This window comes from Mitsuaria sp. 7 (assembly GCF_001653795.1).
GTDB lineage: Bacteria > Pseudomonadota > Gammaproteobacteria > Burkholderiales > Burkholderiaceae_C > Roseateles.
Map to the genome: position 1 here is coordinate 4,429,197 of NZ_CP011514.1, position 57,135 is coordinate 4,486,331.

The following is a 57,135-nucleotide window of genomic DNA, read 5'->3' on the forward strand; positions in this document are numbered from 1 at the left end:
CAGCGCCAGCTCTTCCTGGTGGCGCTCGATCTCGTCCGCGAAACGCAGCAGGGTCCGGCTCCGCTCGTGGGCCGAGATCCGCGACCAGGTGCCCTGCTCGAAGGTGCGGCGGGCGCTGAGCACCGCGGCATCCACGTCGGCTTCGCCGCACGATGCCAGCGAGGCCACCACGCGACCATCGTGCGGATTCACGCTGTCGAAACGCCCTTCGCCGACCTCGCCGCGCTCGCCGCCGTGCATGTCACCGCGCCCATCGATGCGCACGTCGACGCGCTCGCCATCGATGATCGGTCGGACATCGACGGTCAACTGCCGCGCCCGTTGCTGCCAATCGATGGAAGACGGCGCGCTCACGACGACCGTCCTTCTTCGTGGCTTCGGCGGGGATCGATCTTGAGTGGCATGGGCATCGCGCTTTCTGAGGGGACGGAGGTCCGGCGCGATCCATCGACACGTGCCAGCTACCTCATCGGTGTGACACGAAAGTTAGAAGGGAATGATTTTTTCGACCATACCCCTCGGGGGATACAAGGGATCGCCCTGATGCGGCGCTGCGGCGCGGCGGCGCGGCCCTCATTCGGAACGAAAATCTGGAACGAAGATGTGGAACGAAGATCGGGCCCTGGGCCGCACCGCCCTGCCCTGCAACGAAAGACCTGCGTCATGTCCTCCAGACCCACCGCCGATCAGCGACGCGAGTTCGGCGCCTTCCTCACCAGCCGGCGCGCCTTGCTGCAGCCCAAGGACTTCGGCCTGCCCGAAGGGCCGCGGCGCACGCCGGGTCTGCGTCGCGAGGAAGTCGCCGTGCTCGTCGGCGTCAGCGTCAGCTGGTACACGTGGCTGGAACAGGGACGCGACATCCAGCCCTCTGCCGACGCGTTGAAGCGCATCTCCAAGGTCTTCAAGCTGGACCGGGTGGAGTCCGCCCATCTGTTCGCGCTGTCAGCCCTGGAGCCGCCCACGGTGGCCACCGGCGGCGCGATCAGCGCGGGGCTGGACCAGCTGGTGCGCGCCATCAACCCGATCCCCGCCTACGTGCGCAACACGCGGCTCGACATCCTGGCCTGGAACGATGCCGTGGCCGACCTGCTGGTCGACTACGGCTCCCTGCTGCCGCACGAGCGCAACACGCTGCGCCTGCTGTTCCTCTACCGGCCCTATCGCACCCAGATCCTGGACTGGGAGCAGATGGCGCGCGGCATGATCTCCACCTTCCGCGCGGCCCGCGCACAGGCGCCCGACAAGGCGCCCTTCGACAGCCTGGTCGAGGAGCTGTCGCAGCAGAGCCCGGAGTTCCGGGACTGGTGGCAGGACACCGCCGTGCAAGGCTTCGAGGAAGGACGCAAGCGGGTGGTGCATCCGCTGACCGGCCAGACCCTGGACTTCACCTACGTCGCGCTGACGCCGGAGGGCCGGCCGGATCTGTCGCTCGTCACCTACATCCCCCGCCCCCCTGCCTATGACCCGCAGTCATAGGATCACAAGACGCCTTCTTCGCGCCCCCGGACCTGCCGACACTGACCGTCATCGCAGCGCACGCCGTGCTGCCCACCCAGGTCGTGAAAGGTCCCCATGTCCCAGCCGAACACTCCCGTTGCCACCTCGCGCAACCCCGCCACCGGCGAACTGATCGCCACCTACGCGTTCCAGACGCCGAGCGAGGTCGAGAGCCTGCTCGACAGCAACGCGGCGGCCTTCCGCCTGTGGCGCGCCACGCCGATGCGTGAACGCGTGGCCTCCTATCGGCGGCTGGCGGAAACCCTGCGTCAGCGCCTGGAGCCGCTCGCTGAACTGATCACCGCTGAAATGGGCAAGACGCTGGACGCGTCCCGCGCGGAAGTGGAGAAATGCGCCCTCACGATCGACTGGCTGGCCGACAACGGCCCGGCCATCCTGGCGGACGAGCCGGTGTCCGTCGGCAACGACGATCAGGTCCACGTCTCCTACCTGCCGATCGGCACCGTGCTGGCCGTGATGCCCTGGAACTTCCCGCTGTGGCAGGTGATCCGCGCCTCGGGTCCCGTCATGCTGTCGGGCAACGGCTTCCTGCTGAAGCACGCGCCCAACGTGATGGGCTCGGCCTACGCGCTGCAGGACGCCTACGAGGCGGCCGGCTTCCCCAAGGGCCTGTTCGCCAACCTGGTGGTCGACAACGACACCGTGGCCGCTCTCATCGAAGATCCCCGCATCGCCGCGGTCACGCTGACCGGCAGCATGCGCGCGGGCTCGGCCGTCGCGGCCACCGCCGGCAAGGCGCTCAAGAAGAGCCTGCTGGAACTGGGCGGCGCCGATGCCTTCATCGTCCTGGCGGACGCCAACATCGACCTGGCGGTCCAGACCGCCATCACGGCCCGATTCCAGAATGCGGGGCAGGTCTGCCTGGCCGCCAAGCGCTTCATCCTCGAGCGGCCGATCGCGGACGAGTTCACCCGCAAGTTCGTCGCCGCGGTGAAAGAGATCAAGGTGGGCGATCCGCGCGATCCCTCGAACCTCATCGGGCCGATGGCCCGCGCCGATCTGCGCGATGAGCTGCACCGGCAGGTCGAACGCACGATCGCCGCGGGGGCAGTCCTTGCCACGGGCGGCTACAAGATCGACGGGCCCGGCAGCTTCTATGCGCCGACGGTGCTGACCGATGTGCAGCCGGGCATGGCCGCCTTCGACGAGGAGACCTTCGGACCGGTCGCCGCCATCACCGTCGCCGACAACGTGGAGCACGCGATCACCCTGGCCAACACCAGCGACTACGGCCTGGGCGGCAACCTGTGGACCGGCAACGTCGCCCAGGCGCAGCGCCTGGCGCGTCGCCTGGAGACCGGCGGGGTGTTCATCAACGGGTTTTCCGCCAGCAACGCGCGCATCCCGGTCGGGGGCGTCAAGAAGAGCGGTTACGGCCGCGAGCTGTCGCACTTCGGCCTGCGCGAATTCACCAACGCGCAAGCCGTCTGGGCGAAGGAAGTCGGCTGAGGACGTCGGCTAAAGAGCTTGCCTAAAGAAGTCGGCTAAGCGCGCGACAGCGGTCCCGGGCTCGGTCCCGTTGCTGGCTCTGGCGCCGGCTCGCTGGCGACGACGCTCGTCGCCTTCACCGACTGGTAGCTCTGCAGCGGATCGGTCGACACGCCCGGCACGGCGAACGGGATGCAGCGGATGAAGAGCGCGAAAAGCTCCGCCTGCGAGCCGATCTCCAGCTTGCGGTGGATGCTCTTGCGATGGATCTTCACGGTGCCTTCCGTGGACTGCATGCGCGCGGCCGTCAGCGCGGAGGAGTAGCCGCTGAGCATGTAGAACAGCACCTCGCGCTCGCGCTTGGTGAGCAGCGAGGCGCCGAAGTTGTCGATCGAGCTCTGCACCTTCTGGTGGGTGAGGCTCTCGTCGTTGTCGGTGCGCGAGGCCAGCAGCCCCATCTGGCCGTGGTGCTTCTCGATGGCGGCGAAGAGGATGGGCAGCACGGCGTTCACCGCCGCGATGTCGGCGGGCGCGAAGCCGTCGCCCGTCGTGTCGCGCTCCAGGAAGACGGACAGGGCGGTGTCCGCGTCGATGCGCCAGAGGATGTCGACGTAGTCCGCCAGTCCCAGCTGCGAATAGAACAGGCGATAGAACTCGCTGGTGTAGAAGTCGTCCGGCGCCACGTCGCGCAGCCAGTACACGCCGCTGCCGCAACCGGCGAGGAAGCGCTGGTAGTTGGGGTCGAGGATGTAGGGTCCGGAGAAGTAGTCCGGCGCCATGACGCCCTGCGCGCTGGGACGGCGGCGGTACATCAGCAGCTGCGGCCGCTGGTGGCGCGAGAAGATCATCGCGCCGCCGGAGTGCATCGCGCACACGCGGTCGAGGAAGGCCAGCAGGCTGTGGAAGAAACCGGGCTGGCCGGTGGTCTGGATCACCTGCCCCAGCGCCAGCGCCGCGGCGGTGTCCAGGCTCACCGTCGAGTCGCCCGGCCATCGGTGAGGCGCAGGGGGCGAAGGGGGAATCGGCATCGAGGATCCTGTCGTCGATGCGGATTGTCGCGCGCCGCCGCGCAGCAGGAACAGGCCTAAGGGTTCACACGGTCGTGGCATAGCCGCAGGGTCCGGATGAAGTCCAGCAGGAGGACGTCGCGGTCCGGCTCGGCGGGGCTGTAGTACGCGGGCTCGGGGTACACGGCGAGCTGCACCACGGTGATGCGCTCGCGGCGGTTGACGTAGATCCGCTGGCCGGAATGGCCCAGCGCCCACATGCCGCCGTCGTCGTCCAGCCACCAGCTCAGGCCGTAGCCGGAGACGCCGAGGATCTCGACGCCGGCGGTGTTCTCGCGGCCCGCGAGTTCGAAGGCGCGCGCGCTGACCGCGTCGACCCACTGCGCGCCGAGGAGGGGTGTTCCCTGCACGCGGCCGTCGTTGACCACGAGGAGCGCGAGGCGCGCCATGTCGCGCAGCGTCATGCCCGCGCGGCTGCCGCTGATCTCCTGGCCGCCGTCGGACTCCAGCGTGTAGAAGGCGTCGAACTCCATGCCCGCGGGCTTCCAGATCTTCTCGGACATGTAGTCGGCCAGGCGCTGGCCGGTGGCCGCGCAGATCACGGCGCCGAGCAGATAAGTGTCGCCGGTGTTGTAGTTCCAGAAGCTGCCCGGTGGATGTGCGCGCTGCAGCGAGGCCATCAGCTGCAGCACGCCGCCGGGCGCCTTAGCCGCGAGGGAGCGGCTGTAGCGGTTCACGTCGGAGTCGCGGTCGGTGTAGTCCTCGATCCAGCGCACGCCGGAGGACATCGTCAGCAGGTGCCGCACCGTGACGCCTTCGTAGCCGGTGCCGCGCATCGCGGGCAGGTGATCGGTCACGGCGTCGTCGAGGGAGTGGATGGCGCCGTCCGCGATGGCCGCGCCGACCAGCAGCGCGGTCAGGCTCTTGACGGTGGACATCGTGCTCCAGCGCTCGTGCGGCTGCAGGCCGAGGCCGTAGCGCTCCAGGACCACGGCATCGTCGACCGTGGCGATCAGGCCGACCACGTTGTTGCGGTTCATGAGGTCGGCGATGGACAGGGTCTTGCCGCCGCTGACGAAGGGGGCCTCGTAGGCCGGGCCGCGGGTCAGCGCGCGGGGCGTCGGGCCTCGGGCGATGTCGCGCGTGGCAAACAGCTTGTCCACGTTGCGGAAGCCGTAGGACTGCAGGCACGGCGGCCACATCAGGAAGTCCTCGGCGTTGGGCAGGTGATGCGTCGGCAACGCGAGCGGCGATTCGGAGGTCGGGATCAAGGGTGGCTCCAGGGTGGCGGGCGATCGGGAGGGCGGGCGATCGGGAGGACGGAGGGCAGAGGGCCGAGGGAGTCGTCGATGCGCGTCAGCCCCAGAGGGCGACGTCGGGTGCGTGGAGATGGCCCTCGGCGTAGGAGATGGGCGGCGATCGGTCGTTCCTCATGTGCAGCGGGCCGTCGAGGTCCACGAAGTCGCAGAAGGCGGCGATGAGGAAGGCCGGCGCCATGGCCAGCGAGGTGCCGCAGTTGCAGCCGACCATCAGTTGGAAGCCGAGTCGACGCGCCTCGCGGCACATGAGCAGGCCCTCGGTGAGGCCGCCGCATTTGTCGAGCTTGAGGTTGACGTACTGGACGCGTCCGACGAGCCGGGAAAGGCTGTCGAGCGTGGTGCAGCTCTCGTCGGCGGCGATGGGGATGCGAAGGCCGAGACCGGGGAGGAGGTCTTCGTGACCGGCGGGGAGCGGCTGTTCGATCAAGGCCAGCGGCAGCGACCAGACGGCGGCGGCGAAGCGCTGCAGCCCTTCGGGTGACCAGCCTTCGTTGGGGTCCACAGTCAGGCGGCTGCCGGGCGATGCCGCGGCCACGGCGTGCAGGCGCTCGATGTCGCGGTCGAGGCCGCCGGGCGTGCGGTCGCCGAGCTTCACCTTGAGCACCGGGGCGTTCCCCCATCGCCGCGCCTGTTGCGCCATCTCGTCGGGGGAGTCGAGCGTCACGGTCAGCAGCGTCGGGAAGCGCGTGGTCGCGTCGATCTCCGGCAGACCGGCGAGTTCCCACGCGCGCAGGCCTGAGCGCTTGCATTCGAGGTCCCACAGCATCGCGTCCAGCGCGTTGCGAAGACCGTCCGCTGGGAGCTGGCGACGAAGCGTCTCGCGGTCGGGCGTTTCCTCGAACTGCGAGAGCAAGGCCTGACCCCGCTCGGCTGCGGCCATGCTCAGGGTCTCATCGGATTCGTGCTGCTCGCCCTCGCCTTGCGCGCGGTGGTCTTCCCATGTGGCGGTCGCGTGCAGCACCGTCTGGGTGCTGAGCACACCGCGTGAGATGGCGATCTTCTGGCGGTACGGCCAATGCTGGATTTCGAGCTTGAAGCGAGGTCGCGACATGCCGCGATGGTTCGCCACGCCTCCTCGGCTCGCAATACCCCCCTGGGGATACATGACGGCCGGCGAGCCCATGCAGGGCCTCTGCACTGCCACCGCCGCTGGCCCTCACCCCTGCCCTCTCCCGCAAGCGGGAGAGGGAGTCCGGCCGGTTCAACTCTCAGCGCTGGCTCCTCTTGCTCCCTCTCCCGCAAGCGGAAGAAAGGGACGAAGGGCGCGGCGGGACTCCCTCTCCCGCTTGCGGGAGAGGGCGGGGGTGAGGGCCAGCGGCCGTTGCAGGGATCAGGTGTACTTCTTCTCCAGCGCGTCCCACTCCGGCTTGTTCACCAGACGTTGGCGTTCGGCGAACGGGATCACCAGGTTGGGATCCTCGTCGATGCGGCGCTGGGTCTTGAGCACGCCCAATGCCTTCTGCATCCCCGCCACCGCGCCTTGCAGCGCGGCGTTGGCATACAGCACGACGCCGTAGCCCATCTGCTGCAGCTCACCCGCGTCGGTGATCGGCGTCTTGCCGCCGATCACCATGTTCATCAGCTGCGGCGTCGACAGGCGCTGCGGCAGCGCGCGGATCTCTTCCGCCTTCGTGACCGCCTCGACGAACAGGATGTCCGCGCCGGCTTCGGCGAAGCGCTGCGCGCGCTCGATCGCGGCCTCGAAGCCCTGCGTCGCGCAGGCATCCGTGCGGGCCATGATCAGGAAGTCCGGATCACGTCGCGCATCCACCGCCGCCTTGATCTTGCTCACGGCTTCCTCGGTCGAGATCACTTCCTTGCCGGTGAAGTGCCCGCAGCGCTTGGGCGCCACCTGGTCTTCGAGCTGGATGCAGTCCGCGCCGGCGCGTTCCAGCACGCGCACGGTGTGTCGCACGTTCAGCGCGTTGCCGAAGCCGGTGTCGGCGTCGACGATCAGCGGCAGGTTCACCGCGTCGCGGATGCGCGCGGTGTGGTCGGCGATCTCGGACAGGCCCATGAAGCCCTGGTCCGGCAGACCGAACCACATGTTGGTCACGCCGGCGCCGGTCACGTAGATCGCCTCGAAGCCGAGGTCCTCGATCACCTTGGCCGACAGCGCGTTGAAGGCGCCCGGCACCAGCACGCCACGGCGTTCGTTCACCAGCGCGCGCAGCGTCTTGCGGGTCGATGTCATGTCAGTTCTCTTTGATGTCTGAAGTCGAATTCGATACGGAGGTCGATGGCGGGATCAACGGGCGCCGATCACAGCGCCTCGGCGGGCACGCGCACGGTGCCTTCCATCAGGATGCGGGCGCTGCGGCTCATCACCGCCTGCGTCACGCGCCACTGGCCGTTCTCCTGAACGGCCTCCGCGCCGACGCGCAGCGTGCCCGACGGATGGCCGAAGCGCACCGCCGGCAGCGCCTTGCCGCCCGCGGCCTCGCACACCAGCGTGCCGGGGATCGCGGCCGCGGTGCCGATGGCCACCGCCGCCGTGCCCATCATCGCGTGGTGCAGCTTGCCCATGGACATCGCGCGCACCAGCACGTCGATGTCGCCGGCCTCGACGGTCTTGCCGGCCGACGAGCGATAGCTCGACGGCGGCGCGACGAACGCCAGCTTCGGCGTGTGCTGCCGGGTCTTCGCTTCGTCCAGCGTCTTGATCAGGCCCATGTGCAGCGCGGCGTGCGCGCGAATGGCCTCCAGCCGCTTCAGCGCGGCGGGATCGCCGTTGATCGCGTCCTGCAGCTCGGTGCCCGAGTAGCCCAGGTCCTTCGCATCGACGAAGACCGCCGGGATGCCCGCGTTGATCAGCGTCGCGCGCAGCTGGCCGCCGGGGACGAGGTCCTCCGGCATCGTCAGCACGTCCACGACGTTCCCTGTCGGGAACAGCGCGCCGCCGGCGTCGTCGCCATCGGCGTCGTCATTGCCCGGATCGAGGAAGGCCAGCTCGACCTCCGCCGCCGCGAAGGTCACGCCGTCGAGCTCGAAGTCGCCGCTCTCCTGCACCTGGCCGTCGCGCATCGGCACCTTGGCGACGATGGTCTTGCCGATGTTGGCCTGCCAGATGCGTACGGTGGCGATGCCGTCGCGCGGCAGCGTCGAGGCGTCGATGAAGCCCGCCTGGATCGCGAACGGTCCGACCGCCGCCGACAGGTTGCCGCAGTTGCCGGACCAGTCGACCAGCGCGGTGTCGATCGCCACCTGGCCGAACAGGTAGTCGACGTCGTGGCCGGGCCGCGTGCTGTGCGAAATGATCACCGTCTTGCTGGTGCTCGAGGTCGCGCCGCCCATGCCGTCGATCTGCTTGCCGTAGGGATCGGGGCTGCCGATGACGCGCATCAGCAGCCGGTCGCGCGCGGCGCCGGGCACGCGCGCGGCCTCGGGCAGATCGTCCAGGCGGAAGAACACGCCCTTGCTGGTACCGCCCCGCAGGTAGGTCGCGGGGATCTTCACTTGAGGGAGAAAACTCATGACTGCTTCCGTCGTTGTTCGGGCCTGGCCTCAGGCCACTCAGGCTGCCTCGGCCGCCGCCAGGAAGTCCTGCGCGAAACGCTGCAGCACGCCGCCGGCCTGGTAGACCTCGACCTCCTCGGCGGTGTCGAGGCGGCAGCGCACCGGCACTTCGATGCGCTCGCCGTTGCGGCGATGGACGATGACCGTCAGCGTCGCGCGCGGCGACAGCGCGCCCGACACGTCGTAGGTTTCCGAGCCGTCCAGGCCGAGCGTCAGCCGCGTCGTTCCGGCGAGGAACTCCAGCGGCAGCACGCCCATGCCGATCAGGTTGGTGCGGTGGATGCGCTCGAAGCCTTCGGCGACGATCGCCTCGACGCCGGCGAGTCGCACGCCCTTCGCCGCCCAGTCGCGCGACGAGCCCTGCCCGTAGTCCGCGCCGGCGACGATGATCAGCGGCTGGCGGCGCTCCATGTAGGTCTCGATGGCTTCCCACATGCGCACGACCTGACCCTCGGGCTCGATCCGCGCGAGCGAGCCTGCGATGACGTTGCCGTCTGGGTCGCGGACCATCTCGTTCTTCAGCGTCGGGTTGGCGAAGGTGGCGCGCTGCGCGGTCAGGTGGTCGCCGCGGTGGGTGGCGTAGGAGTTGAAGTCCTCCTCCGGCAGGCCCATCTTGGCGAGGTACTCGCCGGCGGCCGAGTCCAGCATGATCGCGTTGGACGGCGACAGGTGGTCGGTGGTGATGTTGTCTGGCAGCACGGCCAGCGCGCGCATGCCGCGCAGCGTGCGTTCGCCGGCCAGCGCGCCTTCCCAGTAGGGCGGACGGCGGATGTAGGTCGACTGCGCGCGCCAGTCATACAGCGGCTCGGTCTGGGTGGTCGAGGCCGCGGTGATCGCGAACATCGGCTCGTAGACCTTGCGGAACTGCTCGGGCTTCACGCTCGCGCGCACCAGCGCGTCGATCTCGTCGTCCTCGGGCCAGAGGTCCTTCAGGCGGATCTCGCGGCCCTCGACGACGCCGAGCACGTCGCGTTCGATGTCGAAGCGGATGGTGCCCGCGATCGCGTACGCGACCACCAGCGGCGGCGAGGCCAGGAAGGCCTGCTTGGCGCGCGGGTGGATGCGGCCGTCGAAGTTGCGGTTGCCCGAGAGCACGGCGGTGGCGTAGAGGTCGCGCTCGACGATCTCGCGATCGATGGCGGGATCCAGCGCGCCGGACATGCCGTTGCACGAGGTGCAGGCATAGGCGACGACGCCGAAGCCCAGCGCCTCCAGATCGCCGAGCAGGCCGGCTTCCTCGAGGTACAGCGTGACCGCGCGCGAGCCGGGCGCGAGCGAGGTCTTGACCCACGGCTTGCGCTGCAGGCCGAGACGACGCGCATTGCGCGCGAGCAGCGCGGCGGCGATGACGTTGCGCGGGTTGCTCGTGTTCGTGCAGCTGGTGATGGCCGCGATGATCACGGCGCCGTCGGGCATGCGGCCGGGTTCTTCGGTCCATGGACCGGCGATGCCGCGCTCGGTCAGCGCGGAGGTCGGCAGGCGGCGATGCGGGTTCGACGGTCCGGCCATGTTGCGCACGACGCTGGCCAGATCGAACTTCAGCACGCGCGGATAGACGACGCCGGACAGCGTGTTGCCTTCACCGGACCAGAGTCCTGCGGCCTTCGCATAGGTCTCGACGAGCTGGACCTGCGCTTCCTCACGCCCGGTCAGGCGCAGGTAGGTGAGCGTCTGCTCGTCGATGGCGAACAGCGCGGCGGTGGCGCCGTATTCGGGCGCCATGTTGGAGATCGTGGCGCGGTCGCCGAGCGTGAGTCCCGAGACGCCTTCGCCGTAGAACTCCAGGTAGGCGCCGACGACCTTTTCCTTGCGCAGGAACTCGGTGAGCGCGAGCACCAGGTCGGTGGCGGTGATGCCGGGCTGGCGGCGGCCGGAGAGCTGGACGCCGACGATGTCGGGCAGTCGCATCCACGAAGCGCGGCCGAGCATCACGTTCTCCGCTTCCAGACCGCCGACGCCGACGGCGATCACGCCGAGCGCGTCGACGTGGGGCGTGTGGCTGTCGGTGCCGACGCAGGTATCGGGATAGGCGACGCCGCGATCCACGTGCACGACGGGCGACATCCGCTCCAGATTGATCTGATGCATGATGCCGTTCCCCGGTGGGATCACGTCGACGTTGCGGAACGCCGTGCGGCACCACTCGATGAAGTGGAAGCGGTCCTCGTTGCGGCGGTCCTCGATCGCGCGGTTCTTCTCGAACGCCTGCGGGTCATAGCCGCCGCACTCGACGGCCAGCGAGTGGTCGACGATCAGCTGCACCGGCACGACCGGGTTCACCTTGGCGGGATCGCCGCCCTGATCGGCGATCGCGTCGCGCAGGCCGGCCAGGTCCACGAGCGCGGTCTGGCCCAGGATGTCGTGGCAGACCACGCGCGCCGGGTACCAGGGGAAGTCGCGATCGGCCTTGCCGTCGGCGAGCTGCAGCAGGCTCTCGTCGAGGGTGGCGGGGTCGCAGCGGCGCACCAGGTTCTCGGCGTGGACGCGGGCGGTGTAGGACATCCGTTCCCACGCGCCGGGGCGCAGCGCCTCCACGGCGGCGCGCGCGTCGAACCAGTCGAGCGCGGTGCCGGCCAGCGGCTTGCGCCAGGTCTCGTTGAGCGGGATTGCGGAGGCGATGGTGGGTGCGGGCGTCGTGGCTGGCATCTCTGAAACTTCTCTCATGCGGTCATCGCGGTCGACGGTGTCGACCGGCTTCTCAGGGGCGCTGTGCCAGCGGGACGAAGACCTGGTCTTCCGGGCCGGTGTAGACGGCGCTGGGTCGGATGATCTTGTTGTCCTGGCGCTGCTCGACCACGTGGGCGGACCAGCCGCTGGTGCGAGCGATGACGAACAGCGGGGTGAACATGGCGGTGGGCACGCCCATCATGTGATAGCTGACGGCGCTGAACCAGTCCAGGTTGGGGAACATCTTCTTGGCGTCCCACATGGTCTTTTCGAGGCGTTCGGCGATGTCGTACATCTTGGTCGAGCCGGCGTCCTGGGACAGGTGGTGGGCGACCTTCTTGATGACCTCGTTGCGGGGGTCGGAGACGGTGTAGACGGGGTGGCCGAAGCCGATGACGACTTCCTTGGCCTCGACGCGGCGGCGGATGTCGGCCTCGGCTTCGTCGGGGGTGTCGTAGCGCTTCTGGATCTCGAAGGCGACCTCGTTGGCGCCGCCGTGCTTGGGGCCGCGCAGGGCGCCGATGGCGCCGGCGATGGCCGAGTGCATGTCGGAGCCGGTGCCGGCGATGACGCGGGCGGTGAAGGTGGAGGCGTTGAACTCGTGCTCCGCGTAGAGGATCAGCGAGGTGTGCATCGCGCGTTCCCAGGCCTTGCTGGGCGGCTTGCCGTGGAGCAGGTGCAGGAAGTGGGCGCCGATGGAGTCGTCGTCGGTTTCGACCTCGATGGAGCGGCCGTTGTGGCTGTAGTGGTACCAGTACAGCAGCATGGAGCCGAAGGAGGCCATCAGCTTGTCGGCGATGTCGCGGGCGCCTGGGAGGTTGTGGTCGTCCTTCTCGGGGAGCGAGCAACCGAGGGCGGAGACGCCGGTGCGCATCACGTCCATGGGGTGGGCGGCGGCGGGCAGGGTTTCGAGCGCGTCCATGACGGCGGCGGGCAGGCCGCGCAGGGCCTTGAGCTTGTCCTTGTAGGCGCGCAGCTCGGCGACATTGGGGAGCTTGCCGTGGACGAGCAGGTGGGCGATCTCTTCGAACTCGCAGCGTTCGGCGAGTTCGAGGATGTCGTAGCCGCGGTAGTGCAGGTCGTTGCCGGTGCGGCCGACGGTGCACAGGGCGGTGGTGCCGGCGGCGACGCCGGACAGGGCGACGGACTTCTTGGGCTTGAAGGCGGGGGCGGCTGCCGCGTTCGCGGTCGTGGTGTCGCTCATGGGGATGTCTCCTGGAGATGGAATCTGGGAAGGGATTCGGAAAGGCGGATGGCTCAGAGGTCCGATGCAGACGAGGTTAGCGGCTGCGGCTCGGACGGCGTGCGAGGGGTGATGCGGCAAGGCTTGCCGGCGGCGACGGCGACCATCTCGAAGGTGGCGCGGAGGACGTCGGAAGGGGCCGCATTGTCGATGCGGGCGTGGACCTCGACGGTCATCGAGGTGCCACCGACGCGGGAGACGCGGGAATGGATGTGGAGGACGGAGCCTAGCGGGACCGGGGCGAGGAACTGCACGTCCTTCACGGCCACCATGACGATGTCCTGGAAGCAGAAGCGCGTGGCGACCATGTGGGCGTTCTGGCCGAGCCAGGACAAGGCCTCAGGGCCGAACAGGGTGCCGTAGTGGTTCGCGTGACGCGGCAGCACCAGCTCGCTGCGAAGCATCTCCGTCGAAGAAGCGCTCGACAGCGCAGTAGGCCAGTCCATTGCAGGTTGTGAAATTGGCAAGTTCACAATGTTCGCAGCGGATGGGCTGGGGGGCAACGATGAAGTTGTGGTGGGTTGCGAAGGAAAGCGTGGGCGTTTGCGAAGGTTGTGAAATTCGGAATATTTACGAGCGTAGCCCCTTCGACTTCTGGCGCCCCGATTTCGGGCGGAATGTCTGCGAGCGTTGACATCTCCAATTTCTGCTCACCGGCGTCATGAGGCGATCAGCGCGTGCCACCTCCCTTTGTACGCGACTGCCAGCCAAGAACCTTGGCTTCGATGACGGTCTGTCGATCGGCCTAACTCTCTCGGCCAGCGCCCAACTGCCCCGGCAGATGTGATTCCTTCTGTGCAACGCATGGCTCTCAATTGAGCCTCGTCCACGAGGCGTTCAGCGGCACCAACCCACACCCCACTCGTTTCCTGGCTAGCAAATCTCATTGAGGGTGTGCATGCTTCGGCTTTGAATAAGACGAGCTAGATGTCCGGGAGGGACGATGATAAAAATCCGACGTATTGAGATCGAGAACTATCGAGCCATCAAAAAACTCGACTGGTGTCCTGGGGAAGGGATCAACTGCCTCATCGGCCCCGGCGACAGCGGAAAATCCAGCATCCTTGATGCCATCGAGCTTTGCTTGAGCACGCGCCGCACATCGGTTGGTGACTCGGATTTTCATTTCTTGGACTGCGACTCGCCTATCGTCATCTCGCTCACCATTGGAGACCTCGACGAAGAGTTGAGAAATCTGGAGGACTACGGGAGCTTCCTACGAGGGTTCAGTCTCGCAAGCGGCACCATCAACGATGAGCCGGCCCTCGGGTGGGAGACAGTTCTGACGCTGCGCGTGACCATAGAGCGCGACCTTGAACCGACTTGGACCCTTTACTCCGAACGCGCCTCTCTCCAAGGCTTCACGAAGTTTCTGTCGAGCAGAGAGCGCACACGCATACTCACAACGCGCCTCGCGTCAGCTGCAGATGATCTAAATCTCAGCTGGTCGCGCTACTCAATTCTCCAGCGCTTTACCGAGGAAAAGATTGGGTTTGGCGCACAGCTCCGTGACTCGGCGCGCGAGGCCCGTCGCGTTTTCGGAAACGTTGAGGAGCAGCTCTCGTCAGCCGTAGGCGTCGTTAAGCGTACGGCCCAGCAGTTGGGTGTTCCCACGGGGGAGCCAAAGGCGATGCTGGACCTGCAGTCGCTCAACTTTAAGGATGCTGCGATCGCATTCCACGACCAGCACGGAGTTCCATTGCGATGCCTAGGAACTGGCTCTCGCCGTTTGCTTCTGGCCGGTCTGCAGGGTGCCGAGGCAGAAGCCCGGACTGCGGTGCTACTGGTTGATGAGGTCGAACATGGCCTTGAGCCGCATCGCGTCACTCGGCTTCTGAATGCCCTTGGGTCAAGAGATGTGGGGCCATCTACTCAAGTATTCATGACGACCCATTCGACCATTGCATTGCAACAACTTCATGGCGATCAAATATATGTTGTCCGCCGAGGGTTCTTCGACCATCCCGTGCTGAAGGCTGGCCGGAGCGAAGACGTTCAAAGCACCCTGCGTAAGAGCCCCAGCTCATTCTTGGCAAACAAAGTGATTGTGTGCGAAGGTTCAAGCGAGTTGGGCCTTCTTCGAGGGGTAGACGAATACCGACTCCAGCAGGGAAAGCCTTCGCTGCTAGCGGCGGGAGTTGCCTACTGCGACGCCGGAGGTGGGTCTCCGAAAGACTGCTTTAAGAAGGCAGAGCTGTTTGCGCGTTTGGGGTATGACGTTGCCCTATTCATTGATCATGACATCCCCATCTCTCCCGATCTGACGGCCGACCTTGAGAAGCTGGGAGGAAAGCTATTCACTTGGCAACAATTCAATGCACTCGAAGATGCGCTATTCAACAATCTCAGCGACGAGCGAGTCTTGGAGCTTCTCGAGTTGGCCGAGGACTTTGCAGGTCAGGCAACCGTCGACAGCAAGATTCGTAGCGTCGACGGGGACGGCTACACACTTGAGAACATGAAGGCTGCAGGAGCCTTTACTGGGTTCTCGGACGAATTGCGTAGCGTGCTCGGCAAAGCTGCGAAAACTCGGAAGGAAAAAAGCGGTCAGACGCCGAAGAAGTCCGGATGGTTCAAGTCCATTGAGCGCATGGAAGTCATCGGAGAGAGATTGGTTGGTCCTTCAATGGACGACGGAGACGATGATCTTACAAGGGTAGTGAAAGGAATCTTCGACTGGAGCCACCATGGAGGATGACGTTGATATCCTCGTCGCGCGCCGTGGGTCGGTCATCGCCCCGGCGGGCTGCGGCAAGACAGAACTGATCTCCACTAGCCTCAGAGGTGCGACGGATGGGAAGCCCGCACTCGTTTTGACTCATACCAATGCTGGCGTCCATGCGCTGGAGCTGCGATTGCGTGCGAAGGGCGTGCCCAGATCTTCGTTCAGAGTGGCGACCATCGACAACTGGAGCTTGCGCATCGCCACGATGTTCCCGAGTACCAGTGGTTTCACTCCCCAGCAAGGACGCCGCCGAACGACCCCCGACTACGGCAAACAGAAGGACTGCGCACTCGCTGTGTTGAAGTCAGGGATCCTTGACGATCCTCTCACGTGCACGTACTCCCGTCTAATCGTTGACGAGTATCAGGACTGCACGCTCAGGCAGCACGAAATCGTAGTCGAAATTGCGCGGGCACTTCCCACTGTTGTGCTTGGAGATCCCTTGCAAGCTGTATTCGGTTGGCCGGGGAACACGTTGGTGGGATGGAAAGACCACGTCGAATCAGCGTTCCCACGAATAGGAGTTCTGCGCAAGCCTTGGAGATGGATCAACGCTGGGACCCAGCCCTTCGGAGAATGGCTCATCGGCATTCGCAAAACACTCTATGCCGGAGAGCCGCTAGACCTTAGTCAAGCGCCTCCTGAAGTCGTATGGGTTCCCGTCAAAGGCCCCAAAGATATCGAGGCGCGGCGGCAGGTCTGTTCAGTTCGCGCGGAGGGAGGTGGCAGCGTTCTCATCATCGCCGATGGCAAAGAGAAGGAAGTCCAAAGGAACATGGCCTGCATCACACCCGGTGCGTCAACGGTGGAAGCGGTGGATCTAAAGGATCTGATGACCTTCGCCGGTAACTTTGTCCCGAGCGAAACAGGGTCGCTGGAGCAGCTTCTCCTGTTCGCGAGCGAACTCATCACGAAGGTAGACCAAGCGGGCTTGAAATTGCGGCTCGCGAGTCTGCAAAAAATGACTGCACGCACCCCAGCGACTCCAGTCGAGGCTGCTTCGCTCCACTATCTGTCTTCGCCATCGTTCGAGAACGCAAAGCGTGTTCTCGAAGCGCTCGCAGCAAAGGACGGAGCACGGATCTATCGACCCGCCATCTTTTATCCCTGCCTCGACGCCATGCGCTTGATGACGAAAGGGCAAGGTGACTTCTATGACGCCGCCGTCTCAGTGCGCGAGCGCCAGCGCCACGAAGGGCGCCGATTGCCGCGTCATGCTGTTGGGAGCACTCTTTTGCTTAAAGGACTTGAGGCTGATGTTGCAATCATCCTGAACCCAGAGAAGATGACGAAGGAGCACCTTTACGTGGCATTAACCCGTGGTGCAAAGAGCGTATTCATCTGCTCAGAGACGTCGACGGTTCATCTCAAGCAGTAGCCGGCGCTCGCTCAAGGCTTGCCAGTTCACGCACATTCCTAGAAATGAAAATTCCACTCGTCTTTGATGGCCGCCAGGGCGACACCGCGGGGCTGACCATTGGGGCCGATGCGGATGGGTCCACAGTGAATTGGCCAGAGTTAGGCATCTCGATCAGTCACAAAGGAACAGCTGATGAACCAGACTTCTCGGATGTTGGAGAGAGGACGCCGCAGCTCCGGATTCATGGTCGAACCGGGCTCACCATAGACAACTACAGCGAATTTCTCCTGCAGGATCTCATGTCGATGGACGAGTTCAGATTTGGTTCTGTAGAAGTGTCATTTGGTCACCCGACTCCGTTGTTCCGGTACATGTTTGAGCGCTATCGCCATCGCAAATACATGGGCGAATGGTCCGACCTAACGTCTTGCCGCATCCTCGGGGCGCATCCCGACGACGTGGAACTGGTTCTCCTCAACGCGTTCAACAAGTACGAAGAGCGGCACGACGTTCTGCCTCAACCTAGCGAAATTCTTGAGTTTGATTGGGTGGCTTGGGAGGCGTCGGACGAGGAGGAGACGGAAGAGGAGGAAGAGGAGGAGGGCGCGGTGTTCGACCCTGCCATCCCTTCGGACGTGGAACCCCTACGCTGCTTCTTTTACGCCAAAAGCGCTGCGGATCCCGCCGCAGCTTGCATCCAGTTCTATCGGGTGCTGGAGTTCTATGCATTCCTGTCTCTCACGAGGAGCTTGTCAGCACTGCGACGCGATGCGAATGTGTCAGATCGAGAGTTCCTGTTTAAATCGGCTCAACTCCTCAGCAAGGACGAACAGAGTTCGATCGTTAGGCTCGTTGTTGAGCTGTCAACCAAAGAGCTGTTGGACTTTGCAGCAGGCGAAGGACTGATCACCCGCTCAGACAGATCGCTCTTAGGTAGCAGCCTGTACCAATTTCGGAATTCAATCGTGCATGCGAAGCAGGATCAGCGCGCGCCAGTCACCGTCGACTCAATTATTGGTTCGTCGAGCACAACGAAGGCCTGGAAGCGCGTTCTTCAGCAGTTGGCTCAGAAGGCGCTTGGCAAGCACTCTTCGGTCCGGCATCTGACCTAACCGAAGGAGCAAGCGCGGCGACTAAGCGCTGGATTTTCTTATTCGGAACTGGACTGCTGAAGAGCATTTCAATTGACGGGAACAGCATTCAATTGATAGAGCGCAGGATAAGACGACTCCCGACCCTAATGCTCAAAGCATCATTTTTGATAAGAACAGAGCCAGCTCCGACGATCTATTGCAGCCTATGAGCCCGATCCTTAGTCAAATTGCAAGGTTAACGAAATCGATCTACACAGGCCACGCTGACTCGGATACATCGAATCAGCCTTCCGCACAATTCTTCGCCGGTCGCAAGACGGGCGATCCCTTCCGCTCACGAATTGGGCTCTCGTGGAGATATGGGAAAGACACCAACTCAGCATTACGCAACCTCAGTCGACTTCTGGTTCGAAGCGACGCGCAGTACAAGAATTTTGACAAAAGAACTATGCGGGCCAGCCTGACAGAAACGCTTCAAGAAATATGCTTGGAAAAATCCATCTTTGATACAGATTTGCTGATGTTTGGCGGGGCTCGTTCACTCTTCCAGTGCCGGTCGATTCAAACGCCTGTCCCACAGTTTTTAAGTCGCATTGAGACAGAGTTTCGTAACACCATGAACTCAAAGCTGGGGCGCTTCTGCACGATCCATAGCTTGCCTCGGGTTGTGGGCATCAACTTGGATCTAGCCCAGTTTCAAATCAAAATTATTGACATAGCGTCAGCAGAAGATTGGCAGCATGTACTCGGCGCAGGCTACGCGACGGGCGGTTGGACTCCGCTGAATCCACACATCAACGGACGGACCGACTCCACATTTAGCCCTCCGAACACTACCAAATCTTTGTTCATCTCAGAGGATGATGGTACAGCTGCAGGTTGTAAGTCAGAGGCGGAGATCAAGTTCCGTTGTTTGGCCGCAGTCTTATACGCTGTCTACTGCGAAAATGTTGAGTTCCCTCCAATGAGGGCAACGGCGGACGCTTCGACCTTTTGCGTTCAATTTCCGCATCAGTCAAACTTTGAGCGCAGCTATCTGAGATCCCAAATTCGGCCAATACTTCCATTCTTTGGCGCTCCAATGGTCATTTCAAATATAATGACCCAAGAAATCCAGATTTGGTATCAAGCGCTTGCCGAATGCGATACCCAGTCCCATGCGAGAATTCAAAAGGGGGCCCACTTTTTCAACTTGGCTTTGAATGACCAAGGAATTCAAGCATTCGTCAATTACTTTGTCGCTCTAGACGCCATATTTGGTGTGCGGGGCTCTGTCGAAAGATCGATCCTTGACGGTATCGCAAGCCTAGGGCTAGGGCCGCAGATTGGCCAAAAGACCGCATGGCTTTTTGAGCTGCGCAATGAGTTGGTACATGGCGGTAGCAGGCGCGTTGAAGAATGGCCACGCTATGAACGCTATTGCGAGCACTTCGATACCGAGCCAATGGATGACATGGCAACCATCGCAAGGATGGTGATACGCAGAGCTTCTCGCGTGTTCTCTCGGCGGCAACCAGCCCCGGTGCCCTGATCACCTGCCGTCGCCGCTGTCCGTGCAATGCAAGTCGGCCCAGGCGCCTGTCTCATTCGCTACGGTCGCTGTCCGATACGTGATGTAGTCCGGTGTCATTGGCAGGGCCGGGCTTCGCAGCGTCATCGTGATGGGCCACCACGAATCACGTCATTGATCGCCAAACGAAACGCTCGCTTTTGGCTTTCTCTTGACGGCCGAATCGCCTCCAGAAAAGCCTGAGACGATTTAGGTTTTAGGTCGGGTTCACCTGCAACCGCTCAATGCGGTGCCGCAACCGCCCCCATCACCAAATCCGGCAACCCCGTCGCGATGCTCGGGAAGATGCAGATCAGCAGCACGGCCAGCAGCATGAGGACGACAAACGGCAACACCCCCCAAATGATGTCCCGCAGATCGATATCCGGCGCGATGTTCTTGATCACGAAGATGTTCAACCCCACCGGCGGGTGAATCAGCCCCGTCTCCATCACGATCGTCATCAGGATCCCGAACCAGATCAGGTCGAACCCCGCTGCCTTCAGCGGCGGCAGGATGATGGGCGCGGTCATCAGGATGATGCTCACCGGCGGCAGGAAGAAGCCCAGCAGGATGACCATCAGCAGCACTGCCGCCAGCAGCACCCACTTGGACAGGTGCATGCCGACGATCCACTCCGCCACCGCCTGGCTGATGTGCAGGTAGCTCATCACGTACGAGAACAGCAGCGACATGCCGATGATGAACATCAGCATGGTCGACTCCTTCAAGGTCGACGTGAGGATGGGCGCCACGTCCCGCGGCCGCCACACACCGTAGATCACCGCGATCAACCCCAGCGCCAGCAGCGCGCCCAGACCCGCCGTCTCCGACGGCGTCGCGAAGCCGCCGTACAGCGCCACCATGACGCCGATCAGCAGCAGCACGAAGGGCACGACGCGCGGCAGCATCTCGAACTTCTGACGCGTGGTGAAGGTCTCCTTCGACAGCAGTGCTGAAGCCGCGCCCGTGCGCTTGTATTCGGCCTCGGCCAGCGCGTACTCCTTGCGGTAGCGCAGCGCCGCGTAGACGGCGAACAGCACCACCAGCAGCACGCCCGGCGCAATGCCCGCCAGGAACAACCGCCCCAGCGACTGCTCCGCCGCCACCGCGTACAGGATCATCGTGATCGACGGCGGCAGCAGGATGCCCAAGGTCCCGCCGGCCGCGATGATGCCGGCCGCGAAGCCGGGCGAGTAGCCACGCTTGCGCATCTCCGGGATGCCGGCGCTGCCGATGGCCGAGCAGGTGGCCGGGCTGGAGCCGGCCATCGCCGCGAACAGCGCGCAGGCGAAGACGTTGGCGATGCCCAAGCCGCCGGGGATGCGCCCCATCCAGACGTGCATCGCCGCGTACAAGTCCTGCCCCGCCCGGGACTTGCCGATGGCCGCCCCCTTCAGGATGAAGAGCGGAATGGAGAGCAGCGTGATGCTGGCCATCTCCTCGTAGACGTTCTGCGTGACCGTGTCCAGCGCGGACGCCGGCATGAAGAGGGCCATGAACAGCACCGCGACGCTGCCGAGCGCGAACGCGATCGGCGCGCCCGAGAACATGAACAGCAGCGTGACGATGCCAAACAGAGAGCCGAGGACGAGCATGCTCATGCTGCGACTCCCGAGTTGTTTTTCTTGAAGAGCCCGTTGATGCGGGCGGTCAGTTGAACCAGCAGTTGCAGGCTCAGCAGCGTCATGCCCATCGCCATCAACCCGTACGGGATCCACAGCGGCGGCGCCCAGGACGACGAGGTCGTCTGGCCCTCGACCCAGGCCTCGTGGAACAGCGTCCAGGACTTCCACGCGAAGAAGGCGCAGAAGGCCGTGCACATCAGGTCCACCAGCGCCAGGCGCAGCCGGTTGACCGACCGCGGCAGCAGCCCGGCCATGGCCTCGATGCCCACGTGCCCGCGCAAGGACTGGACGAAGGCGCCGCAGAGGAAGGTCGCCCCGACCAGGCAGAAGACCGCCGCCTCGTCCTGCCAGTCCGTGGACGCCTTCATCACGTAGCGCGAGACCACGCTGTACGTCAGCACGCACGAGGCCACCAGCAGCGCCAGCATGCCCAGCACGACCACACCCTGGTTGATGAGGTGCAGCAGCCGCGCGAGCGGCAGCAGCACGGCCGGCGTGTCGGGGTCGATGCCGGCCACCGCCGGCTTCAGTTCAAAGCCGTGGCTCATCGCGATCTCACAGCAGCTTCTGGGCGGCCTTGAGGATGGCCGCGCAGGACTCGTTCTTCTCGGCGAAGTCCTTCCACGCGGTGTCGCGCGCGATGGCCTGCCACTTCTTCAGCGTCGCCTCGTCCATGTCGTAGACCTTGGCGCCGGCCTTCGCATAGATCGCGGCCGCGGCCTTGTCATCGGCCTTCGCCGCATCGCGGGCGAAGACCTCCATCTCCGCGCCCACGCCCATGACGATGTCCTGCTGCGCCTTGGGCAGCTTGTTGAAGACCTCCTTGGAGATCATCAGCGGCTCCAGCATGAACCAGTAGGTGCGCTCGCGGCCCGAGGTCAGGTGCTTGGCGATCTCCTCCAGCTTGAAGGAGATGAAGCTGGTGGACGAGGTCATCGCCGCATCCATCGCGCCGGTCTGCATCGCCGCGTAGATCTCGTTGGACGGCAGCGTGATGACCGACGCGCCGGCCTGCTTCAGCATCATGTCCATCTCGCGGCTGCCGCCGCGCACCTTCAGGCCCTTGGCATCGTCCGGCGTCACCAGCGGACGCGCGCGGCTGGCCACGCCGCCCGCCTGCCAGACCCAGCTGACGATCATCACGCCCTTGTCGTCCAGCACCTTGGACAGCAGCTTGCCGACCTCCGCCGTCTTCCACGCCGCGCCCTGCTCGTAGCTGGGCACCAGCGCCGGCATCAGGCCCGCATTGGTCTCGGCCACCTCGCCGCCGGCATAGGACAGCGGCACCAGGCTCATGTCCAGCGCGCCCTTGCGCATGGCCGAGAACTGGGCGTTGGTCTTCATCAGCGACGAGCCCGGATAGACCGCCGCCTTGAGCGCCCCACCCGACCGCTTTTCCACCTCGGCGGCGAAACGGCGGCACAGCCGGTCGCGGAAGTCGCCTTCGGTCAGCGTGCCGCTGGGGAACTGGTGAGAGATCTTCAGAGCGCTCGCTTGAGCGTGGGCGGTAGGCAGCCAGAGGGCTGCGGCAGTGCCGGCGGCGGCACCCATCAACTGGCGTCGAGTCAGGGTCATGCTTGTCTCCAGGTCCGCCATGGGTGGCGGTATGCGAGCGGAGTGTCAAAGCGGTACCCGAGGCGATCAATCAACCAGACGTTGCGACCTTTACCTCTGACGAAAGAATCGCGGGCTAACCCTGAGGCCCCAACGGCCCTCCCCTGAGCGGAAGCGTCATCCGACTCCTGCGACGTGCGACGTACGAGGTGCCGTCAAGGTCGGGCGCACTTCCCGATTGACCTTGCCACAGTGGCAAGGTCCAGCATGCTCGCAAGCTCGTTCGCGGCGCTCTCGGTGCCGGCGATGAGCTTCCTGTCCGATGGAAAGGAGAGCCCCTTGAAGACATTGCCTCTGTTGACGCTGGCCGCGTTGATCGCCGCCGCCCCCACTGCCTTCGCCCATGGCGACGAGGACCACGCCCCGCCGCGCAAGTTCGATCCCGCGCAGGTCGAAGTCACCGACTTCGGCCAGGAGGGCAATCCGAAGAAGGTCTCGCGCACCATCCAGGTCGACATGGCCGACACCATGCGCTTCACGCCGTCGAATCTTGCCGTCAAGCGCGGCGAGACCGTACGGTTCGTGGTCCGCAACGGGGGTCAGGTCTTGCACGAGATGGTGCTCGGCACCCGGCAGGCCCTGGCTCAGCACGCGGCGCTGATGCGGAAGTTCCCCGGCATGGCGCACGACGACGCGAACATGGCTCACGTCAAACCCGGCACGAGCGGCGAGATCGTCTGGCAGTTCACCCAGGCCGGAGAGTTCCAGTTCGCCTGCCTCCTGCCGGGGCACTTTGAAGCGGGGATGGTCGGCCAGCTGGTCGTGAATTGAGCCGACACGGCTCAGCGGACGAGACTCAGCGGACGAGGAACTCCTCGTCCACCCAGCGACGGAGCAGCGTGCCCAGCTCGGCGACGACATCCAGGTCAGCGCTCGCGTCGGCCAGGTCCGCACACGTTTCGGCGAAGGTGCGACCCGCGGCCAGCGCGTCCAGCGCCTGAGCCTCGAGCGGTCTCAGGCTTCTGAAATGCGGCGAGTGGCCGCGCCGCCAGATCAGCAGGTCCAGCGGCGCCGTCAGCGGCTGCGCGGCCGGCGGCGTCTCGTCGCCGTCGAGCGCCTGCCACAGCGCCAGCGTGTTGAAGGACTGCTTCAGGCGCGCATAGCTGGCCGGCAGCTGGAGTCGCAGGTCGGCCCAGTCCTCGGGCGCCAGCGACGCCAGGTCGGCCATCGTGAGCGTGGGCGCATCGGCGGCGTCGAAGGCGCTCCGCAGCGCCCAGTCCAGCGCGGCCAGTTCGCCGATCTCGCCGTCGTCCGGCCACCGCTGCGACAGCCACGGGGCGAAGTCGGCGCCGTACCAGCGCAGACTGAAGTGCTGAGAGCCGTGGTCCTCGACGAAGGCCAGCGCCTCGCGCTCAAACCACTCGTCGCCAAGGTATCGCCGCGTATGCCCGTAGCTGTCCGCCAGCGTCTCGTGCAGCCGCGCGCGGTAGGCATGGTGGTAGATGGCCAGGCGTCGCTCCGCGGCGATGCCGGGACCTCGACGCAGCTTCGTGTCGATCTGGCTGGGTTGCCCGGTCAGGTAGGTCTGCAGCGACTGCTGCAGGTCCAGGAGCTGAAGCGGTTGAAGGGGCTGCTCGATGGCGTTCATGCGGCCTTCCTTGCGACGTCGCCGGGCCAAATGCGCGCGGTGATCACGCGGGCCTGATCCAGCTCCACCAGCAGTTCCGGCAACGGGGGAATGTGGTCGTCCCGTTCGATCATCGTCGCCACCGGGCCGAATCGTCGGAGGGCCTCGGCGTACAGCTGCCAGACCGGCTCGGCCACCGGCTGGTCGTGCGTGTCGATCAGATGGTCGCCGTGGTCGCTGTGGCCGGCGACGTGGATCTGCTGCACGCGCTCCGCGGGCAAGGCATCGAGGTAGGCGAGCGCATCGAAGCCGTGGTTCGCCGCGCTCACATGGATGTTGTTCACATCGACCAGCAGCAGGCAGTCGGCACGTCGCGCGACCTCGGCCACGAACTGCGCCTCGGTCAGGCTGGAGTCCGCGTAGTCGAGATAGCTGGAGACGTTCTCCACCACCAGCCGGCGGCCGAGCGCGTCCTGCGCCTGACCGATGTTGCGCACCACCACCCGCAGCGCCTCGTCCGTGTAGGGCAAGGGCAGCAGGTCGTGCAGGTTGCGGCCGTGGACGCCGGTCCAGCACAGGTGATCGGAGATCCAGAGCGGCTCGACGCGACGGGCCAGCGACGCCAGCTGCCGCAGGTAGTCCGCATCCAGACCGGCCACGGCGCCCAGGTTCATCGAGACGCCATGCATCACCATCGGATACTTCGCGCGGATGCCGTCCAGCATGGCCAGGGGCTTGCCGCCGGGCACGAGGTAGTTCTCGGAGATCACCTCCAGCCAGTCGACCGGCTGGGGCGCCTCGAGGAAGTCTCGGTAGTGCGTGCTGCGCAGGCCCAGGCCGAAGCCCGGGCTCGGCTGCGCGACGCGCGATGCGGGGCCGGGCCTCATGGGATTACTTCGCGGACAGGTCGCCGATCGTGCCGCCTGCGCTCAGGCACGACGCCGCGCTCATGCCCTTGAAGCTGTGGCCCTTGCAGACGTTCTGGCCCTTGCAGGCGTTCTCGGTGGTCTTGCAGTCCGCGTTGCCCTTGCACTCGTGCACGCCGTAGCAATGCACCTTGTCGCTGGCGGCCACGGCCAGACCGCTGCTGCCCTGGGGCGCGGGGGCCGCCTGGACGGACAGGGCGAACATGGCGGCGGCAGCAGCCAGGGCGGCGGATTGGGTCTTGCTGATCATGGGAGGCACTCCGTAAGAAGGTTCAGGTTGATGAAGCGGAGCGCTCCTGCGCGTTCCGCACCCTTCTATTCGTAGCCGCCGCGCTTGAGGTTACAGCGCCTCGAAAATTTTCTTTCGTCCGAGGCCCAATGACAAAGCCGCCCGAAGGCGGCTCTGCGACAAGACCTCTGTCGAAGGGCGCGCCCCGGAGAGTTCCGAGGCGCTCCTCTTCAAGCGCTCTCTGCAAGCGCTCAGTTCAAACGCTCACTTCAGCGTGTAGCTCTGTTGAGTCGTGTCGTACGCGCCGTTGCGCGCCGGGTCCCAGTACGTGAAGTTGAAGCGCACGACGTCGCCCTTCTTCAGACCGGACACGGTGTACGCATTGCCGCTGCCTTCCTTGAGCATGCGCACGTTCAGCTGGCCACCGCCGTTGACCGTGTAGTGCACGTCGGCCCAGGTGCCCGTCCCTTGCGAGAACTTCACCGTCGTCGCCGTCGGCTGGCTGATGCCATCCGGCGTGGTCGGCGTGGTGGGCGGGTTCGGATCGGTCGGGGTCGTCGTTCCGGTATCCCAGTACACGTCGTCGATCGCGAACTGGAAGGCCTGCGCCGGCAGCTTGGTGTTGTCGCCCGAGAACATGAAGATGTCCGCGATCGACTGCAGCGCGACCTTCGGTCCGATCAGCGTCGAGATCGGCACCGTCGCCGTCGCCCACTCGCCATTGCGCACCAGGCCGAAGGCCGTCGTGTTCGCCGGGAAGTTCACCCAGTTCTGGTTGGTGAAGGTATCGCCGATGCCGATGTTGAACGACACGTTCGCCGGGATCTTGATCTTGAACTTCAGGTTCCCGTTGCGGTAGTTCGTCAGGTCACGCAGCTGACGCGCCTGGATGCCGCCGCCGAACCACTGCCCCGGCGTGTTGTAGCTCCACGCGATGACGTTGGTACCCTCGGCCGGCTGGATGTTGCCCGCGCCGGTCGACGCGCCGTTCCACAGGAAGATGTCCGACGTGCTGCCGGCTTGCAGCTTGTTGGTGATCGCCGTGTTGTCCGTGAACACGCCGAACTTGCCCGCCGCTTCCGGCACGGTCTGGTTGCCCAGCTTCACTTCGCCCTTGCCGTCGAGCTCGTACACGCGGACATAGTCCACGTACATCGTGCCCGGCAGCGGCGCCGTCACCTGCGACGGGTTCGCCGCGTCGGTGAAGTTGCCGCCCACCGCCAGGTTCAGCAGGAAGTAGAACGGCGCGCGCAGGGCGTCGGTGTTCACCGGCAGCGGCTGGTCGTACATGTTGTGCTCGCCGTCGTTGTCGACGACGGTGAACCGCATCTCGCTTTCGGTCCAGTAGAAGCGGTACTTGACGAAGCGGTTCGCGAACGAGGTCGTCGGCTTGTACCAGTTCTTGGTCTGCCAGGCCGTCGAGGCCGCGCACGATTCGTTGCCCGGCACGCAGGCGGCTTGCGCCCAGGTGATCACGTTGGCGCCGACGAAGTAGTCCGGTCCCGGCGCGCCCGCGGCGGCCCAGGCCGAGGACTTGTGGCCCAGCTCGGCGATGTCGATCTCGCCCTTGCGCGGCCAGACCTGCGGGCTGGTGCCCAGCAGCCAGGCGGCCGGCCACAGACCGGTCTGCAGCTGCGGCGTCGCCATGCGGATCTCGATCATCCCGTACTTGACCTGCACCTTGTTGAAGGTGTCGAGCTTGCCCGAGGTGAACTCGTTGCTGCCGATGGTCTGCCGCAGCGCCCGGATCGCCAGCGCGCGCGTGCCGGCTTCAAACGGCACGTCGGCGATGGAGAGGTTGTTCGGGCTGTAGTACTCCAGCTCGGCATTGCCGTAGCCGCACAGGTTGATCTGGCAGCCGTTGCCGTCGTACGGCGTCCAGAGCGACGTGTTCAACGAAGTGCCGTTGAACTCCTCCGACCACAGCAGGCGGCCGATGGTCGGGTTGGTCACGCTGGCGTTGGCCTGCGCGGCGGCAGTGACCAGCAAGCCCAGCGCGGTGGCGCGCAGGAGTCCCTGCGCAGCGAAGCGGTTCTGCAATCCCATTCAGATCTCCAAGAGGTTTCGATGGTGTGCAGGGCACCGATGGGCGCGGTCCGGCCAGCGCTCTGTCGTCGCTCGTCCGGGTCCGTGACTTGTCTCCTGCGCCAACCATCCTAGGCAAGAAATGCGGATTCTGAAAGCGCTTTCATAAAATTGGGGTTTTGGATTGCAACGGCTTGAAAGCAGCGGTGGGGCGCCGGACCGGGCGCGCCGCCCCGATCCGCCGTGGCGTCAGGCCCGAAAGGATCAGGGCCTGTAAGCCCGGACGAACAGGTCCACGCAGGCGCGGCAGTACGTCCGCGTCGCCGCCTTGGCGCGCAGCGGCGGCTGCCGCATCAGCAGGCGGATCTGCTCGTTGCCGCGCACCATGCCGAGGAACTGCTCCGCCGCCTGCGGCACGTTCCGGATCGCCAGCGAGCCCGCGTCGCGGCAGGCGCGCAGGAAGCCGGCCAGCTCCTGCATGACGGCCTCCGGTCCGGAGCTGAAGAAGTCGTGGCCCAGCGCCGGCGAGACGGACACGCTCGCATGCAGCAGGCGGATGTGCGCGAGGATCTCCGGCGCGGTGATCAGCGTCAGGTAGGTCTCGGCGATCTTCTCCAGCGAGGCCTGGGGCGTCGTGGGATCCAGCGACGCCACGTCGAGCTCGAACGCCTGGCGGATCGGCTCGTTCACCACCGCGTTGAACAGCACCTCCTTGGACGGGAAGTACTTGTAGACCGTGACCTTGGAGACCGACGCCGCCGAGGCGACGCGGTCCACGCTGCCCTTGTCGAAGCCGACCTCGGCGAAGTGCTCACGTGCCGCCGCGAGGATGCCCGCCCGCTTGCCAGGGTCGCGCGGGCGCCCTCTTCCACGAGGGGCCGCGCTGCCTTCGCTGCCTTCAGTTGAGACGACCGCTTCGGTCTTCGACGGATTCCGCATCCACCGATTAGATCTCCTTGAGCAGCGTGTCCGCGATGCGCAGACTCAAGGCCGCCCCGGTGAGCGTCGGGTTCATGCACGAGGCCGACGGCATCACGCCCGTTCCCGCGATGAAGAAGTTGGGATGGTCATGCGTGCGGCAGTCGCGGTCCACCACCGAGTCCTTCGGATCGTCGCCCATCAGCGTCGTGCCCATGATGTGCTGCCGGTCCTGATGCTTGGTGTCCATCTTCAGGACATCCGCTTCCATCAGCTTGGCCATGCGCTCCAGGTCCTTCACCGCGAAGTCGCGACCGGCGTTCCAGTAGTCGTTGACGCTGTAGTAGATCTCCGGCACTGGAATGCCGATGGCATCGGTGTGCGTCTTGCTCGGCACGATGCGGTTCTGCGGCTGCGCCTCGGTCTCGAAGTCCACCGCCACGTTCAGCGAGCGCGCCGAGCGCTTGCGGATCTCCTCGTCCAGCTTGGCGCCCATCACGCCCTTGGCCAGGAGTTCCGACGCGATCTGCTGCGTCGTCACCGTGTTGCGGAACTTGGTCTTGTAGCTGGGGATGTCCTTGCGGAACGCGCCATCCCGGTAGTTCAAGTAGACCAGCAATTCCGTCGGGCCCTGCCCCGGCCAGACGTCCTCGTTCATCATGATGTTCATGCTGATACCGGTGTGCCCCATGAGGTTGCGGCCCACCTGGTCGGAGGAGTTGGCGATGCCGTTCGGGTACTTCTCCGAAGTCGACATCAGCAGCAGCTTCGGTCCTTCGATCGCGTAGGCGGCCAGCACGAAGTGGCGCGCCGTCAGCGCATGCGAGCTGCCGTCCGGCTTCTTGTAGTGGACGCGCGTGATCTTGCCGTCGGCGCCCGCCTCGATGCGATAGGCCACCGCGTTGTCCAGCAGCTTCGCGCCGGCGCGTTCCGCGACGTCGATGTGCATGGAGCCGTCGTACTTCGCGCCGATCGGGCAGACCGGGTTGCAGTTGTTGTTGCCCGCGCAGACCGGCCGGTTGCCGTAGGGACGCGACGCACGGCCGTGCGGCTCGATGACCGGGTTGTAGCCGCCCGGCTTGAGCATCTCCGCCACCCGCTTCATGAAGTAGGGCTCGTTGAGCGGCTTCATCGGGAAGGGCTCGGAGCGCGGCGGGCTCGCCTCGCCGCCGTGGCCGCTCTCGTCCTGGCCATCGACGCCGGACACGCCCAGCTCCGATTCCGCCTGGCAGTAGTAGGGCTCGAGCTCGTCGTAGCCGATGGGCCAGTCGCGGCCGCGGCCGTAGAGCGACTTCAGCTTGAAGTCGTTCGGGATCATCCGCCACAGCGCCGAACCGAAGTGCCAGGTCGTGCCCCCGACCACGCGCAGGTACTTGGTCGGATAGGACACCGGCCCGGTCTGGCGCAGGTAGTCGCCGTAGGTCGACGGGATGTGCGGCGGGTTCGGGAACGGGGAGCCCGCGCCCTGCAGCTTCATGTTGGCCAGCGAGAGCTTCACCGGCGCGTTGCGGAAGGTCTCGACGATGTCGGCGCGGCGCACGCGCGGACCGGCTTCGAGAATGATGACGGACTTGCCCGCCTTGGCGAGGCGGCTGGCGATCAGCCCGCCCATCACTCCGGACCCGATGACGATCAGGTCGGCGTCGTACTGTGTGCTCATGCGGTCTTGCGTTCGTTGGTTGCGGCCAGGGTCACCGGCGGGGTCACGCCCGGCTGGTCGCCCCAGGAGTCGGGACCGGCGCCGTAGGTCGGCACCACCAGGACATCCTTGGTCGGGCGGTACATCAGCGCCTCGGCATAGCTGATCAGCTCGGCGTCGGCGTCCTGGCCGACGATGCCCAGGTACCAGGCCGAGACGATGCGCGTGGTCGCCGCGCGCAGCGTGTCCTGGAGATCGGGCGTTTCGAGGAGTTGCTCGATGGTCCCGGCCTGCGTGCTGCGGATCAGCGCCAACAGCGCGCGGGCGCTGTCGCCGAACTGCGGATCGCGCTTGGCCAGCGCCACCTGGTAGCGACCGGCGAGCGTCGCGTCCAGCGCCTGTCCGCCGGTCAGGAAGACCGAGAGGCGCAGGAAATCGGCGACCGGCAGCGCGGCCGCGGCAGGTGCCGCTCCTGCAGCGCTAGCGGCGCCGACGGCACTGGTGGCCGCCGCCGCGAGGCCTTCCCGCGCGGCCAGCAGGCCGGCGCCGCCCAGGGCCAGCGCGGTGCCGGCCAGCGAGGCCATTTCCAGCAGGCTGCGCCGCGAGAGCGCGCGGCTCAGCGCCTGCGAGGGATCGTGTTCATGGGTCATGACGGACTCCGTTCAGACGTTCAGAAGGCGCGGCGCGCGCGCCGGGCGCGAAGGCGGCGCAGCACGAGGGCGATCAGCGCCAGCAGCACCAGAACGCCGGCCGGCACCATGAAGGGCTGCGCCTTCGCGAGGAAGGGCTTGGGACCGCCGGCGCGGGCGACGCGGACGTCCTCGACGCTGACCTTCACCGCGGCATTGCCGTAGCGGCTCAGCACGTAGTTGGAGAGGTCGGCGATCTCCTGGTCGCTGAGGCGGTCGGTGAAGGAGGCGACATCGCCGAAGGCCGGCATGAAATGCGGCTTGCCGGCCACCGTGCGGTCCACGCCGTGCAGGATGGTCGCGATGAGGTTGTCGGCGCGGTCGCCGCCCGTCGCGCTGTTGTGGAACAGCGAGGGGTACTCGCCGTTCGACGTTCCCGTCCCGTTCTCCTGGTGACAGTGCGCGCAGCTGGCGCTGAACACCCGCCAGCCGGGATCGACGTCCTTGAGACCCCGCAGCGCGACTTCATCGCGGGAGGCTTCGCCGAGCGCGTGACGCGCCTTGACGCCCGCCTGCGCGGCGTCGCCGGCCACCGGCGGGGTCTGCTTCAGATAGACCACGATGGCGCGCAGGTCCGATTCCGGCAGATGCTGCAGGCTGTGCTCGATGGCCTCCGCCATCGGGCCGGCCGCCTGCGCCTTGCCGTGGACCTGGCCGGTCTTGAGGTACTGCACCAGCTCGTCGTCGCTCCAGCCGCCGATGCCGTGCACCGCGTCCGAGGTGATGTTCGGCGCGAACCAGGGACCGACGTTGGCGCCGGACAGGAAGGGCTGGCCGAGGTCCTCGGCCATCAGGACATTGCGCGGCGTGTGACAGGTGCTGCAGTGCGCGAGCGCGTTGGCCAGATAGGCGCCGCGATTCACCGGGTCCGCCATGCCGGGGTCCGGGGTGAAGCGCTGGTCCTTCAGGAACAGCGCATTCCACACCGCCATCGAGGCCCGCACGCTGAACGGGAACGGCAGCTTCGTCTCGGCGGCCACCGGCTGGTCCACCGGCTTCACGTCGTGCATGAAGTAGGCGTAGAGCGCGGCGGTGTCGTCGTCCGACAGCTGCGTGTACGCGGTGTAGGGCATCGCCGGGTAGAGATGGCTGCCGTCGCGACGCACGCCCTGGCGCAGCGCGCGCTGGAACTCGAGCAGCGTGTAGCTGCCGATGCCATGCGTCGTCGACGGCGTGATGTTGGTCGCGACGATGGCGCCCATCGGCGACTCGATCGCGTAGCCGCCGGCGAAGGGCGCGCCTCCCTTGGGCGTGGTGTGGCAGGCCGCGCAGTCGGCTGCGATCGCCAGTTGCCTGCCGCGAGCAACCAGCGCCGCATCGACAGGTTGCGCTTGCAACTGCTGTTGCGGCTGCGGTGACTGCTGCGCCAACGCCAACCCCGGGCAGGCGCACAGGCCCAGCATCGAGAGCGACAGCGCCGCTGCGCCACGCGGTATCCACCTCGTGAAATTCATCCGTTCGACCCCAATCCGTTGTTCGTGCGGGGGCGGCGGATCTTTCATCCATGCCCCGCGCCCATTGAATTGGTACCGGTACCAATCCAGATCGACGGATTTTGCATACGAATGAGTTCACTAAAGCGAAGAGGATGAGCGGCAGTCGCACCGGCGAACCGGCGCGAGCTTCTCCTCGCACGGATTTCCTGTTTCGGGGCGCGGCGTGCCAGTCAGTGGGGCGCCGGATTCGTCGACGCGAAGGCGTAGCGCGCGATCTTCCACGCGTCGTCATCGCCCCGCTGAAAGATGAACAGTTCGTGGTTCGCGTCGGGGACGCGCTGCTTGATCGCATTCACGGTCACGTGCCCGTTCGAACTCGTCCGGACAAACGCCCAGTCCCGCGCCACCTGCACGAGCTCCTCGACCGTCAGCACGGTCTCGAAAGTGATCGCCTGGAAGATGCCGGTGTAGGCCGCCCGGATGGCATCGGCGCCGACCGTCGACGGGCTGTTCGGCGCCATGAAGACGCCGTCGGGTGCGAAGACGCTCAGCACTGTGTCGATGTCCGACGCGTTCAGCGCGGTCTCGTAGGTCTGCAGGACGCCTTCGATGTCTGCCTGGACCGACGCGGCGTCTGCGGTACTGCCCGCAGTGTTTGCTGAGGTGTGGCCTGCGGATTTCACGAGCTTCTTCATGACTTGCATTTCCTTCGGGGTTCAACGGGTTGCTGTGGGCGTGATGGCGCGACGGGCCCCGAGGCTTCGCTGAGCCACGAAGCCTGCAAGATGAAGTCTTGTGCAGTCACGCTGGCGCGTCACTGTTTGAACCTGCCGGATGCAGTTTGAATTTGTCATGCGGCTCGACCGCTAGGTCAGCCGATCCATGCGCCACGCGGCCGGTGTCGCTCCCGTCAGTTTCCGGAACACCCGACCGAAGTGGACGGCGTCGGCGAAGCCGGTGACCGCGGCCACGCTGTCCAGCGCGCGGCAGCTGTTCATCAACAGGTCCTTCGCCCGCTCGATCCGTGCGTGCAACTGCCACTGGTAGGGCGACATGCCGGTGGACGCCTTGAAGGCGCGGCTGTAATGCGACTGGGACAGCCCCGCCAGCTCGGCCAGCGCGGCGAGTTCCACGCGGTGGGGCAACTGGGCGTCGAGGAAGCTCATCGCCTCTTTCAACTGCGTCGGCGAGAGCCCGGGCGCACTCGTCTTCGTCTCCTGGGGACGCTCGAAAAGCCGCGAGGCCATCGCCGCGACCAGTGAATCGCCATAGAGCTGGCTGGAGGGATCCGGGTCATCGATCGCTTCCGTCAGCAGCCGCGTCAAGGTCCACAGCGGGTCATCGACGAAACGGATCCGCGGCACGCCCGCCAGACCGAGGGCGTGCGACAGCTCAAGCCGCTCGTTGAGCGCGGGCATGTCGAAGCTGATCGCCGCGCACTTCACATAGCGGGTGTCCGACGAATAGCCCCACAGCGCCATCTCGGCCGGCGCGAAGTACATGTGGCGGGGCCGGTAGTCCCGCGGACAGGGCGCATTCGCAGACAGACGCGTCTCGCAGTGATCGCCGACCTCGTCCAGAAGCACGCCGAACCGGCTCGCCTCTTCATGCTGCGCCATGTGGAACAGCACGCGCCCCGAGCAGGTGAATTCATTCAATGCCACGTGCACGCCGTTCCAATGGCGTTCGGTGGACTTCAGCGTGACCATGTTTTCGGGAAGTTCGGTAGCGTCGGACATCGTCTGGTTCTTGTAGGGATGGTTCTTGCAGGCATGGCCTCCGGCCGCCCTAGGCCAGGCGATCAGCCCGCCACGCGGCCGGCGTCGCGCCGGTCAGCTTGCGAAAGGTGCGGCCGAAGTGCACCGCGTCCGCGAAGCCGGTGGCTTCCGCCACCTCCTCCAGCGACCGGACGCTGCCCACGAGCAAGGACTTGGCACGCTCGATGCGCGCCTGGAGCTGCCATTGGTAGGGCGCGATGCCCGTCGACGCTTTGAAAGCACGGCTGTAGTGCGACTGGGACAGGCCCGCCAAGGCCGCCAGGGTCGCCAGATCCACTCGCGCCGGGAGTTGCGAGTCGAGGAACATGATCGCGTCCCTCAACTGCCTCGGAGACAGGCCGGCCGCCGGCTTGTCGGCGGTCTTGGGCGGCTCCAGCAGCCGAGCCGCGATCGCCGCGATCAGCGAGTCTCCGTACAGCTGCGCGCCGGGGTCGGGATCCTGCACGGCCTCGGCCAGCAGCTTCGCCAGCGACCACACCCGGTCGTCGGTGAATCGCAGTCGCGGGACGTCGAGCAGGCCCGTGCCTGACGGGATCTGCAGACGCTCGCACAGCGTGGCCATGTCGAAGCTGAGGCTGACATCCTTGACGAAACGCGCATCCGCCGTGTACCCCCAGAGCTCGATGTCCGCCGGCGCGAAGTGCATGTGACGCGGCCTGTAGTCGACCGGGCACGGGGTGCTCGCGCTCAAGCGGGGCTCGCAGCGGCCGCGGCCCACTTCCTCCAGGATGACGCCCAGCCGGGTCTCGGGCCCGTGCCGCATCTGATGCAACACCCGACCCCCGCAGGTGAACTCGGTCACCTCCACCAGCACCCCGTTCCAGCTGCGGCCTGAGGTGTCCCGTTTCAACAGGTTCTCGGGAAGCTCGGGCGGGATGGACATGGGACTTTCAGGTGCTGGAAGTGGCGATCGCGCCGGCCGCGACGACCGGTCGAAATGATGTTCGCATTCCTCCCCGTGGTACGGTAGCCCCGCTGCGCGTGCAGCTGTGTTGCCGGAAGAGGAACGCGACGTGGACATCGAGGAACTCAAGACCTTCGTGGAAGTGGCCGATGCGGGCGGGATCTCTCCCGCCGCACTCCGGCTGGGGGTCGCCAAATCCATCGTCAGCCGGCGCCTCGCGCGGCTGGAGGCCGACCTCGGCGTGCAACTGCTGGCGCGCACGACGCGCGGCGCGTCGCTCACCGAAGCCGGGACGACCTTCCGGGACTACGCCGCCCGGATCTGCGCGGAGCTCGACATCGCGCGGGAGACGGTGCTGCCCGCCGGCGACCTGCGCGGGCGCCTGCGCATCGCCGCGCCGCTGTCCTTCGGCCCGACGCACTTCGCCCCCGTGCTGGCCGAGATGGCCCGCCGTCATCCGCTGCTGCACCTCCAGACCTGCTACAGCGACCACTTCGTCGATCTCGTCACGCAGGGCTACGACTGTGCGATCCGGGTCGGCTACCTGCCCGATTCGAACCTCGTCGCCGCGCGCGTCGGCCAGATCCACGCGAAGCTGGTGGCGAGCCCCGCCTACATCGCGGCGCACGGCGCGCCGGAGACCCCCGAGGAGCTCCTGGCGCATGAAGCGCTGATGCAGGGCATGGAGAGCTGGCAGTTGATGGACGGCGACGAGATCATCACGGTGCGTCCGCAAGGGCGCTTCAAGGCGGACAACGGGTCGGCGCTGGTGGCCGCGGCCGTCGCGGGGCTGGGCATCGGCTATCTGCCCGATGGCCTCACCCACAGCCATCGGGCGTCCGGCGCCCTGGTGCCCGTCATGACCCGCTATCCCGTGCGGACCGCGGGCGCCTACGTCGTGCGTCCGCCCGGCCCGCATCCCTCACGGAAGATCCGCGTGCTGATCGAGTTGCTGCGCGAGTACTTCGACCAGACACCGAACCTCGTGGCGGCGGCGTAGGGATCGTCTGCCCGGCGATCGTCGATCGTCGATCGCCTACTCGCCGCCCGCTTCGCCGGTGAAGACCGGGATCGATCCGCCGTCCCCCTGGCGTCGATCCCCGGCGGCGATCAGCAGCTTGCGCAGACGCTCGATATTGGCCTCGCCCTTTTCCAGGGCCGCCGCCGACGTGTGCACCGAATAGTTGCCCAGATGCAGCTCATGCGCATGCGGCACCGCGGACCCGATGACGAACACGACGTCTTCCTCGGCACCGGCTTCGAGCGCGATGGATTGGGACGACGGATCGAAGAGCGCCATCTGGCCCGTCTCCGCCGAGGCCTCGCCCACCAGGCGACCGCTGGCCACGGCCATCCACGCGACCGTCTGCCCCTCCGGCGGGACGAAGGTCCACGAGGTGCCCGCGGCCAGCCGGACCAGCAGATAGGTCACGCCGTCGGGAGACCGCGCGGGACTGCGCACGCCGCCATAGCTGCCGAGGATGACGTGCGCGGGGCCGGTCGTCGGCACCTGCGGCGCCTCCACATACTGGCTCTCGACCGTCGCCTGTTCCAGCGCCGGCGGCAGCGCGATCCAGAGCTGGAAGCCCTTGGCGCGCGGGGACCTGCCGCCGGACAGCTCCTTGCCGTGCCAGACGCCGCCGCCGGCACGCATCCACTCGAAGCCGCCGAAGCCGATGTACCCGGTGCCGTCCGCCGGATCATCGAAGCGCAGGTCTCCGTCCACGATGACCGTGATCGTGGCCAGGCCGGAATGCGGGTGGATGGAGAACCCCCCGCGCGGGTCGTGCAGGTCGATGTCGAAAAGATCGAGGAACACGAAGGGCTTGAGCGTGTGTCCAAGATCCGACGGGCTCATCAAGCGCGTGATCGGGCCGTGCATGTGACCGCGCGTGCGCAGGCTCACGCGGCGCGGGCCCGCGTCGACGGGGCGCTGCAATCCGTCCCGGGCATTCATGGGGTTCTCCTCCGAGGCATGACCTGACCCTCAGCCGGCGATCTTGGGAATGCTGGAGCCCTTCGCGGCCGACTCCAGCAACTGGACTTCCCAGGCGTACGCGATGCCGGAGGCGCCGCCATGGTCCCGGACGACTTCCGTCAGCGGCACCGCGGTCTCCACGCGCGCCCAGTCGCGCTGCCATTCGGAGATCACCGCCATCCACGTGATGGGCACGGCGCCCGCCTGCACGAGCCGGCGCACCGCCATGTCGTGGGACTCCGCCGACACGCCGCCGGAGGCGTCGGTGACCACGAACACGTCGTATCCCTCGCCCAGCGCCTGGATGGCCGGCATCGCCAGGCAGATCTCCGTCCACAGCGCCGCGAGGATCAGCTGCTTGCGGCCGCTCTTCTTGACGATGTCGGTGACCGCCGGGTCCTCCCAGGTGTTGATGAAGGTCCGGTTGATCGGCTTCTGATCCGGGAACACGTCCTGCAGACCCTTGATCAGGTAGCCGCCGCGCTCCTCGATCACCGTGGTCAGGATGGTCGGCACGTTGAAGACCTTGGCGCCCTTCGCCAGGCCGATCACGTTGTTCGTGATCATCGTCGGCTCATGGCTGTGCAGGTTCGCGAACTGGTAGGGCTGATGGTCGATCAGGACCACGATGCTGTCTTCGGGACGAAGCAATGCGGGAAGACCGGTCTTGGGCATGGGAAAAGCTCCTTGAGGAATCTGGCGCTCACGCGCCGTCGGGGGAATCGAGCAGGCGTCGCCGCGGGGATGGGCGGCTTGCCGTGGCCTGCGAATGGGAAAGGATGTTGCCGACGCCGCCGCGGGAGGTCACTGTCCGATCTTGCGCACGACAGTCGGAATCGATCGCCGACGAGTACCGCCACTCGTCGATCAAGTCGCGACGCATGGCCTCGATGACGGCCTGCGTCCTGCTGTGCACGTTCAGCTTGTGCAGCACCGTCTTCACATGCGTCTTGATCGTTCCCGGCGCGATGCCCAGCCGCAATCCGATGGACTTGTTGTCCAGACCGGTGCACAGCATCGTGAGCACGTCGAACTCCCGCGGCGTCAAGGCATCGCCGGGCCAGTCTTCCGCCACCGCGGCGGCCGCGGTGCGGCACAGGTAGCGACGACCCGCGATGACCGCGCAGGCGGCCTGCTGGAGCTCTTCCAGCGTGCACGACGCATGGACGTAGCCGGTCACGCCGGCCGCCATGGCCAGCCGCACCCGCCGGCCCGTCACCGTGGCGGTGACGATGAGCCAGCGCGGACCTGCGCCGTCGTTGGTGCCGTCGTTGGCGCCGTCGGGACCGTCGGAGCTCGGCGCGTGAAGCCGCGCCTGCAGGGCATCGTCGTGATCGCCCACGAGCAGGCGCGGACGGACCGGCCCCGACCAGACAGGCACGGTGGCGCCGCCGGCATCGCAGGCCAGCAGGGCCGGTGAGAGGGCCGCGGCGATGCCGGCCCGCATGAGCGGATGGCGATGCACGACGACGACATCCGCGAACGCATGGTCGCGCCGGGCCTGCCGCGGGACAGCCGGGGGCTTGTCGATAGGGGTGGTCATCAGGAGTTTCTTCATCGGTGCGCGGAGGGCCTGGCGGATGTCGCCTTGACGGGTTCAGAACCGGTACTGCGCACTGAGGCTGAGGAAGCTCAACACCTCGCCGGCGCCGGTCTCGCGCAGGAATGCACCCGGCTGTGCGTAGGCGACGACCGCGGTCGAGGACCAGCCCGGCGCCATCGTCCAGGTGGCTCCCAGCGAGGCGATGGTCGCCACATAGCGGGCGCGACTGTCGCCCGCGGCGCGGAACAGCAGGCCGTTGGGCGCGTACACGCCATCGCGGGTGCTGTGACGCCAGAAGAAATCGAGGCTGGCGTTCAGCTGGACCTGCGGTGCGACCTTGAAGCTCAGCGCCGGGTGGATGTTGAGGAAGTTGCGAGGCCCGAGCGTCGCTTCATCGCCGAAGTAGTTGCCGCGCGGATAGAACGGATTGAGGGTGCCGAGGCGGTCGTCGTGGGGATCCTTGTCGCCGCTGGCGACGGCGAGGAGCAGCCCCACCCTCGGCTGGCCGGCCACGCCATCGAAGGTGTAGCCGGTGTCCGTGGCGAGCGACCAGGCGCGGATGTCTGCATCGCCGAAGCGCCCGCCCTGCACGGCGCCCTCCCAGTTCCAATCCCAGTGCCAGTCCCCGGCCTGGCGGCCGCCGAACACGCGCGTGCCGAGCGACCAGCGGCGTTCGTGCGCCACGCCCTGGACGTAGCGGGCCGCGGCGTCGTCGAGATGCAGCGCATAGACGTCCCAGGAGGTGACGCTGCCGGTGCGCGTCGCATAGAGACCGCGCAGCCTCTGGGTCGTCGAACGGGCGTCATCGAAGCTGCCCGGGCGGTTCTGCCGCGGCGCCGCCGTGAAGGCATCGACACGCCAGGCGCCGCTGGTGGCATAGGCGCGCACGGCGTCGAAACTGCGCCGCACGTTCGGGCCCTCGCGGGCGTCGATGGCGCGCCCCGAGCCGAACTGCAGTTCCTGGACGCCGGCACGCAAGCCGACGCCGCCCTGCCCCATCGCCGATCGCCATTCGACGAACAGGTTGGTCGGATCCAGCCGATCCTCGTCCACCGGCGACGGACCTCCCGCACGGCCCTTGGTGATCGAGCTCGCCAGTTGCGCGAAGCCGCGCCAATGCTCGTCCAGGCGCAGATCGGCGAAGACGGAAGCACGCTGCATCAGCACCCCACGCTTGTCCTGGCGATCCAGCCCGTAGCGCGGATTGCCGGCGTGCTCGTAGCGCCAGCGCAGGTCGCCGCCGAGGCTCAGGCGCAGGTCGTCGCTGACCGGGCGGTCCTTCCAGCAGGCGATGCCGTCGCCGGCCTCGTGCCCGTCCTCGTGCGCGTCCTTGCGCGCGTCCTCATTGCAGGACTGGCGCTGGGCGCGGAAGTCGTCGTCGAACCGCAAGGGACGGAACTGCGCGAGCGCCGCATCAGCCGCCACCAGCGACAGCAGCAGCACACCGCGCCGCGCCGCGCGCGCGCCCACCCCGCCCGTCGATGCCCAGTGCCTTCGGGGACGAGTCAGTCGGGGAGGCCTCATCGAGCGGTGTAGTAGCCGCCGAACTGCTTGATCGGCGACCAGGCGGGCAGGATCTCCGGCAAGGCGGGAGACAGCGGACCGTACTCCTGCGCGCCGTAGACCACGCGGCCGTCCATGACGGTCAGGACCGAGCTGATCGACGGGATCTGGGCTTCCGCGACGGTGAAGTAGTCCTTGTCCAGCAGCACGAAGTCGGCGAGGCAACCGGGGGCGATCACGCCCGCCTCGGCGTCGGCGTGCATGAACCACGCCGCCTTGCGGGTGAACAGTCCCAGCGCTTCGGCCCGTGTCAGACGATTGTTCCTGGCCAGCACTTCGGTGCCGGAGACGGACTTTCCGGACACCATCCAGCTGATGCCGATCCACGGATTGAACGAAGCCGCGCGGAAGGCGTCGGTGGTCATGGCCAGCGGGATGCCGCTGTCGACGAGCTCGCGCAGGCGCGGGGTCATCAGCGCCTTGTCGCGCCCGTGGGTCTTGATGAAGGCGTCGCCGTGCAGCGCCATCTTGGTGTCCAGGGCGACGCCGCCGCCCAGCGCCTTCACGCGGGCGATGTTGGCGGGGCTGATGGTCTCGGCGTGCTCGAGGCTCCAGCGCAGGCCGTCGAGCGGCGTCTTCCGGTTCAGCGTCTCGAGCGCATCGAGGAAGGGCGTGATGTTCTCGTCGTAGCTGATGTGCTCGCGGAAAGGGATGCGCCGCTGGACCAGCTTGGCGATATCCCTTTCCACCAGGTCGCGCCACTTCTCCGGCGGGATGACGATCGCGGGGCGGTCGAAGTTCTCGTGGTCGTGGACCTCCGCCGACAGCAGCTCGCCGGCGCCGCGATAGGTGTGACCGTGCGCGAGCTGCGGGTGCAGGTTCTGGCCGGGACTGATGGGCGCCGTCTTCGTGACCGCCGTGATCTGTGCGTCCACCATGTTGAAGTCGGCGCCGGTTCCGAACTGGATGTCCACGAAGGGCATGCGGATGTTGAGGCGGTTGTCGCGGGCGAGGACGTCCACGGTGCGCTGGGCCTTGGGATAGCCGCGGAAGCCCGTGCCCGCGTCCACGATGGACGTGATCCCGACACGGTTGAGGCTGTGCACCGTCTGGACCAGCGAGCTCACCTCCTCGTCGAACGAGAGCTGGGGGACCATGGCCTCGATGCCGATGAACATGAAGGTGTTGCCATGGATCACGCCGGTGTACCGGCCCTGCCCGTCCTTCTCGAGCACCGTGTCCGGCAGCGCGGGGAACCTGTCCGTGCCCAGGCCGAGGGCCGCGATCGCCTGCGGGTTCAGGTAGGCGCGGTTGTAGGCGTACTGCACGATGGCCGGGCGGTCGGGGACGGCCTTGCGGATTTCCTCGATCGTGGGGAAACGCTGCTCCTCGAACTGGTAGGGCGACCAGCCGCCGATCACCTTCACCCACTGGCCTTCCGGCGTCCGCTTCGCCTGTTCGCTCAGCATCGCGAGCGCGCGACGCAGCGTGGGCACGCCCTCCCACCGCAGGGTGTAGTTGTAGCCGCCCTCGTTGAGCACGTGGGTGTGCGCGTCGATGAGGCCGGGGATGAGCCGCCGTCCGCGGGAATCGATGACGCGGGTGCCGGCGTTCTTCAGGGCCAGGACGTCGGCTTCCGTGCCGACCGCGTAGATGCGGCCGCTCTTGACGGCCAGGGCCGTCGCCGTGGGTTGTCCGGCATTCCCAGTGAAGATCCTGGCGTTGTGCACGATCAGGTCAGCGCCCGAGGCCTCCGGCTTGACCTGTGCCTGGGCGTGGGTCAAGCCGATCATCATCAGACCTGCGATCAGTCGCTTCAGCTTCACTGTTCTTTCCCTCTCGATGGATGTGAAAAGACGCCCCGGAATCCGCAGGCGTCGAACGAGGGAAATGTTGCCGGCTCGGTCCGGCGCAGTCACTGATCGTTCTTGCTGGCGACAGCACGATCCGCTCATCGGCTCGGCCGGCCAGGAAAGCAAAAAGCCCAGCGGAGCTGGGCTTTTGTCGGGGGCGGTCACCGGACTCGCGCGCTGGCGGGCCCTCAGTGAGACGTCGGGTACTGGGCCAGCAGTTCGTCCTTGCGGCTCTGAAGGCGCTGCCCCAGCTCCACCAGGTCGAGCTTGGACTTCTTCGCCTTGGGGAACATCTCGTTCTGCTCTTCCTTCACGTGGTGCTTGACCCACTCGCTCATGACCTTGACCTTGGCGTCATAGTCCTCGCCATAGGGTTCGACGCCTTCGACGGCGGCGATCAGGTCCTTGATGCTCTGATGTTCGACCTTGGCCTCCGGGACCAGTTCCTTGTCGCGTAGCGCAGCCTGGACCTCGGGATAGAAGATCTCCTCCTCCACCTGGGCATGGACGGTGAGCTCCTGGCAGATCTGCGCCACCAGCTGGCGCTTCTTCGCCGTCGAGCGCGACTTCTCGAACTGGTCGAACAGGTCGCTGACCTTCTTGTGGTCGGCACGCAGCAGCGTCACGGCGTCGGGCGTGCGCGGCGACGCCTTCGTCGAGGATTTGCGGACAGCAGTGCTTCGGGTGGCGGTGGTGGACGGCATCTTGACTCCTGGCGATGGCTGGAAGGGGATACGACAAAGGGACCTGATGCTCAGACATCGCCCGGGCAATCAGCCTCGATGCCTGATGGCAATGCGCGAACCCGGTCGCGGCGGGGGCCCTCACGTCCTCCTTCTCGCCTTGGCCATCAGGTCGATCAGCCCGCGCTCCAATTGCTTGAAGTCGAACGGCTTGGACCAATACGCGGAGGCGCCACCACGCAGCGACGCTTCGATGTCCACGGGCTGGTTGCTCGCCGACAGCACGATGACCGGGATGTCCGCGAACGACGCGACGGCACGGAACCGTCGCAACACCTCCAACCCGTCCAGGTCCGGCAGGTGCCTGTCCAGGAGTACCGCATCCGGCGGTTCGAGCTGACAGGAGGCGAGCCCCGTGGCGCCGGTCATCGCGACTTCCAGCCTCAGGTCCGGGTATTGCGCAGCCCAGTGCTGCATCAGCAACCCGTTGATGGGGTCGTCTTCGATGTAGACGATTCTTCCGGAGAGGTCTGCGCTTGGCATGGCCATGGCGTGCATCCGTCAGATGAGGAAAGCCGGGCAATCTTCCTGTGCCGGCTCAGCTGGGGGTCAGAAGTCTTACGACACGCCGAAGACTTCGGATCAGTTCCCATGGCCTTGTCGCGGAGAACGCCGGCCCGGAAACCGAGGCGCCTTCAGATGAAGCGAGCTGCGGCGGCGTCTCCGATACCCAGCTTTGCGGTGGCTTTCGGTTCTCCCCGTGCCGGACCGCCTCGTTTGCTCCAGTCCCGTTGGTCAAATGCTTGACGTCGTGCATCGTCCTGTCGCCGCTCTTGCGGCCTTCCAATTTCGACACGCACCTTGTCTTGATTGCCGTACATACCGACTCCTGGCGATTGAGAACCATTGGAGGCAAATGGCCTGCCTCCAGTGGCCACAGGAGCGCCGTCGCCTTCACCTGTCGCCGCAGACTCAGCACGGAACTTGCTGATGTCTGTTGAAGCAAGGTCACGTCGTCCTGAATCGACGAGCCGGTGCAGAACGAAAGAGGTGGACCACGAAGGAGCGATATGAGAGCCGAGAAAGATGTACGCGCTTTGCGGCGTGAGAAGCGCAGACCGTTGAGCCAGCAGGTCTCGCTTCAAGAGCGTTACGTTGAACGGGAGGCCGCCTTCTCCGAGCGGGATCGCGAACTCGCGGAGCGCACGCGCAGGAGCGCGAGGACCTGAGCGTGCGAGCGCCCTCGCGCTCCTGTCCAAGAAGGTGAGAGCCCGCAGGCCGCCGCTTCAGCACCTTCCCGATGAACGCGGGGTGGAAGCGGATGACCGCGGGCCTTGAAGGACGATGCGCGCCGCCCGCTGGACGGGCAGCCGGACGCCGTCGCTACTTCGTCTTGCTGGACGACGCGTCCGAAGAGCTGCTCGTGGCGCCAGGCAAGGACGTACTGGACAAGCTTCCGCTGCCCGCCGCCGTCAGGCCGCGATCGCCATGGGTGCCGGTTCCACTGCCGAGCGTGTTGCCGCCCTGGCCGTAGCGGGTCGCATCCTGGTTGTCCTGCCCGGCCTGCTGCGAGATGCCGCCGCTCGATCCCGCACCGCTTCCTCCGGCGCCCTGTCGCGTCGACCGCTCCGAGCGCCACTTGTTGAAGTCCTCGCTGAACTTCTGGTATCGCTCCTGACGCCAGCCGTGATAGTCGTTGTCCAGCGTGCGCATCTGCTCGTGGCGCCACTGTTCGTAGTCGGGGTCGTAGTGCTGTTGCCGTCCTTGCGACTGCCATTCGGCCTGACCGGATCCGCCCCGATGGCTTCCCCGGTAGTCGCGCTCTTCGGGGGTGCCGCCGTAGTGCTCACCCAGCGTGTTGGCATAGCTGTCCGCGCCGGAGCCGGCCATGCGCCCGTAGTCGCGTCGCCCGCTGTCCTCACGCCAGCCTTCATGGCGCGGTCCCTGGTCGCGATAGCGGCCGGAGCCGCCCTGACCATGGCCGCTGGAGGTGCCGTAGCTCGGGCTGCCGTAGTCGCCGGACCCGCTGTAGCTGTCCTGTCCGCCGAAGCCGCCGCCGCCATAGTTGCCGCTCATCGAGCGACCACGATCGGCACCCCAGCCTTCATTCTGATAGCCACCTCGATAACCGCCCTGGCTCTGCAGATCGCCATGGCTACGGTAATCCCGGCGGTAATCATCACGGTACTCCCGGCCACCGCCGTAGCCGCCGTATCCGCCGTAGCCGCTGCCACGCGGTTCATCGCGGTCGGCCTGGAAGCTGCTGCCCTGATAGGCCGGCTCGTTCCGATCGCGCGACGGGTCCGATCGATGGTTTCCGTAGTTGCCGCGATCGCGCTCCTCTTCGTCCCAGGCACTGGCTGGGCGTTGGTCTTGTCTTCCTCGTTGTCCGTGCTGGTTCATGGCGACTCCTTTAAAGCCTCAAACCGGTTGTCGAATCCGGCGGCGCCCGCCGCCGGTTCCGGTATTCCACGGGCAAGGTGTGTGCCACTCAGGTCGTTCCCCGAACGTCGTTCGGCGTTCACCTCAGGACTGCGAAAGGAGACGCCGCACACCGTTGGCCTACTGCATGTAGGGCACCTTTGAATGCGCCGCATGCGGGTCCAGATCCCGCGATTCCAGGAGCCGGACCCGCCTGCCGATCCGGTCCAGCCATGCCTGGGTCTGCTCGTTGAGTGCCTTCAGGTGGTGCGGCCGGACCTGTCGAAGCGTGTGCTCGATCTGCTCCTCGAAGCACCGTTGCAGCTGCACGGGCTGAGGATGGGTATCCACCGCCGCGCAGAGCAGGGCCTGAAGGTTGGTCGCCTGCAGATGGAGTGCGTAAAGCGCTTCGGTCATCGCCTCCATCTGGCGGTGCATGGATTGCAACGCAGCAATCACCGAGTCATCGTCGGCCGCTTGATCCGCTTGTTCCGCTTGTTCCATCTGAGCCTCCATCCAGTCCGGTCTGGAGGCTGGTTGTGGCAGGCCGGATGCCTGCCACCTGCCCTGTCACTCCACCGTCACGCTCTTCGCGAGGTTGCGCGGCTTGTCCACGTCGGTCCCGCGTGCGCAGGCCGTGTGATACGCCAGCAGCTGCAGCGGCACCGTGTGCAGGATCGGGCTCAGCGCGCCGTAGTGCTCCGGCATGCGGATGACGTGCAGGCCCGGCTCGCTGTCGATCTTCGTGTCGCCGTCGGCGAACACGAACAGCTCGCCGCCGCGCGCCCGCACTTCCTGCATGTTGCTCTTGAGCTTCTCGAGCAGCGTGTCGTTCGGCGCCACCGTCACCACCGGCATCTGCGCCGTCACCAGCGCCAGCGGGCCGTGCTTCAGCTCGCCCGCCGGGTAGGCCTCGGCGTGGATGTAGCTGATCTCCTTGAGCTTCAACGCGCCTTCCAGCGCGATCGGGTAATGCAGGCCGCGGCCGAGGAAGAGCGCGTTTTCCTTGCGCGCGAATTCCTCGCTCCACGCGATGACCTGCGGCTCCAGCGCGAGCACCGCCTGCACCGCCACCGGCAGGTGGCGCAGCGCCTTCAGATGCTCCTGCTCCTGCTGCTCGCTCAGGTGACCGCGCGTCTGCGCCAGCGCCAGCGTCAGCAGGAACAGGCCCACCAGCTGCGTCGTGAACGCCTTCGTCGACGCCACGCCGATCTCCGCGCCGGCCCGCGTGATGTAGGCCAGGGAGCACTCCCGCACCATCGCGCTGGTCGACACGTTGCACACGGTCAGCGTGTGCAGCATGCCCAGCGAGCGCGCATGCTTCAGCGCGGCCAGCGTGTCCGCCGTCTCGCCGCTCTGGCTGATGGTCACCACCAGCGTGCGCGGATTCGGCACGCTGTCCCGGTAGCGGTACTCGCTCGCGATCTCCACGCTGGTCGGGATCTTCGCGATGCTCTCCAGCCAGTACTTCGCCGTCGAACCCGCGTAGTAGCTGGTCCCGCACGCGAGGATCAGCACCGAGTCGATCTCCTTGAACACGCGGAACGCGCCGTCGCCGAACAGCTCCGGGCTGATGCCCGTCACCGCGTCCAGCGTGTTGGCGATCGCCACCGGCTGCTCGAAGATCTCCTTCTGCATGTAGTGCCGGTACGGGCCCAGTTCGGCCGCGCCGCTGTGCGCGTGCACGGTCTTCACCTCGCGCTCGACGTTGACGAAACGTCCCGTCGTCGCGTCCTTGTTGCTGATCCAGTAGCGGCCCAGCTGCAGGTCGACGACATCGCCCTCCTCCAGGTACACGATCTGGTCGGTCACGCCCGCCAGCGCCATCGCGTCCGAGGCGACGAAGTTCGCGCCGGCGTACTCGTCCTTGCCGACGCCCAGGACCATCGGCGAACCCTCGCGCGCACCGATCACGCGGTGCGGCTCGTCCTTGTGGAACACGGCGATGCCGTAGGCGCCGCGCAGTTGCGCCACCGCCGTCTGCACCGCTTCCAGCAGGTCGCCGTGGTAGTGGAAATCGACCAGGTGCGCGATGACCTCGGTGTCGGTCTGGCTGTGGAAGACGTAGCCGCGCGACTTCAGCTCGGCGCGCAGTTCATCGTGGTTCTCGATGATGCCGTTGTGGACCAGCGCCACGCGGCCCGGCTGCAGGTGCGCCTCGGCGCCCGGGCCGTGCGAGAAGTGCGGATGCGCGTTGTGCACCGCCGGCGCGCCGTGCGTCGCCCAGCGCGTGTGCGCGATGCCGGTGCCGGCCGCGACGCCGTCCTGCGCCGCCAGCGTCTGCAGCTCCGCCACCCGCGAGGTGCTGCGCGCCCGGCGCAGTTGGCCGTCCTGGTGAACCGCCACCCCGCACGAGTCGTACCCGCGGTACTCGAGCCGCTTCAGGCCCTCGATCAGGATGGGAACGATGTCTTTCTGGCTGACCGCGCCGACGATGCCGCACATGATGTGTCTCCCCGGATGTCCGGATGAATTTGCGAATGGCGGAATGCTAGGCATCTCGGCGAGGTGGATGCTTTCAACATTCATCGATTGGTGAAATAATCCATCGCCTCATTCATCAACTGGCGGATTCTTTCATTCACAATCCATTTATGGAATTTTCCATCACCCTGGACGCCATCGACTTGCGGGTGCTGGACCTGCTCCAGCAGGACGCCTCGCTGTCCAACCAGGCGCTGGCCGAGCGCGCCCATGTGTCGCCCGCCACCTGCCTGCGCCGCGTGCGACGGCTGATCGAGACCGGCGTCATCGAGAAGCAGGTCGCCATCCTGTCGCCGGACAAGCTGGGCGCCGGGCTGTCGGCGCTGGTCGAGATCACGCTCGACCGGCAAGGCGCCGAGCACCTCGATGCGTTCGAGACGATCGCGGTCGCGGCGGCCGAGGTCCAGCAATGCTGGCGCGTCGCGCCGGGTCCCGACTTCGTGCTGGTGCTGCAGGTGCCGGATATGCCGGCGTATCACGCGCTGGTGCAGCGGCTGTTCACGCAGCAGGCCAACGTCCGCAACGTGAAGGCCTTCTTCAGCGTCAAGCGCGCGAAGTTCGAGCCGCGCCTGGCCCTCCCGGCGGCGCGAGGCTGAGGCGCGCGAGACGTCCTCCGTCCTGCATAGACCGCAGCCCTCACCCCTACCCTCTCCCGCAAGCTGTATGGACCGAGGACATAGGTAACAGGCGTGCCAGGACATGGGTGACACTTTTCCCGCCTAGTCAGCGGGAGGACGAAGTTGCCCTGGAGCCAAGACACCGTGAAGGATCAACGAGAGGAATTTGTTCGACTGGCCCGACAGCCTGGCGCCAATATCAGCGAGCTATGTCGACGCAGCGGGATCAGCCGCAAGACAGGCTACAAGTGGCTCAGCCGAGACGATCTCGAGGATCGATCTCGGCGACCACACACCTCGCCGACTCGTACGCCCGAACAGCTGCAGGCGCAGGTGCTTGCAGTGCGGGCCGAATGTTCTGCTTGGGGCGGTCGCAAGATCGCGAAGGTGCTGGCGCGCGATCATGGTGTGCACGTAGCAGCCAGCACAGCCAACTGGGTGCTGCGCCGAAACGGCCTGATCGACCCGGCAGCAAGCCAGGCCGCGACGGCATGGCAGCGCTTCGAGCACGAGACGCCCAATGCACTGTGGCAGATGGACTTCAAGGGCCACTTCGCCACCGACACTGAGCGCTGCCATCCGCTGACCGTGCTGGACGATCACTCGCGCTTCAACATCGTGCTGCAAGCGCTGAGTAACGAGCGGCTAGAGTCCGTGCAGCCGGTGCTGCAGCGCGCCTTTGAGCGCTATGGGCTGCCTGAGCGCATCAACGCCGACAACGGTCCGCCCTGGGGCTCGCCGACGCGCGGAGCACTCACCGAGCTGGGCGTCTGGCTGATTCGCTTGGGAGTGCGGTTGAGCCACAGCCGACCGATGCATCCTCAGACCAACGGCAAGGACGAGCGATTCCATCGCACCCTGAAAGCCGAGTTGCTGGCCAGTCGGCACTTCAAGGACCTGGACGATGCCCAGCACCACTTCATCCAGTGGCGGCATCTGTACAACGCCAAGCGCCCGCATCAAGCGCTGGGCATGGACACGCCAGCCAGCCGCTACGCGGCCAGCCCGCGCTCGATGCCAAGCTCTTTGCGGCCCGTCGAATATGGCGATGGCGCCATCGTGCGCCGGGTCGGATACGGTGGACGGATCGCCTTCAAAGGCAACACCTACCGCGTCGGCAGAGGCCTCATCGGCCAGCCTGTAGCCCTACGACCTCACCTGGATCTTGATGGCAGCTTCGATGTCTTCTTCTGCCATCAAAAAGTACGCATGATTGACCTGTGCCAGGCTGACTAACCTGGACCTGACCTGTTACCCATGTCCTGGCACACCTGTCACCCATGTCCTCGGTCCATACAGCAAGCGGGAGAGGGAGTAAGAAGGCTTCAGCGCTTGAGGATCAGCAGGCCCTTGAGGTACTCGCCTTCGGGGAAGTAGATCGTCTGCGGATGGTCCGGCGTCGCGCCGACGCGGTCGAGGATCAGGCCGTCCGCGCCCGCGTCGATGCCGGCGCCGGCCACGATCTTGTGGAACAGCTCCGGCCCCACGCCGCCCGAGCACGAGAAGGTGAACAGCAGGCCGCCCGGCTTCAGCAGCATCAGGCCGAGGCGGTTGATGTCCTTGTAGGCCCGCGCGGCGCGCTCCGCATGCGCGGCGGTCGGCGCGAACTTCGGCGGGTCCAGCACGATGGCGTCGAAGCTGCGGCCCTGCTTGAGCAGGTCGCGCAGCGTGTGGTTGACGTCGGCATCCAGCGCCGTGTGATGCGCCGGGTCGAAGCCGTTGAGTGCGACATGTGCCGTGGCGCGCGCCAGCGCCGGACCGGACGAGTCGACGCTGATGACGTCCGTCGCGCCGCCCGCGAGCGCGGCGACCGAGAAGCCGCCGGTGTAGCTGAAGCAGTTCAGCACCGACTGGCAGCCGTAGTGCTTCACGGCCTCGCCGAACTTCCGGCGGTTGTCGCGCTGGTCGAGGTAGTAGCCGGTCTTGTGGCCCTCGGCCACGTCGAGGCTCAGCTTCCAGGTGTTCTCGGAGATGACGATCTCGGTGGCGCCCTCGCCGCGCAGCCAGCCGGTGACCGGCTCCATGCCTTCGAGCGTGCGCACGTTCGCGTCGGAGCGTTCGTACAGGCGCGTGAGGCCCGTCTGCGCGAGCAGTTGGTCGGCCAGGGTCTGCTTCCAGCGCTCGGTGCCGGCGGACAGGAACTGCGCGCTGAGCGTATCGCCGTAGCGGTCGACGATCAGACCCGGCAGGCCGTCGGCCTCGCCGTGGATGAGGCGCACCGCGTCGGAGGCGATCGGCATGCGCGCCCGCAGCGCGAGCGCCGCGGCGATGCGGCGTTCGAAGAAGGCGGCGTCGATGCGCTCCTGCTCGTCGAAGCTCCACGCCCGCACGCGGATCAGCGACTCCGGGCTGAACGAGGCCCAGCACAGGAAGCTGCCGTCGAAGGCCTCGACACGCACGGTCTCGCCCGCGTCGGCCTTGCCCCTCGCGATCGAGCCTTCGAAGACCCAGGGATGGCGGCGAAGGAGCGAGCGCTCCTTGCCCTCGCGCAGACGGATGGATTTCATGGGGCGGATTGTCTCAGCGCTGCGCCGCCGGCCCCAGCGTCCCGAACGCCCAGCCCACGTTCAGGCTGACCATCGGGGTGCTCTGCTTCTCGCCGCCGAGGGCCTTCCACTGGCCCACGCCGACCTTCACGCGCAGGCGGTCGCGGCCGGTGCCTTCCCACTGCGCCCACACCTCGCCCTGCGACACCGCGCCGCCGCCCACCGCCACGCCGCCGCCGCCGGCCGCGCCGACCAGCGCCTCCGCGCCGACGCGCACGCCGTTCCACTTCGGCGAGTGCGCGCCGAGGCCGAACATGCCGTACGAGAACGCGCCCGCCTTGCCCAGCGCCGCGCTGCCCGCGTGCGCCACGCCGTACCAGGGTCCGCCGAAGTCGCGCGTCATGCCGATGCCCAGGCCCGTCACGTTGTCCTTGGAGCCGTCCTTGAACTTGAACTCCTTGAAGTACGGCATGCTCAGGTACAGCGCCTGCGCCCGGATCGTGCCGGACTCCAGCGGCGGCGAACTCAGGATGCGCGAAACCTTCTCCAGCGGCAGCGCCAGCGAACCGCGCACCTGGAAGGACTCATAGTTCCCCCACGGCGCCTTCATGTAGCCGGCATCCAGCCGCAGCGTCGGCCCCCAGGGCGTGATCCAGCGCAGCGTCGGTCCGACCCGCACCAGCCAGCCGTTGCCCGTGTCCATGTCGCCGCCGCCGCCCAGGCCGAACGAGAACTGGCCGCCGATGCGCAGCCGCTGGCTGATGAGGCCCCAGTCCTGGCCCGCATTCGCGAGGATCTCCATGTAGCCGTCGTGTCCGCCGGACGCGGCGCCCGAGGCCTCCAGCCCCCACCACGACGACCCGTCGCCGAAGTACTGCCGCAGGTCGCCGCCGGCCTTGCCCTTGCGGCCCGTCAGCGCCTCGCCGCTGCGCGTGCGGCTGCTGCCGCTGCGCGGCTTCTCGACACCGGCGCTCAGCGCGATCTCGTCGAAGCCCATGCCGGTGCGGTCTCCCGCGCGACCCGGCGACCCCGAATCGCCCGGATTGAAGCTCAGGAACCGATCCATCCGCCCGATCGTGAACGCGACGCCGGTGTCCTTGATGTTGCCGTTGCCGTTCGGGAAGGTGATGTGCGAGACGCCCACCCCCGCGTACCAGTTGCCGAACTCGCCGCGCAGCGACAGCTCCGGCCGCAGCATCAGACCGCCGCCGGCCCGCACCTTCTCCGAACTCACGCCGCCGCCCGCGCCGGCGTACAGGCTGGCCGCCAGATGCACGTCCTGCGCGATGCGGAATCGCCGCTGCACGTTGAAGCCCACCGTGAACAGGCCGCCGAATTCACCCTTGGCCGCGCCGTACGCGGCCGGGCCCAGGCCCCAGTCCTCGTTGATCGCCACCATGTAGTGCGCGCCGAGGAAGGCCGTCTTCTGCCCCGTGGGCATCTTGACCGGCGACCAGTTCAGCTCGAACGCCGCGGGCCGGCTGTCGGTGGCCGTGATCACCGGACGCTCCGAAGCCTCGTTCGACGCGGACTGCCACGGCGTCTGCGACGTCGAGGGCAGTGTCGTCTGCAAGGCGGATGGCGACTGGGCGTTGGCGTGCAGCTGCGCCGCCATCAGGGCGGAGCAGAGCAGCAGGGGGCGGGACGGGAATCGCGCAGGAAATCGCGAAGGGGAACGCGAAAGAAAACGCGAGGAGGTCGGATCGGTGCGGCGCATCGGGGAGCAGTCGGTTATTTCTTGCGGGCGCGTGGATGCGCCGCGTCGTAGACCTTGGCCAGGTGCTGGAAGTCCAGCCGGGTGTAGATCTGCGTGGTGCTGATGTTGGCGTGGCCCAGCAGTTCCTGGACCGCGCGCAGGTCGCCGCTGCTCTGCAGCAGGTGCGACGCGAACGAGTGGCGCAGCATGTGCGGGTGGACATGCGTGGGCATGCCCGCCGCCAGCGCGCGCTGCTTGAGGCGTTTGCGGATCTGGTCGGCGCTGAGCCGGTGGCCGCGCGGACCGACCAGCAGCGCCGGCTCGTCCGCCGCCGCCCATTGGCCGCGCACCGCGATCCAGGCGCGCAGCGCCGTCATCGACGGGCCGCCCAGCGGCACGGCGCGGCGCTTCGAGCCTTTGCCGAGCACCTGCGCCTCGGCGTCCTCCGGCACGATCCAGCCGGCGGACGAGGCCTGGTGGCGCTGGTCCAGGCCCACCAGTTCGGAGACGCGCAGCCCGCTGCCGTAGAGCAGCTCGACGAGGCAGCGCTCCAGCGCTTCGGCCACCGGATCCGCGGCATCCTGATGGTGCTCCGCGAGCCGCACCGCGTCGTCGACGCCCAGCGCCTTCGGCAGCGGACGGCCCTGCTTGGGCGCGTGCAGGTCGGCGATCGGATTCGCGTCGACCAGGCCGTTCTGGCCCAGCCAGCGGTACCAGCCGCGCCACGCCGACAGGATCAGGGCCAGCGTGCGCGGCTTGAGCTTGTGCGTGTGCAGCTTCGCGAGGAAACGCCGCGCCTGGTGCGCGGACACGCGCAGCAGGTCCAGCCCTTCCGCCGAGGCGAGTCCGGTCAGCCGCTGCAGCGCGTCCGTGTAGAGCGTCAGCGTGCGCTCCGCCAGGCGGCGCTGCACGCGCAGGTGTTCCAGGTAGCGCTGCTGCTCGTCAGTCAGGCTGGGCGGCAGCATGGGGAGCGACATGCGGGTCGGCATCGAGCAGGCGCGAGAGCGCGGCGCTCGCGATCTCGCCGACGCGGGCCAGGAACTCGGTGCCCATCTCGGCCGTGTAGCGCGTGGGATCCGGCGATCCCAGCACCAGCAGCCCGAACGGCTGCGCCGGCGCGCCCGTCGTCAAGGGCACCAGCGCCAGCGAGGCCACGTCGTCCTCGAGCCAGCGCGCCGCCTCGAAGCCCGAATTGATGCCGCAGTACGGCTGGTTCAGGCTGCCCACGAAGGTCTTCACGTCCGGGTTGACCTCGGCCGCGAACGGCGCCAGCGCATGGCCTGCGTCGACGTTCCACAGCCGCAGGCCTGCCTGCGGGATCAGGAACTGGTGGCGAAGCTCGCGCAGCAGCACTTCCGGCAGGTGCCGGTCGTCGCGCGTCAGCATCAGCGCCAGCGTCCAGCGGTGCAGGCGGTCGGCGATCGCGACGTTCTCCTGCCCGTTGCGGATCATCTCCAGGATCTTGTGCTCCAGGCCGCGGATCTTGTCGCGCAGCAGCTCCGCCTGGCGCTCCTGCAGCGAGACCGCGCGCTGGCCGTGCGGATGCGAGATCCGGACGTTGGCCAGCAGTTCGGCGTGACGTTCGAAGAACGCCGGGTCATTCGCCAGGTAGTCGGCGATGTCTTGTTCGGTGATGCCTTCGATGCCGCTCACAGTTCGATTTCTCCTTCAAAGACCGTCTGTGCCGGCCCTGTCATGTAGACCGGAGCGGAAAGCCCCGGGCCGCCCGGCGTCATGCCGGCCCATTCGATGCGCAGGTCGCCGCCGCGCGTGTGCACCTCGACCGCGGCGTCCAGCCAGCCCAGCCGGATGCCCGCCACCACCGCCGCGCACGCGCCGGTGCCGCAGGCCAGCGTCTCGCCGGCGCCGCGCTCGAAGACGCGCAGCTTCACTTCGCCGCGGCTGACGATCTGCAGGAACCCGGCGTTGACACGGCGCGGGAACGATTCATGGTGCTCGACCAGCGGTCCGACGACGCCCACCGGCGCGTGGTCGACGTCGTCGACGCGCTGCACCGCATGCGGGTTGCCCATCGACAGCACGGCGACATCCGCCGTGATGCCGTCGCCCAGGTCCAGCGGCCAGCGCTCGAAACCGTTCTCGTGGCGCGGCGCGGATTCCTTGGGGTCGAACGGGATGCGGGGCAGGTCGAAGACCGGCGCGCCCATGTCGACCGTGACGCGGCCGTCGTCCTGCAGCCGCAGTTCGAGCAGCGCGTTGAGGGTCTGCACACGGATGGTCCGCTTGTCGGTCAGGCCCTTGTCGACGACGTAGCGCACGAAGCAGCGCGCGCCGTTGCCGCACTGCTCCACCTCGGATCCGTCCGAGTTGAAGATGCGGTAGCCGAAGTCGACGTCCGGGGTCTTCGACGACTCGATCACCAGGATCTGGTCGCAGCCCACGCCGAAGCGGCGATCGCCGACGCGACGCAGCTGTTCGCCCGTCAGCGGCATCGGGTGGCGCGTGGCGTCCAGCACGACGAAGTCGTTGCCGGCGCCCTGCATCTTGGTGAAGCGCAGTTTCATGGGAGCGGATTATCGGGAATACAGCGACGCCTCGCCGGGCGGTCTCGTCTTGAATCGCTTGTGGACCCACAAATACTGGGCCGGGTGTTCGCGGATGCGGTCCTCGAGCCAGCGGTGGAAGTGGTTCGCGTCGGCCTCCAGGTCGCCGCTCGGATAGTGTTGCAGCGGCTCGTGCGCGTGGATCACGATGCCCTGGCCCTTGGGCAGCATCGTGACGACCACCGGCTGCACCACCATCTTCGCCGCCTGGGCGATCTTCGCCGGCGCCAGCAAGGTGTTGGCCGGCACGCCGAAGAACGGGATGAAGGCCGAATCCTTGGGCCCGAAATCCATGTCCGGCAGATTCAGGAACGAGTAGCCGTCGCGGATCGCCCGCAGCACGCTGCGCACCCCTTCATGGCGATCGACCAGCTTGGTCGTGCCGAAGCGCGACCGCGCCTTGCGCAACGCCTCGTCGAGCAGCGCGTTGCTCTGGCGCTGGTAGATGCTGGCGCCAGGTCTTGCCTGGTTGAGCATCAGCGCCGGGCCGCTCCAGTCCAGGCCCACGAAGTGCGGCATCAGCCACATCACCGGGCGGTCGACCTGTTCGGCGAGCTTGATGTTGCCCTCGATGCGCATCAGGCGCAGCAGCCGGCGGTCCGACGCGTACCAGAGCAGCCCGCGCTCCAGCAGGCTGCGGCCCAGCCAGCCGAAATGCTCCCGCACCAGCGCTTCGCGCTCGGCCAGGGGTTTCTCCGGAAAACACAGCTCGACGTTGCGCAGGGCGACGCGCCGGCGCGAGCCGGCCACGCGATGCAGCACGCCGCCCAGCCCCCATCCGAGGGCCGCCAGCCAGCGCAGCGGCAGCCAGTGCAGCAGCCACAGGAGCGCGATCAGCGCATATGTACCCAGTTTTCCCATCGACCCGTCCGTGGACCCTCTCGGGCCTTGGTCTTTCCTATAATGCCGCCCCAGTCGCCGAGTTAATCTGGACAACTTGCGGGGCGACTCATAAATCCCGCTAAAGCGTTCGCCGCCTGACTCCCGTCTCGGCAACGCCAGAAGGCAATGCCCGAAGACTGAATCACAGGAGTTTAAATTGGCGAGCGATTTCCTCTTCACCTCGGAATCCGTGTCCGAAGGCCACCCCGACAAGGTGGCGGACCAGATCTCGGACGCGATCCTCGACGCGGTGCTGGCGCAGGATCCGCGCTCCCGCGTGGCCGCCGAGACCCTCTGCAACACCGGTTTGGTGGTGCTGGCCGGCGAGATCACGACGAACGCCCACGTCGATTACATCCAGGTCGCCCGCGACACGATCAAGCGCATCGGCTACGACAACACCGAGTACGGCATCGACTACAAGGGTTGCGCCGTGCTCGTCGCGTACGACAAGCAGAGCAACGACATCGCCCAGGGCGTCGACCAGGCATCCGACGACCACCTCAACACCGGCGCCGGCGACCAGGGCCTGATGTTCGGCTATGCCTGCGATGAGACGCCGGAGCTGATGCCCGCGCCGATCTACTACGCGCACCGCCTCGTCGAGCGCCAGGCGCAGCTGCGCAAGGATGGCCGCCTGCCCTTCCTGCGTCCCGACGCGAAGAGCCAGGTGACGATGCGCTACGTCGACGGCAAGCCGCACAGCATCGACACCGTCGTGCTGTCGACGCAGCATGCGCCGGAGATGTCGCTGGGCGACAAGATGAAGCCCGAGTTCTACGATGCCGTCATCGAGGAGATCATCAAGCCGGTGCTGCCCAAGGAATGGCTGCAGGACACGAAGTACCTGGTCAACCCGACCGGCCGCTTCGTCATCGGCGGCCCGCAGGGCGACTGCGGCCTGACCGGCCGCAAGATCATCGTCGACACCTACGGCGGCGCCTGCCCGCACGGCGGCGGCGCGTTCTCGGGCAAGGATCCGACCAAGGTGGACCGCTCGGCCGCCTACGCCGCCCGCTACGTGGCCAAGAACATCGTCGCCGCCGGCCTGGCCAAGCAGTGCCAGATCCAGGTCGCGTACGCGATCGGCGTCGCCCGTCCGATGAACGTCACGGTCTACACCGAAGGCACCGGCGTCCTGCCCGACGAGCAGATCGCCGCGCTGGTCAACGAGCACTTCGACCTGCGCCCCAAGGGCATCATCCAGATGCTGGACCTGCTGCGCCCGATCTACGGCAAGACGGCGGCGTACGGCCACTTCGGCCGTGAAGAGCCGGAGTTCACCTGGGAACGCACCGACAAAGCGAAGGCGCTGCGGGCTGCGGCGGGGCTGTAATCCCCCTCACTCCAAACCGGTCATTTGCCGCACGCGCGCAAACTTGATCCCCCGACTCAGGGCCGCCTCGCGCGGCCCTTGTCGTTTCAGGAACGCGGGCATCGCGGCAGAATGACAGGCATGCCTGCGCCCATGCCGACCTCGCCGTCCCCGCTGACCATCCTGATCGTCGACGACCAGAACGCGACCCGCGTGGCGCTGACGGCAGAACTCGATCGCGCCGGTCACCGCGTGCTGGAAGCCGACAGCGCCGAATGGGCGCTGGAGCTGTTCCGCCGCTACCGGCCCGACCTGGTGCTGCTGGACATCG

The 57,135-nt window shown here is 66.6% G+C and carries 51 protein-coding genes (2 of these 51 running past the window's edge); 12 read left to right on the forward strand and 39 right to left on the reverse strand.

The window, feature by feature from the left end; all coding sequences use genetic code 11:
• On the reverse strand, positions 1-354 hold the start of the coding sequence (locus ABE85_RS19385) for an aldehyde dehydrogenase family protein (RefSeq protein WP_067278373.1). Its footprint begins 1,194 nt before the window's first position; 354 of the gene's 1,548 nt are visible here — the first part of the coding sequence; the start codon lies at positions 352-354; its stop codon lies beyond the left edge, outside the window.
• 309 nt (positions 355-663) lie between these two features.
• Between ABE85_RS19385 and ABE85_RS19390 the strand changes: the two genes are divergently transcribed.
• Together ABE85_RS19390 and ABE85_RS19395 are read left to right on the forward strand one after the other, a co-directional pair.
• Entirely contained in the window at positions 664-1,476 is an 813-nt protein-coding gene (locus tag ABE85_RS19390; RefSeq protein ID WP_067278377.1) for a helix-turn-helix transcriptional regulator, read from the forward strand.
• Between the two features lie 96 nt (positions 1,477-1,572).
• The gene (locus ABE85_RS19395; RefSeq protein WP_067278380.1) at positions 1,573-2,967 is read left to right on the forward strand and encodes an NAD-dependent succinate-semialdehyde dehydrogenase; all 1,395 of its coding nucleotides are present in this window, start codon (positions 1,573-1,575) and stop codon (positions 2,965-2,967) included.
• 35 nt (positions 2,968-3,002) lie between these two features.
• Here the strand turns inward: ABE85_RS19395 and ABE85_RS19400 are convergent, their stop codons facing one another.
• From ABE85_RS19400 to ABE85_RS19435, 8 genes are all read right to left on the reverse strand, one after another.
• Positions 3,003-3,974, reverse strand: a complete 972-nt coding sequence (locus tag ABE85_RS19400; protein ID WP_157522652.1) for a helix-turn-helix transcriptional regulator — start codon at positions 3,972-3,974, stop codon at positions 3,003-3,005.
• A gap of 56 nt (positions 3,975-4,030) precedes the next feature.
• Complete coding sequence (locus ABE85_RS19405; protein WP_231993136.1) at positions 4,031-5,224, reverse strand: serine hydrolase; 1,194 nt, start codon at positions 5,222-5,224, stop codon at positions 4,031-4,033.
• An 85-nt stretch (positions 5,225-5,309) separates the two neighbouring features.
• Complete coding sequence (locus ABE85_RS19410) at positions 5,310-6,323, reverse strand: dipeptide epimerase (RefSeq protein ID WP_067283158.1); 1,014 nt, start codon at positions 6,321-6,323, stop codon at positions 5,310-5,312.
• A 279-nt stretch (positions 6,324-6,602) separates the two neighbouring features.
• Positions 6,603-7,466 (reverse strand): oxaloacetate decarboxylase, encoded by an 864-nt coding sequence (locus tag ABE85_RS19415; protein WP_067278390.1) that lies wholly within the window; start codon positions 7,464-7,466, stop codon positions 6,603-6,605.
• Between the two features lie 68 nt (positions 7,467-7,534).
• A complete protein-coding gene (gene prpF, locus ABE85_RS19420; RefSeq protein ID WP_067278393.1) occupies positions 7,535-8,746 on the reverse strand; it encodes a 2-methylaconitate cis-trans isomerase PrpF in 1,212 nt (403 codons plus the stop codon).
• Positions 8,747-8,785: 39 nt separating this feature from the next.
• Positions 8,786-11,434 carry a Fe/S-dependent 2-methylisocitrate dehydratase AcnD gene (acnD, locus tag ABE85_RS19425; protein WP_067278397.1) on the reverse strand — a complete coding sequence of 883 codons (2,649 nt, stop codon included), beginning with the start codon at positions 11,432-11,434 and terminating at the stop codon, positions 8,786-8,788.
• 52 nt (positions 11,435-11,486) lie between these two features.
• On the reverse strand, positions 11,487-12,659 hold the full coding sequence (gene prpC / locus ABE85_RS19430) for a 2-methylcitrate synthase (RefSeq protein ID WP_067278400.1): 1,173 nt from the start codon (positions 12,657-12,659) through the stop codon (positions 11,487-11,489).
• Between the two features lie 53 nt (positions 12,660-12,712).
• Entirely contained in the window at positions 12,713-13,144 is a 432-nt protein-coding gene (locus ABE85_RS19435) for an acyl-CoA thioesterase (protein ID WP_067278404.1), read from the reverse strand.
• 497 nt (positions 13,145-13,641) lie between these two features.
• On the opposite strand from ABE85_RS19435, the gene ABE85_RS19440 reads away from it, so the two are divergent.
• From ABE85_RS19440 to ABE85_RS27715, 4 genes are all read left to right on the forward strand, one after another.
• Entirely contained in the window at positions 13,642-15,396 is a 1,755-nt protein-coding gene (locus ABE85_RS19440) for an ATP-dependent endonuclease (RefSeq protein WP_067278408.1), read from the forward strand.
• Positions 15,386-16,801: a UvrD-helicase domain-containing protein gene (locus ABE85_RS19445; protein ID WP_067278411.1), complete on the forward strand. Its 1,416-nt coding sequence runs from the start codon at positions 15,386-15,388 to the stop codon at positions 16,799-16,801. The genes ABE85_RS19440 and ABE85_RS19445 overlap by 11 nt, the downstream gene beginning before the upstream one ends.
• A 44-nt stretch (positions 16,802-16,845) precedes the next feature.
• On the forward strand, positions 16,846-17,895 hold the full coding sequence (locus tag ABE85_RS19450) for a hypothetical protein (protein WP_067278414.1): 1,050 nt from the start codon (positions 16,846-16,848) through the stop codon (positions 17,893-17,895).
• Between the two features lie 187 nt (positions 17,896-18,082).
• Positions 18,083-19,408, forward strand: coding sequence for a hypothetical protein (locus tag ABE85_RS27715; RefSeq protein ID WP_157522655.1), 1,326 nt, complete (start codon positions 18,083-18,085; stop codon positions 19,406-19,408).
• Positions 19,409-19,668: 260 nt separating this feature from the next.
• Here ABE85_RS27715 and ABE85_RS19455 read toward each other — a convergent pair whose 3' ends face one another.
• The 3 genes from ABE85_RS19455 to dctP are packed head-to-tail and all read right to left on the reverse strand — an operon-like array spanning position 19,669 to position 22,629.
• Positions 19,669-21,030 (reverse strand): TRAP transporter large permease, encoded by a 1,362-nt coding sequence (locus ABE85_RS19455; RefSeq protein WP_067278417.1) that lies wholly within the window; start codon positions 21,028-21,030, stop codon positions 19,669-19,671.
• A complete protein-coding gene (locus ABE85_RS19460) occupies positions 21,027-21,602 on the reverse strand; it encodes a TRAP transporter small permease (protein WP_067278420.1) in 576 nt (191 codons plus the stop codon). Before ABE85_RS19460 ends, ABE85_RS19455 begins: the two co-directional genes overlap by 4 nt.
• Before the next feature lie 7 nt (positions 21,603-21,609).
• Positions 21,610-22,629 carry a TRAP transporter substrate-binding protein DctP gene (gene dctP / locus ABE85_RS19465; protein ID WP_067278424.1) on the reverse strand — a complete coding sequence of 340 codons (1,020 nt, stop codon included), beginning with the start codon at positions 22,627-22,629 and terminating at the stop codon, positions 21,610-21,612.
• A 318-nt stretch (positions 22,630-22,947) separates the two neighbouring features.
• Here dctP and ABE85_RS19470 point away from each other — a divergent pair, with 318 nt between their 5' ends.
• Positions 22,948-23,439: a plastocyanin/azurin family copper-binding protein gene (locus ABE85_RS19470; RefSeq protein WP_231993137.1), complete on the forward strand. Its 492-nt coding sequence runs from the start codon at positions 22,948-22,950 to the stop codon at positions 23,437-23,439.
• Between the two features lie 25 nt (positions 23,440-23,464).
• On the opposite strand, the gene ABE85_RS19475 is transcribed toward ABE85_RS19470, so the two are convergent.
• The 11 genes from ABE85_RS19475 to ABE85_RS19525 all read right to left on the reverse strand — a co-directional run bounded on the left by ABE85_RS19475 (position 23,465) and on the right by ABE85_RS19525 (position 34,758).
• Positions 23,465-24,256 (reverse strand): DUF2063 domain-containing protein, encoded by a 792-nt coding sequence (locus ABE85_RS19475; RefSeq protein WP_067278429.1) that lies wholly within the window; start codon positions 24,254-24,256, stop codon positions 23,465-23,467.
• Positions 24,253-25,122 (reverse strand): DUF692 domain-containing protein, encoded by an 870-nt coding sequence (locus ABE85_RS19480; RefSeq protein ID WP_067278433.1) that lies wholly within the window; start codon positions 25,120-25,122, stop codon positions 24,253-24,255. The genes ABE85_RS19475 and ABE85_RS19480 overlap by 4 nt, the downstream gene beginning before the upstream one ends.
• A 4-nt stretch (positions 25,123-25,126) precedes the next feature.
• Entirely contained in the window at positions 25,127-25,411 is a 285-nt protein-coding gene (locus tag ABE85_RS19485) for a hypothetical protein (protein ID WP_067278436.1), read from the reverse strand.
• A 243-nt stretch (positions 25,412-25,654) separates the two neighbouring features.
• Entirely contained in the window at positions 25,655-27,436 is a 1,782-nt protein-coding gene (locus ABE85_RS19490) for a family 16 glycosylhydrolase (protein ID WP_067278439.1), read from the reverse strand.
• Between the two features lie 243 nt (positions 27,437-27,679).
• Entirely contained in the window at positions 27,680-28,354 is a 675-nt protein-coding gene (locus ABE85_RS19495) for a TetR/AcrR family transcriptional regulator (RefSeq protein ID WP_067278443.1), read from the reverse strand.
• A gap of 7 nt (positions 28,355-28,361) precedes the next feature.
• Positions 28,362-29,993, reverse strand: coding sequence for a GMC family oxidoreductase (locus ABE85_RS19500; protein ID WP_067278445.1), 1,632 nt, complete (start codon positions 29,991-29,993; stop codon positions 28,362-28,364).
• A complete protein-coding gene (locus ABE85_RS19505) occupies positions 29,990-30,622 on the reverse strand; it encodes a sugar dehydrogenase complex small subunit (protein WP_067278448.1) in 633 nt (210 codons plus the stop codon). The genes ABE85_RS19500 and ABE85_RS19505 overlap by 4 nt, the downstream gene beginning before the upstream one ends.
• 20 nt (positions 30,623-30,642) lie before the next feature.
• Complete coding sequence (locus ABE85_RS19510) at positions 30,643-32,115, reverse strand: cytochrome c (protein ID WP_082938772.1); 1,473 nt, start codon at positions 32,113-32,115, stop codon at positions 30,643-30,645.
• 212 nt (positions 32,116-32,327) lie between these two features.
• A complete protein-coding gene (locus ABE85_RS19515) occupies positions 32,328-32,792 on the reverse strand; it encodes an SgcJ/EcaC family oxidoreductase (protein ID WP_197507075.1) in 465 nt (154 codons plus the stop codon).
• A gap of 171 nt (positions 32,793-32,963) precedes the next feature.
• Positions 32,964-33,836, reverse strand: a complete 873-nt coding sequence (locus tag ABE85_RS19520) for an AraC family transcriptional regulator (protein WP_067278453.1) — start codon at positions 33,834-33,836, stop codon at positions 32,964-32,966.
• 49 nt (positions 33,837-33,885) lie between these two features.
• A complete protein-coding gene (locus tag ABE85_RS19525; RefSeq protein ID WP_067278457.1) occupies positions 33,886-34,758 on the reverse strand; it encodes a helix-turn-helix transcriptional regulator in 873 nt (290 codons plus the stop codon).
• A gap of 130 nt (positions 34,759-34,888) precedes the next feature.
• Here ABE85_RS19525 and ABE85_RS19530 point away from each other — a divergent pair, with 130 nt between their 5' ends.
• Positions 34,889-35,779: a LysR family transcriptional regulator gene (locus ABE85_RS19530; protein WP_067278461.1), complete on the forward strand. Its 891-nt coding sequence runs from the start codon at positions 34,889-34,891 to the stop codon at positions 35,777-35,779.
• 36 nt (positions 35,780-35,815) lie between these two features.
• Here the strand turns inward: ABE85_RS19530 and ABE85_RS19535 are convergent, their stop codons facing one another.
• From ABE85_RS19535 to glmS, 10 genes are all read right to left on the reverse strand, one after another.
• Entirely contained in the window at positions 35,816-36,736 is a 921-nt protein-coding gene (locus tag ABE85_RS19535) for a pirin family protein (protein ID WP_067278465.1), read from the reverse strand.
• Between the two features lie 30 nt (positions 36,737-36,766).
• The gene (locus tag ABE85_RS19540) at positions 36,767-37,432 is read right to left on the reverse strand and encodes a hydrolase (protein ID WP_067278468.1); all 666 of its coding nucleotides are present in this window, start codon (positions 37,430-37,432) and stop codon (positions 36,767-36,769) included.
• A 28-nt stretch (positions 37,433-37,460) separates the two neighbouring features.
• Positions 37,461-38,300: a response regulator transcription factor gene (locus tag ABE85_RS19545; RefSeq protein ID WP_197507077.1), complete on the reverse strand. Its 840-nt coding sequence runs from the start codon at positions 38,298-38,300 to the stop codon at positions 37,461-37,463.
• Positions 38,301-38,354: 54 nt separating this feature from the next.
• Positions 38,355-39,770 carry an alginate export family protein gene (locus tag ABE85_RS19550; protein WP_067278476.1) on the reverse strand — a complete coding sequence of 472 codons (1,416 nt, stop codon included), beginning with the start codon at positions 39,768-39,770 and terminating at the stop codon, positions 38,355-38,357.
• Between the two features lie 50 nt (positions 39,771-39,820).
• On the reverse strand, positions 39,821-41,629 hold the full coding sequence (locus tag ABE85_RS19555) for an amidohydrolase (protein WP_231993138.1): 1,809 nt from the start codon (positions 41,627-41,629) through the stop codon (positions 39,821-39,823).
• 215 nt (positions 41,630-41,844) lie between these two features.
• Positions 41,845-42,360 carry a hemerythrin domain-containing protein gene (locus tag ABE85_RS19560; RefSeq protein WP_067278480.1) on the reverse strand — a complete coding sequence of 172 codons (516 nt, stop codon included), beginning with the start codon at positions 42,358-42,360 and terminating at the stop codon, positions 41,845-41,847.
• Between the two features lie 120 nt (positions 42,361-42,480).
• Positions 42,481-42,888, reverse strand: coding sequence for a PleD family two-component system response regulator (locus tag ABE85_RS19565; RefSeq protein WP_197507079.1), 408 nt, complete (start codon positions 42,886-42,888; stop codon positions 42,481-42,483).
• A gap of 834 nt (positions 42,889-43,722) precedes the next feature.
• Positions 43,723-44,742: a hypothetical protein gene (locus ABE85_RS19570; RefSeq protein WP_067278487.1), complete on the reverse strand. Its 1,020-nt coding sequence runs from the start codon at positions 44,740-44,742 to the stop codon at positions 43,723-43,725.
• 159 nt (positions 44,743-44,901) lie between these two features.
• Positions 44,902-45,264 carry a hypothetical protein gene (locus ABE85_RS19575; RefSeq protein ID WP_067278490.1) on the reverse strand — a complete coding sequence of 121 codons (363 nt, stop codon included), beginning with the start codon at positions 45,262-45,264 and terminating at the stop codon, positions 44,902-44,904.
• A gap of 66 nt (positions 45,265-45,330) precedes the next feature.
• Positions 45,331-47,205, reverse strand: a complete 1,875-nt coding sequence (gene glmS, locus ABE85_RS19580; RefSeq protein WP_067278493.1) for a glutamine--fructose-6-phosphate transaminase (isomerizing) — start codon at positions 47,203-47,205, stop codon at positions 45,331-45,333.
• A 149-nt stretch (positions 47,206-47,354) separates the two neighbouring features.
• On the opposite strand from glmS, the gene ABE85_RS19585 reads away from it, so the two are divergent.
• Positions 47,355-47,840, forward strand: coding sequence for an Lrp/AsnC family transcriptional regulator (locus tag ABE85_RS19585; protein WP_067278497.1), 486 nt, complete (start codon positions 47,355-47,357; stop codon positions 47,838-47,840).
• 144 nt (positions 47,841-47,984) lie between these two features.
• On the forward strand, positions 47,985-49,097 hold the full coding sequence (locus ABE85_RS19590) for an IS481 family transposase (RefSeq protein ID WP_067270535.1): 1,113 nt from the start codon (positions 47,985-47,987) through the stop codon (positions 49,095-49,097).
• 89 nt (positions 49,098-49,186) lie between these two features.
• On the opposite strand, the gene ABE85_RS19595 is transcribed toward ABE85_RS19590, so the two are convergent.
• The 6 genes from ABE85_RS19595 to ABE85_RS19620 form a co-directional block, all read right to left on the reverse strand.
• Positions 49,187-50,368, reverse strand: coding sequence for a class I SAM-dependent rRNA methyltransferase (locus ABE85_RS19595; protein ID WP_067278500.1), 1,182 nt, complete (start codon positions 50,366-50,368; stop codon positions 49,187-49,189).
• A 13-nt stretch (positions 50,369-50,381) separates the two neighbouring features.
• Entirely contained in the window at positions 50,382-51,962 is a 1,581-nt protein-coding gene (locus ABE85_RS19600) for a hypothetical protein (RefSeq protein ID WP_067278503.1), read from the reverse strand.
• A 116-nt stretch (positions 51,963-52,078) separates the two neighbouring features.
• Entirely contained in the window at positions 52,079-53,020 is a 942-nt protein-coding gene (locus ABE85_RS19605) for a tyrosine recombinase XerC (RefSeq protein ID WP_067278505.1), read from the reverse strand.
• Positions 52,986-53,696, reverse strand: a complete 711-nt coding sequence (locus ABE85_RS19610; protein WP_067278508.1) for a DUF484 family protein — start codon at positions 53,694-53,696, stop codon at positions 52,986-52,988. Before ABE85_RS19610 ends, ABE85_RS19605 begins: the two co-directional genes overlap by 35 nt.
• Positions 53,693-54,568, reverse strand: a complete 876-nt coding sequence (gene dapF / locus ABE85_RS19615; RefSeq protein WP_067278512.1) for a diaminopimelate epimerase — start codon at positions 54,566-54,568, stop codon at positions 53,693-53,695. Before dapF ends, ABE85_RS19610 begins: the two co-directional genes overlap by 4 nt.
• A 9-nt stretch (positions 54,569-54,577) precedes the next feature.
• A complete protein-coding gene (locus ABE85_RS19620; RefSeq protein WP_067278515.1) occupies positions 54,578-55,468 on the reverse strand; it encodes a lipid A biosynthesis acyltransferase in 891 nt (296 codons plus the stop codon).
• A 178-nt stretch (positions 55,469-55,646) separates the two neighbouring features.
• On the opposite strand from ABE85_RS19620, the gene metK reads away from it, so the two are divergent.
• Both metK and ABE85_RS19630 read left to right on the forward strand, forming a co-directional pair.
• On the forward strand, positions 55,647-56,825 hold the full coding sequence (gene metK / locus ABE85_RS19625; protein ID WP_067278519.1) for a methionine adenosyltransferase: 1,179 nt from the start codon (positions 55,647-55,649) through the stop codon (positions 56,823-56,825).
• A 111-nt stretch (positions 56,826-56,936) separates the two neighbouring features.
• On the forward strand, positions 56,937-57,135 hold the start of the coding sequence (locus ABE85_RS19630; RefSeq protein WP_409072554.1) for a diguanylate cyclase domain-containing protein. The gene runs 887 nt beyond the window's last position; 199 of the gene's 1,086 nt are visible here — the first part of the coding sequence; its start codon is at positions 56,937-56,939; its stop codon lies beyond the right edge, outside the window.

Bases quoted from the DNA above. Each gene is read 5' to 3' on its own strand.
- ABE85_RS19390 (WP_067278377.1), top strand. From the start codon at position 664: ATGTCCTCCAGACCCACCGCCGATCAGCGACGCGAGTTCGGCGCCTTC.
- ABE85_RS19395 (WP_067278380.1), top strand. From the start codon at position 1,573: ATGTCCCAGCCGAACACTCCCGTTGCCACCTCGCGCAACCCCGCCACC.
- ABE85_RS19400 (WP_157522652.1), bottom strand. From the start codon at position 3,974: ATGCCGATTCCCCCTTCGCCCCCTGCGCCTCACCGATGGCCGGGCGAC.
- ABE85_RS19410 (WP_067283158.1), bottom strand. From the start codon at position 6,323: ATGTCGCGACCTCGCTTCAAGCTCGAAATCCAGCATTGGCCGTACCGC.
- ABE85_RS19415 (WP_067278390.1), bottom strand. From the start codon at position 7,466: ATGACATCGACCCGCAAGACGCTGCGCGCGCTGGTGAACGAACGCCGT.
- prpF (WP_067278393.1), bottom strand. From the start codon at position 8,746: ATGAGTTTTCTCCCTCAAGTGAAGATCCCCGCGACCTACCTGCGGGGC.
- acnD (WP_067278397.1), bottom strand. From the start codon at position 11,434: ATGCCAGCCACGACGCCCGCACCCACCATCGCCTCCGCAATCCCGCTC.
- prpC (WP_067278400.1), bottom strand. From the start codon at position 12,659: ATGAGCGACACCACGACCGCGAACGCGGCAGCCGCCCCCGCCTTCAAG.
- ABE85_RS19435 (WP_067278404.1), bottom strand. From the start codon at position 13,144: ATGGACTGGCCTACTGCGCTGTCGAGCGCTTCTTCGACGGAGATGCTT.
- ABE85_RS19440 (WP_067278408.1), top strand. From the start codon at position 13,642: ATGATAAAAATCCGACGTATTGAGATCGAGAACTATCGAGCCATCAAA.
- ABE85_RS19445 (WP_067278411.1), top strand. From the start codon at position 15,386: ATGGAGGATGACGTTGATATCCTCGTCGCGCGCCGTGGGTCGGTCATC.
- ABE85_RS19450 (WP_067278414.1), top strand. From the start codon at position 16,846: ATGAAAATTCCACTCGTCTTTGATGGCCGCCAGGGCGACACCGCGGGG.
- ABE85_RS27715 (WP_157522655.1), top strand. From the start codon at position 18,083: ATGAGCCCGATCCTTAGTCAAATTGCAAGGTTAACGAAATCGATCTAC.
- ABE85_RS19455 (WP_067278417.1), bottom strand. From the start codon at position 21,030: ATGAGCATGCTCGTCCTCGGCTCTCTGTTTGGCATCGTCACGCTGCTG.
- ABE85_RS19460 (WP_067278420.1), bottom strand. From the start codon at position 21,602: ATGAGCCACGGCTTTGAACTGAAGCCGGCGGTGGCCGGCATCGACCCC.
- dctP (WP_067278424.1), bottom strand. From the start codon at position 22,629: ATGACCCTGACTCGACGCCAGTTGATGGGTGCCGCCGCCGGCACTGCC.
- ABE85_RS19475 (WP_067278429.1), bottom strand. From the start codon at position 24,256: ATGAACGCCATCGAGCAGCCCCTTCAACCGCTTCAGCTCCTGGACCTG.
- ABE85_RS19480 (WP_067278433.1), bottom strand. From the start codon at position 25,122: ATGAGGCCCGGCCCCGCATCGCGCGTCGCGCAGCCGAGCCCGGGCTTC.
- ABE85_RS19485 (WP_067278436.1), bottom strand. From the start codon at position 25,411: ATGATCAGCAAGACCCAATCCGCCGCCCTGGCTGCTGCCGCCGCCATG.
- ABE85_RS19490 (WP_067278439.1), bottom strand. From the start codon at position 27,436: ATGGGATTGCAGAACCGCTTCGCTGCGCAGGGACTCCTGCGCGCCACC.
- ABE85_RS19495 (WP_067278443.1), bottom strand. From the start codon at position 28,354: ATGCGGAATCCGTCGAAGACCGAAGCGGTCGTCTCAACTGAAGGCAGC.
- ABE85_RS19500 (WP_067278445.1), bottom strand. From the start codon at position 29,993: ATGAGCACACAGTACGACGCCGACCTGATCGTCATCGGGTCCGGAGTG.
- ABE85_RS19505 (WP_067278448.1), bottom strand. From the start codon at position 30,622: ATGACCCATGAACACGATCCCTCGCAGGCGCTGAGCCGCGCGCTCTCG.
- ABE85_RS19510 (WP_082938772.1), bottom strand. From the start codon at position 32,115: ATGAATTTCACGAGGTGGATACCGCGTGGCGCAGCGGCGCTGTCGCTC.
- ABE85_RS19515 (WP_197507075.1), bottom strand. From the start codon at position 32,792: ATGAAGAAGCTCGTGAAATCCGCAGGCCACACCTCAGCAAACACTGCG.
- ABE85_RS19520 (WP_067278453.1), bottom strand. From the start codon at position 33,836: ATGTCCGACGCTACCGAACTTCCCGAAAACATGGTCACGCTGAAGTCC.
- ABE85_RS19525 (WP_067278457.1), bottom strand. From the start codon at position 34,758: ATGTCCATCCCGCCCGAGCTTCCCGAGAACCTGTTGAAACGGGACACC.
- ABE85_RS19535 (WP_067278465.1), bottom strand. From the start codon at position 36,736: ATGAATGCCCGGGACGGATTGCAGCGCCCCGTCGACGCGGGCCCGCGC.
- ABE85_RS19540 (WP_067278468.1), bottom strand. From the start codon at position 37,432: ATGCCCAAGACCGGTCTTCCCGCATTGCTTCGTCCCGAAGACAGCATC.
- ABE85_RS19545 (WP_197507077.1), bottom strand. From the start codon at position 38,300: ATGACCACCCCTATCGACAAGCCCCCGGCTGTCCCGCGGCAGGCCCGG.
- ABE85_RS19560 (WP_067278480.1), bottom strand. From the start codon at position 42,360: ATGCCGTCCACCACCGCCACCCGAAGCACTGCTGTCCGCAAATCCTCG.
- ABE85_RS19565 (WP_197507079.1), bottom strand. From the start codon at position 42,888: ATGGCCATGCCAAGCGCAGACCTCTCCGGAAGAATCGTCTACATCGAA.
- ABE85_RS19570 (WP_067278487.1), bottom strand. From the start codon at position 44,742: ATGAACCAGCACGGACAACGAGGAAGACAAGACCAACGCCCAGCCAGT.
- ABE85_RS19575 (WP_067278490.1), bottom strand. From the start codon at position 45,264: ATGGAACAAGCGGAACAAGCGGATCAAGCGGCCGACGATGACTCGGTG.
- glmS (WP_067278493.1), bottom strand. From the start codon at position 47,205: ATGTGCGGCATCGTCGGCGCGGTCAGCCAGAAAGACATCGTTCCCATC.
- ABE85_RS19585 (WP_067278497.1), top strand. From the start codon at position 47,355: ATGGAATTTTCCATCACCCTGGACGCCATCGACTTGCGGGTGCTGGAC.
- ABE85_RS19595 (WP_067278500.1), bottom strand. From the start codon at position 50,368: ATGAAATCCATCCGTCTGCGCGAGGGCAAGGAGCGCTCGCTCCTTCGC.
- ABE85_RS19600 (WP_067278503.1), bottom strand. From the start codon at position 51,962: ATGGCGGCGCAGCTGCACGCCAACGCCCAGTCGCCATCCGCCTTGCAG.
- ABE85_RS19605 (WP_067278505.1), bottom strand. From the start codon at position 53,020: ATGTCGCTCCCCATGCTGCCGCCCAGCCTGACTGACGAGCAGCAGCGC.
- dapF (WP_067278512.1), bottom strand. From the start codon at position 54,568: ATGAAACTGCGCTTCACCAAGATGCAGGGCGCCGGCAACGACTTCGTC.
- ABE85_RS19620 (WP_067278515.1), bottom strand. From the start codon at position 55,468: ATGGGAAAACTGGGTACATATGCGCTGATCGCGCTCCTGTGGCTGCTG.